This is a genomic window from Rhizobium sp. KDH_Rht_773_N, assembly GCF_052946295.1.
Map to the genome: position 1 here is coordinate 227556 of NZ_JBRFNB010000002.1, position 55519 is coordinate 283074.

57 protein-coding genes and 1 pseudogene (2 of these 58 only partly in view) are annotated in these 55519 nt (G+C 61.9%); 29 read left to right on the top strand and 29 right to left on the bottom strand.

Features of this window, described 5'->3' with window-relative positions; all coding sequences use genetic code 11:
• The 6 genes from ACU8HS_RS23005 to ACU8HS_RS23030 all read right to left on the bottom strand — a co-directional run.
• A protein-coding gene (locus tag ACU8HS_RS23005; RefSeq protein ID WP_112753988.1) for a sn-glycerol-3-phosphate ABC transporter ATP-binding protein UgpC crosses the window boundary here: on the bottom strand, positions 1-593 show its 5' portion. Its footprint begins 466 nt before the window's first position; the window shows 593 of its 1059 coding nt (coding positions 1-593); its start codon is at positions 591-593; its stop codon lies off the left edge, out of view.
• A 4-nt stretch (positions 594-597) separates the two neighbouring features.
• Positions 598-1428 (bottom strand): carbohydrate ABC transporter permease, encoded by an 831-nt coding sequence (locus ACU8HS_RS23010; RefSeq protein ID WP_112570394.1) that lies wholly within the window; start codon positions 1426-1428, stop codon positions 598-600.
• Between the two features lie 3 nt (positions 1429-1431).
• Positions 1432-2367 carry a carbohydrate ABC transporter permease gene (locus tag ACU8HS_RS23015; protein WP_112570396.1) on the bottom strand — a complete coding sequence of 312 codons (936 nt, stop codon included), beginning with the start codon at positions 2365-2367 and terminating at the stop codon, positions 1432-1434.
• Between the two features lie 93 nt (positions 2368-2460).
• Positions 2461-3720 (bottom strand): ABC transporter substrate-binding protein, encoded by a 1260-nt coding sequence (locus tag ACU8HS_RS23020; protein ID WP_112570398.1) that lies wholly within the window; start codon positions 3718-3720, stop codon positions 2461-2463.
• 36 nt (positions 3721-3756) lie between these two features.
• A complete protein-coding gene (locus ACU8HS_RS23025; protein WP_113413770.1) occupies positions 3757-4923 on the bottom strand; it encodes a PLP-dependent transferase in 1167 nt (388 codons plus the stop codon).
• The gene (locus tag ACU8HS_RS23030; RefSeq protein WP_112570402.1) at positions 4920-5642 is read right to left on the bottom strand and encodes a FadR/GntR family transcriptional regulator; all 723 of its coding nucleotides are present in this window, start codon (positions 5640-5642) and stop codon (positions 4920-4922) included. Before ACU8HS_RS23030 ends, ACU8HS_RS23025 begins: the two co-directional genes overlap by 4 nt.
• A gap of 267 nt (positions 5643-5909) precedes the next feature.
• Here ACU8HS_RS23030 and ACU8HS_RS23035 point away from each other — a divergent pair, with 267 nt between their 5' ends.
• A complete protein-coding gene (locus tag ACU8HS_RS23035; RefSeq protein ID WP_112753994.1) occupies positions 5910-6791 on the top strand; it encodes an MBL fold metallo-hydrolase in 882 nt (293 codons plus the stop codon).
• A gap of 115 nt (positions 6792-6906) precedes the next feature.
• Here the strand turns inward: ACU8HS_RS23035 and msrA are convergent, their stop codons facing one another.
• Entirely contained in the window at positions 6907-7419 is a 513-nt protein-coding gene (gene msrA, locus ACU8HS_RS23040) for a peptide-methionine (S)-S-oxide reductase MsrA (protein ID WP_112570406.1), read from the bottom strand.
• 173 nt (positions 7420-7592) lie between these two features.
• The gene (locus ACU8HS_RS23045) at positions 7593-8696 is read right to left on the bottom strand and encodes an NADH:flavin oxidoreductase/NADH oxidase (RefSeq protein ID WP_113413771.1); all 1104 of its coding nucleotides are present in this window, start codon (positions 8694-8696) and stop codon (positions 7593-7595) included.
• A gap of 288 nt (positions 8697-8984) precedes the next feature.
• Between ACU8HS_RS23045 and ACU8HS_RS23050 the strand changes: the two genes are divergently transcribed.
• Complete coding sequence (locus ACU8HS_RS23050) at positions 8985-9350, top strand: hypothetical protein (RefSeq protein WP_447016266.1); 366 nt, start codon at positions 8985-8987, stop codon at positions 9348-9350.
• A gap of 69 nt (positions 9351-9419) precedes the next feature.
• Complete coding sequence (locus tag ACU8HS_RS23055; protein ID WP_112570413.1) at positions 9420-10316, top strand: LysR family transcriptional regulator; 897 nt, start codon at positions 9420-9422, stop codon at positions 10314-10316.
• Positions 10317-10373: 57 nt separating this feature from the next.
• Here ACU8HS_RS23055 and ACU8HS_RS23060 read toward each other — a convergent pair whose 3' ends face one another.
• Positions 10374-11345 (bottom strand): alpha/beta fold hydrolase, encoded by a 972-nt coding sequence (locus ACU8HS_RS23060; protein ID WP_447016267.1) that lies wholly within the window; start codon positions 11343-11345, stop codon positions 10374-10376.
• Between the two features lie 295 nt (positions 11346-11640).
• Here ACU8HS_RS23060 and ACU8HS_RS23065 point away from each other — a divergent pair, with 295 nt between their 5' ends.
• The 8 genes from ACU8HS_RS23065 (at position 11641) to ACU8HS_RS23100 (ending at position 20050) form a co-directional block, all read left to right on the top strand.
• The gene (locus ACU8HS_RS23065; RefSeq protein WP_112570417.1) at positions 11641-11994 is read left to right on the top strand and encodes a hypothetical protein; all 354 of its coding nucleotides are present in this window, start codon (positions 11641-11643) and stop codon (positions 11992-11994) included.
• Positions 11995-12128: 134 nt separating this feature from the next.
• Complete coding sequence (locus ACU8HS_RS23070; RefSeq protein WP_377312619.1) at positions 12129-13202, top strand: LacI family DNA-binding transcriptional regulator; 1074 nt, start codon at positions 12129-12131, stop codon at positions 13200-13202.
• Between the two features lie 40 nt (positions 13203-13242).
• Entirely contained in the window at positions 13243-14481 is a 1239-nt protein-coding gene (locus ACU8HS_RS23075) for an ABC transporter substrate-binding protein (RefSeq protein ID WP_112570419.1), read from the top strand.
• An 82-nt stretch (positions 14482-14563) separates the two neighbouring features.
• Positions 14564-15475 (top strand): carbohydrate ABC transporter permease, encoded by a 912-nt coding sequence (locus ACU8HS_RS23080; RefSeq protein ID WP_112570421.1) that lies wholly within the window; start codon positions 14564-14566, stop codon positions 15473-15475.
• Entirely contained in the window at positions 15475-16338 is an 864-nt protein-coding gene (locus ACU8HS_RS23085; protein WP_112754002.1) for a carbohydrate ABC transporter permease, read from the top strand. The genes ACU8HS_RS23080 and ACU8HS_RS23085 overlap by 1 nt, the downstream gene beginning before the upstream one ends.
• A gap of 27 nt (positions 16339-16365) precedes the next feature.
• Complete coding sequence (locus ACU8HS_RS23090) at positions 16366-18294, top strand: glycoside hydrolase family 127 protein (protein WP_447016268.1); 1929 nt, start codon at positions 16366-16368, stop codon at positions 18292-18294.
• 1 nt (position 18295) lies between these two features.
• Positions 18296-19375, top strand: coding sequence for an ABC transporter ATP-binding protein (locus ACU8HS_RS23095; RefSeq protein ID WP_447016269.1), 1080 nt, complete (start codon positions 18296-18298; stop codon positions 19373-19375).
• A 132-nt stretch (positions 19376-19507) separates the two neighbouring features.
• Positions 19508-20050 carry a transcriptional regulator gene (locus ACU8HS_RS23100; protein WP_113413775.1) on the top strand — a complete coding sequence of 181 codons (543 nt, stop codon included), beginning with the start codon at positions 19508-19510 and terminating at the stop codon, positions 20048-20050.
• Here ACU8HS_RS23100 and ACU8HS_RS23105 read toward each other — a convergent pair.
• Together ACU8HS_RS23105 and ACU8HS_RS23110 are read right to left on the bottom strand one after the other, a co-directional pair.
• A complete protein-coding gene (locus ACU8HS_RS23105; protein ID WP_113413776.1) occupies positions 20047-20940 on the bottom strand; it encodes a LysR substrate-binding domain-containing protein in 894 nt (297 codons plus the stop codon). The genes ACU8HS_RS23100 and ACU8HS_RS23105 overlap by 4 nt on opposite strands.
• A 194-nt stretch (positions 20941-21134) precedes the next feature.
• Positions 21135-22076, bottom strand: coding sequence for an AraC family transcriptional regulator (locus tag ACU8HS_RS23110; protein ID WP_447016270.1), 942 nt, complete (start codon positions 22074-22076; stop codon positions 21135-21137).
• Positions 22077-22196: 120 nt separating this feature from the next.
• On the opposite strand from ACU8HS_RS23110, the gene ACU8HS_RS23115 reads away from it, so the two are divergent.
• The 3 genes from ACU8HS_RS23115 (at position 22197) to ACU8HS_RS23125 (ending at position 24389) form a co-directional block, all read left to right on the top strand.
• Positions 22197-22535, top strand: a complete 339-nt coding sequence (locus tag ACU8HS_RS23115) for a carboxymuconolactone decarboxylase family protein (protein WP_112570434.1) — start codon at positions 22197-22199, stop codon at positions 22533-22535.
• 61 nt (positions 22536-22596) lie between these two features.
• Entirely contained in the window at positions 22597-23553 is a 957-nt protein-coding gene (tehA, locus tag ACU8HS_RS23120; protein WP_113413778.1) for a dicarboxylate transporter/tellurite-resistance protein TehA, read from the top strand.
• A gap of 69 nt (positions 23554-23622) precedes the next feature.
• Positions 23623-24389 (top strand): IS5 family transposase gene (locus ACU8HS_RS23125; RefSeq protein ID WP_447016271.1). Its coding sequence is split into 2 segments (ribosomal slippage): positions 23623-23947 and positions 23947-24389, totalling 768 coding nucleotides; the frame shifts between segments, so codons are not numbered across the junction.
• Here ACU8HS_RS23125 and ACU8HS_RS23130 read toward each other — a convergent pair.
• The 3 genes from ACU8HS_RS23130 to treZ form a co-directional block, all read right to left on the bottom strand.
• Positions 24386-25228 (bottom strand): endonuclease/exonuclease/phosphatase family protein, encoded by an 843-nt coding sequence (locus tag ACU8HS_RS23130; RefSeq protein ID WP_112755244.1) that lies wholly within the window; start codon positions 25226-25228, stop codon positions 24386-24388. The genes ACU8HS_RS23125 and ACU8HS_RS23130 overlap by 4 nt on opposite strands.
• Before the next feature lie 89 nt (positions 25229-25317).
• Complete coding sequence (locus ACU8HS_RS23135; RefSeq protein WP_112570440.1) at positions 25318-26781, bottom strand: phospholipase D-like domain-containing protein; 1464 nt, start codon at positions 26779-26781, stop codon at positions 25318-25320.
• Positions 26782-26836: 55 nt separating this feature from the next.
• Positions 26837-28687: a malto-oligosyltrehalose trehalohydrolase gene (gene treZ / locus ACU8HS_RS23140; protein WP_447016272.1), complete on the bottom strand. Its 1851-nt coding sequence runs from the start codon at positions 28685-28687 to the stop codon at positions 26837-26839.
• Between the two features lie 111 nt (positions 28688-28798).
• On the opposite strand from treZ, the gene ACU8HS_RS23145 reads away from it, so the two are divergent.
• The 6 genes and pseudogenes from ACU8HS_RS23145 to ACU8HS_RS23170 all read left to right on the top strand — a co-directional run bounded on the left by ACU8HS_RS23145 (position 28799) and on the right by ACU8HS_RS23170 (position 33812).
• Positions 28799-29029 (top strand): hypothetical protein, encoded by a 231-nt coding sequence (locus ACU8HS_RS23145; RefSeq protein ID WP_447016273.1) that lies wholly within the window; start codon positions 28799-28801, stop codon positions 29027-29029.
• A gap of 13 nt (positions 29030-29042) precedes the next feature.
• Entirely contained in the window at positions 29043-29375 is a 333-nt protein-coding gene (locus ACU8HS_RS23150; protein ID WP_112703412.1) for a DUF2934 domain-containing protein, read from the top strand.
• A gap of 322 nt (positions 29376-29697) precedes the next feature.
• Positions 29698-29877 carry a hypothetical protein gene (locus ACU8HS_RS23155; RefSeq protein WP_377312629.1) on the top strand — a complete coding sequence of 60 codons (180 nt, stop codon included), beginning with the start codon at positions 29698-29700 and terminating at the stop codon, positions 29875-29877.
• A gap of 157 nt (positions 29878-30034) precedes the next feature.
• Positions 30035-32758, top strand: coding sequence for a response regulator (locus ACU8HS_RS23160; RefSeq protein WP_447016274.1), 2724 nt, complete (start codon positions 30035-30037; stop codon positions 32756-32758).
• Positions 32759-32767: 9 nt separating this feature from the next.
• Positions 32768-32926: pseudogene (locus ACU8HS_RS23165) on the top strand (plasmid stabilization protein); the annotation flags it as partial.
• Between the two features lie 151 nt (positions 32927-33077).
• Positions 33078-33812 carry a glutathione S-transferase gene (locus tag ACU8HS_RS23170; RefSeq protein WP_447016275.1) on the top strand — a complete coding sequence of 245 codons (735 nt, stop codon included), beginning with the start codon at positions 33078-33080 and terminating at the stop codon, positions 33810-33812.
• A 44-nt stretch (positions 33813-33856) separates the two neighbouring features.
• Here ACU8HS_RS23170 and ACU8HS_RS23175 read toward each other — a convergent pair whose 3' ends face one another.
• The 6 genes from ACU8HS_RS23175 to ACU8HS_RS23200 all read right to left on the bottom strand — a co-directional run bounded on the left by ACU8HS_RS23175 (position 33857) and on the right by ACU8HS_RS23200 (position 40952).
• The gene (locus ACU8HS_RS23175) at positions 33857-34867 is read right to left on the bottom strand and encodes a DNA topoisomerase IB (RefSeq protein ID WP_447016276.1); all 1011 of its coding nucleotides are present in this window, start codon (positions 34865-34867) and stop codon (positions 33857-33859) included.
• Between the two features lie 17 nt (positions 34868-34884).
• Positions 34885-37041, bottom strand: a complete 2157-nt coding sequence (gene glgX / locus ACU8HS_RS23180) for a glycogen debranching protein GlgX (RefSeq protein WP_447016277.1) — start codon at positions 37039-37041, stop codon at positions 34885-34887.
• A gap of 82 nt (positions 37042-37123) precedes the next feature.
• Positions 37124-37918 carry an SDR family NAD(P)-dependent oxidoreductase gene (locus tag ACU8HS_RS23185; RefSeq protein WP_377312635.1) on the bottom strand — a complete coding sequence of 265 codons (795 nt, stop codon included), beginning with the start codon at positions 37916-37918 and terminating at the stop codon, positions 37124-37126.
• Positions 37919-38345: 427 nt separating this feature from the next.
• Positions 38346-39548: a 3-oxoadipyl-CoA thiolase gene (gene pcaF / locus ACU8HS_RS23190; protein ID WP_112755232.1), complete on the bottom strand. Its 1203-nt coding sequence runs from the start codon at positions 39546-39548 to the stop codon at positions 38346-38348.
• A 10-nt stretch (positions 39549-39558) separates the two neighbouring features.
• Entirely contained in the window at positions 39559-40248 is a 690-nt protein-coding gene (locus ACU8HS_RS23195) for a CoA transferase subunit B (protein ID WP_112703406.1), read from the bottom strand.
• On the bottom strand, positions 40245-40952 hold the full coding sequence (locus tag ACU8HS_RS23200) for a 3-oxoacid CoA-transferase subunit A (RefSeq protein WP_112703405.1): 708 nt from the start codon (positions 40950-40952) through the stop codon (positions 40245-40247). The genes ACU8HS_RS23195 and ACU8HS_RS23200 overlap by 4 nt, the downstream gene beginning before the upstream one ends.
• Positions 40953-41243: 291 nt before the next feature.
• Here ACU8HS_RS23200 and ACU8HS_RS23205 point away from each other — a divergent pair, with 291 nt between their 5' ends.
• Entirely contained in the window at positions 41244-42923 is a 1680-nt protein-coding gene (locus ACU8HS_RS23205) for a Na/Pi cotransporter family protein (protein ID WP_447016278.1), read from the top strand.
• Positions 42924-43393: 470 nt separating this feature from the next.
• Here ACU8HS_RS23205 and ACU8HS_RS23210 read toward each other — a convergent pair whose 3' ends face one another.
• Together ACU8HS_RS23210 and ACU8HS_RS23215 are read right to left on the bottom strand one after the other, a co-directional pair.
• Entirely contained in the window at positions 43394-43600 is a 207-nt protein-coding gene (locus tag ACU8HS_RS23210; protein WP_112754026.1) for a hypothetical protein, read from the bottom strand.
• Positions 43601-43747: 147 nt separating this feature from the next.
• Positions 43748-44266, bottom strand: coding sequence for a YbaN family protein (locus ACU8HS_RS23215; RefSeq protein ID WP_447016279.1), 519 nt, complete (start codon positions 44264-44266; stop codon positions 43748-43750).
• A gap of 126 nt (positions 44267-44392) precedes the next feature.
• On the opposite strand from ACU8HS_RS23215, the gene ACU8HS_RS23220 reads away from it, so the two are divergent.
• Complete coding sequence (locus ACU8HS_RS23220) at positions 44393-45304, top strand: acetamidase/formamidase family protein (protein WP_447016280.1); 912 nt, start codon at positions 44393-44395, stop codon at positions 45302-45304.
• A gap of 107 nt (positions 45305-45411) precedes the next feature.
• Entirely contained in the window at positions 45412-46179 is a 768-nt protein-coding gene (locus ACU8HS_RS23225) for an IclR family transcriptional regulator (RefSeq protein WP_112570467.1), read from the top strand.
• A 6-nt stretch (positions 46180-46185) separates the two neighbouring features.
• On the opposite strand, the gene ACU8HS_RS23230 is transcribed toward ACU8HS_RS23225, so the two are convergent.
• The 7 genes from ACU8HS_RS23230 to pcaQ all read right to left on the bottom strand — a co-directional run bounded on the left by ACU8HS_RS23230 (position 46186) and on the right by pcaQ (position 51357).
• Positions 46186-46518, bottom strand: coding sequence for a hypothetical protein (locus ACU8HS_RS23230; protein WP_447016281.1), 333 nt, complete (start codon positions 46516-46518; stop codon positions 46186-46188).
• Between the two features lie 26 nt (positions 46519-46544).
• Positions 46545-46670: a hypothetical protein gene (locus ACU8HS_RS23235; protein WP_447016282.1), complete on the bottom strand. Its 126-nt coding sequence runs from the start codon at positions 46668-46670 to the stop codon at positions 46545-46547.
• Between the two features lie 5 nt (positions 46671-46675).
• Entirely contained in the window at positions 46676-47245 is a 570-nt protein-coding gene (locus ACU8HS_RS23240) for an rRNA adenine N-6-methyltransferase family protein (RefSeq protein WP_112754131.1), read from the bottom strand.
• An 86-nt stretch (positions 47246-47331) separates the two neighbouring features.
• Positions 47332-48702, bottom strand: a complete 1371-nt coding sequence (locus ACU8HS_RS23245; protein ID WP_447016283.1) for a sensor histidine kinase — start codon at positions 48700-48702, stop codon at positions 47332-47334.
• On the bottom strand, positions 48699-49376 hold the full coding sequence (locus tag ACU8HS_RS23250) for a response regulator transcription factor (RefSeq protein WP_447016284.1): 678 nt from the start codon (positions 49374-49376) through the stop codon (positions 48699-48701). The genes ACU8HS_RS23245 and ACU8HS_RS23250 overlap by 4 nt, the downstream gene beginning before the upstream one ends.
• Positions 49377-49457: 81 nt before the next feature.
• The gene (locus ACU8HS_RS23255; protein WP_447016285.1) at positions 49458-50351 is read right to left on the bottom strand and encodes an NAD(P)-dependent oxidoreductase; all 894 of its coding nucleotides are present in this window, start codon (positions 50349-50351) and stop codon (positions 49458-49460) included.
• Between the two features lie 67 nt (positions 50352-50418).
• Positions 50419-51357 (bottom strand): pca operon transcription factor PcaQ, encoded by a 939-nt coding sequence (gene pcaQ, locus ACU8HS_RS23260; protein WP_447016488.1) that lies wholly within the window; start codon positions 51355-51357, stop codon positions 50419-50421.
• Between the two features lie 93 nt (positions 51358-51450).
• On the opposite strand from pcaQ, the gene pcaD reads away from it, so the two are divergent.
• The 6 genes from pcaD to ACU8HS_RS23290 all read left to right on the top strand — a co-directional run.
• Positions 51451-52254, top strand: a complete 804-nt coding sequence (pcaD, locus tag ACU8HS_RS23265; protein WP_447016286.1) for a 3-oxoadipate enol-lactonase — start codon at positions 51451-51453, stop codon at positions 52252-52254.
• A complete protein-coding gene (gene pcaC / locus ACU8HS_RS23270) occupies positions 52251-52649 on the top strand; it encodes a 4-carboxymuconolactone decarboxylase (protein WP_112570479.1) in 399 nt (132 codons plus the stop codon). The genes pcaD and pcaC overlap by 4 nt, the downstream gene beginning before the upstream one ends.
• 10 nt (positions 52650-52659) lie before the next feature.
• Complete coding sequence (gene pcaH, locus ACU8HS_RS23275; protein ID WP_112570481.1) at positions 52660-53409, top strand: protocatechuate 3,4-dioxygenase subunit beta; 750 nt, start codon at positions 52660-52662, stop codon at positions 53407-53409.
• Position 53410: 1 nt separating this feature from the next.
• The gene (pcaG, locus tag ACU8HS_RS23280) at positions 53411-54022 is read left to right on the top strand and encodes a protocatechuate 3,4-dioxygenase subunit alpha (protein WP_447016287.1); all 612 of its coding nucleotides are present in this window, start codon (positions 53411-53413) and stop codon (positions 54020-54022) included.
• A 119-nt stretch (positions 54023-54141) separates the two neighbouring features.
• Positions 54142-55188 (top strand): 3-carboxy-cis,cis-muconate cycloisomerase, encoded by a 1047-nt coding sequence (locus tag ACU8HS_RS23285; protein WP_113413329.1) that lies wholly within the window; start codon positions 54142-54144, stop codon positions 55186-55188.
• Positions 55189-55251: 63 nt separating this feature from the next.
• Positions 55252-55519 carry the beginning of an SDR family oxidoreductase gene (locus ACU8HS_RS23290; RefSeq protein ID WP_447016288.1) on the top strand. Its footprint extends 500 nt past the window's final position, so the window shows 268 of its 768 coding nt (coding positions 1-268); it begins with the start codon at positions 55252-55254; its stop codon lies beyond the right edge, outside the window.

The following is a 55519-nucleotide window of genomic DNA, read 5'->3' on the forward strand; positions in this document are numbered from 1 at the left end:
ATCGCCTCGATCTGGTCGTGGGTCACGTAGATCGAGGTCGCCTTGAGGTCGCCATGCAGCTTCTTGATTTCGGCGCGCATCTGTTCGCGCAGCCTTGCGTCGAGGTTCGACAGCGGCTCGTCGAAGAGGAAGGCCTTCGGCTGGCGCACGATGGCGCGGCCCATGGCCACGCGCTGGCGCTGACCACCGGACAATGCCTTCGGCCGGCGTTCGAGCAGGGGATCGAGGCCGAGCTTGGAGGCAGCACCCGCAACGGCGCTCGCGATCTTCTCCTTCGCCGTCTTCCTGAGCTTGAGGCTGTAGCTCATATTGCCGGCGACATTCATGTGCGGATAGAGCGCATAGGACTGGAACACCATGGCGATGTCACGGTCCTTCGGATGCAGCTCGTTGACGCGGTTGCCGGCAATGCGGATCTCGCCGCCGGTCACGTCCTCGAGGCCCGCGATCATGCGCAGCAGGGTGGACTTGCCGCAGCCGGAGGGGCCGACGAGAACGACGAATTCGCCGTCCTTGATCTCCAGATCGACGCCGTGCAGCACCGGGAAATGACCGTAGGATTTCTGGATATTCTTGATGTCGATCGATGCCATGTGACTAACCCTTGACCGCGCCGGCCGTCAGGCCCTGGACGAGATAACGCTGGATGAGGAGGAAGAAGAGGCCGGCTGGAATGAGCGCCATGACGCCCGCCGCCATCATCTGCCCGAAATCCACGGAGAATTTCGAAACGAAAGTAAGAAGGCCGACCGGGAAGGTCGCCGCATCATTGCCGTTGATCAGCATCAGCGCGAAGAGCAGCTCGCTCCATGCCGCGGTGAAGACGAAGCCGAGGGTCGCCGCGATACCCGGCAGCGTCAACGGCAGGATGATCTGGCGGAAGGCCATGAACTGGGTGGCGCCGTCGATCATCGCCGCCTCTTCGAGATCCTTCGGGATACCGTCGAAGAAGGACTGCATCAGGAAGGTCGCGAAGGGCACGTTGAAGGCGGTATAGACGATGACGAGACCGGTCAGGCTGTTCGTCAGGTGCAGCGGCGACAGGATCTTGAAGATCGGAGCCACCAGCATGACGAGCGGAAACATCTGGGTCAGCAGCATCAGCGCCACGATCCAGTATTTCGCCCGGAAGGTGAAACGCGACAGCGCATAACCGGACAGCGAGGCGCAGATCGTCACCGTGACCGCCGTCGAAGCCGAGACGATCAGGCTGTTCTTGAAGAAGGTCGGGAAGGCGCTGTGCTCCAGCACGAAGCTGTAATGTTCCCATGTGGTGCGCGACGGCCACATGCGCACACCCTCCGTATAGAGCAGGTCGTTCGGCGTGACCGAGACTTTCAGAAGCCAGAAGAGCGGAAAGAGTGCGAAAACGACGTAGGCGAGGATCGCCAGACGGTGCGCGACAACGGGGAGAATGGAGCGTCTCATGGCTCAATCCTTTGCAAGCAGGCTCTGCCGCAGCAGGATAATCAGCATGGAATAGGCCAGAAGCAGGACCAGCAGCACCAGCGCGATCGCCGAGGCATAGCCGAAGTCCAGCCGCTTGAAGGCCTGGGTGAAAATGTAGCTGGCGACGATCTGCGTCCTGTCCGCCGGCCCGCCGCCGGTCATGACGACGATGAGATCGGCGAAATTCGAGATCCAGACCGTGCGCAGCATCACGGTTATGGCGATGGTCGGCGCCAGGAACGGCAAGGTAATCGACCAGAAGCGCTGGAACCAGCCGGCGCCGTCGATGGACGCCGCCTCGTAGAGATCGCGCGGGATCGCCTGCAGCGCAGCAAGCAGCGTGATGGCGAAAAAGGGAATGCCCCACCAGACATTGGCGATGATCGGCCCCCACATCGCATATTGCGGATCGGAAAGAATATTGCCCGGTTCGCTCATCAATCCCAGTGCAAAGAGCCAGTGCGGGATCGGCCCGATGACCGGGTTGAAAAGCCAGGCCCAGTTGAGGCCGGCAAGGAAGGACGGCACGGCCCAGGGCAGAAAGACCAACGCCTGGATGACACCCCTGCCCCAGAACGGCTTGTCGAGCAGCAGAGCCAGGATGAGGCCGAAGATGAATTGCAGGATGACAGAAGCGCCGGTCCACCAGAGCGTATTGCGAAGCGCGCCGTAAAAGGCCTTGTCCTGGGAAAGCGCGCGGAAGTGCTCGATGCCGACGAAGCCGCCGGAGAAGGGATTGAGAAGCTGGATGTCGCGAAAGGCATAGGAGACGCCGACGACAAGCGGCACCAGCATCACCGCAATGATCAGGATCAGCGAAGGCGCGCTATAGAGATAGGGCTCGGAAGCCTCGGCCAGACGACGCAGCCATGGCCGGCGGTCGTGGCGCATCTGAAGCGTTTCGGCGGTGATGGTCATTGCCCGATAATTCCCCTTGCAGCGCTTCGGCGCGCCGTCTGTCGTTGCATGAGCGGCGGCGGAAAGTCTCCGCCGCCGCTTGCGGTGTCGGCCCTACTTCTTTGCCAGGAACTTCTGCTGGGCCTTGGTGAGATAGTCGGCCCACTGGTCGGCGAGATCCTTGGCGGAAATGTCACCGAGCAGCGCCTGCTGCGAGGTCTTGATCGCGAGAGAATCCTTGAAGAAGGCGAATTCCTCGAGATAGGTCGGCATGACCGTCGGAACGGTGTCCTTGTCGGCCAGTTCCTCGAACCAGCCCTTGAACTGATCACCGGCGTAGAACGGATCCTTTTCCGCAGCCGTGTAGGCCGGCAGCGCGCCGATCTTCTTGTTCCACTCGATATTGCCTTCCGGCCCCTCAAGAGTAGCGATCAGCTTCCAGGAGAGATCCTTGTTCTGGCTCGTCGTGAACATCGACCAGCCGCCATAGCCGATGGTCGGATAGGACTTGCCGGCCGGCCCCTTCGGCAGCGGAATGACGCCGAAATCGTCCTTGTTCATGCGCTCGGCGATCGCGATCAGCGCGTCCGGATCCTGGTCGAGGAAGGCGCAAGTGCCGGAATAGAAGCCGGCGACGACTTCGTTGAAGCCCCAGTTGACGCTATCCTTCGGCGCATAGCCCTTCTTGTAGAGGTCCACCATCCACTCGATACCCTTTGCCCAGCCTTCGCTGTTCATGGTCGAGGTGCCGTCTTCCTTGAAGTATGTGTTGTCGCCGGCCATGGAGGCGGCAAAGATCATCCAGCCGTTCAGACCGCCCGGACCGCCGCGCATGCAGTAGCCGTATTTGCCCGGCAGCTTGGACACGGCTTCGGAGGCCTTGGTGAAATCCTCCATCGTCTTCGGTGGTTCCTTGACACCGGCTTCCGCAAGCAGCTTCTTGTTGTAGAACATGGCGCGCAGATAGAAGCCGTAGGGCAGCATATAGGCCGTGTTGTTGACGTCACGGCCGAGGTCGAGGGCGCGCGGCGTCAGCTCCTTGGTGTGTTCCCACTTTGCAAGATAGGGCTCGAGGCTTTCGAGCATGCCGTTATTGGCATAGAGCGACAGCCAGGTATCCGGCATTTCCATCACATCAGGCACGTCGCCGGCCGAAACCATGGTCGCAAACTTCTGGAAGGCTTCGTTCCAGGGCAGCGAGATGATATCGACCTTCGTGCCGGGATTGGCGGCCTCGAACTTGCCGACAATCGATTTCAGCGTCTCGGTGCGCTCCGGGCTGGTGATGACTTCGACGAGCTTCAGCGTCGTGTCCGCAAAAGCCGTGCCTGCCATCATCGTGGCAAAGAGCGTTGAAAGAATGAGCTTTTTCATTTTCGGTTCCCCTCCGTCGTTGTTTGTGAGGTTTGGTTATGAAGCGACCGCGATCGCTTCCTCGATATCCCTCCACAGGGCCTCGGTTCCTTCGAGGCCGATATGGAGGCGCACAGATCGCGGGCTGATGCCGAAGGCCTGCGCGGAATTCGGCTGCGCTTTCTGCTGCAGCACCACTTCGCCCGGTACGATCAGGCTTTCATGTCCACCCCAGCTTACACCCAGTTTGAAAAGCTTGAGGTGATCGGCGAAGGCTCTGACATCGATGCCTTCGCGGAATATGAAGGAGAAGAGTCCGGACGTGCCGTTCAGGCCGGCTGGCAGACGGTTGGCAAGGCCCGGATGGCAGACCTGCTCGACCACGTCGAGCGCCTGCAGGCGCTGGGCGATCGTCATGGCCGCCGTCTCATGCGCCTTCATGCGGATCGGCAGGGTGCGCAAGCCACGGATCAGCAGCCAGGCATCGAAGGGCGAAAGCTTGCCGCCGAGATAGGGATAGGATTCGGCCTTGATCCGGGCGATCATCTCCTTCGAGCCGGCAACAATGCCGGCCACGACGTCACTATGTCCCCCGAGATATTTGGAGGCCGAATGGATGACGAGGTCGACGCCGAGCGTTATCGGCCGCTGGAAGATCGGGCTTGCCCAGCTGTTGTCGATCATGGTGACGACGCCGTGCTTTCTGGCAAGCGCTGCCAGCGCGCCGACATCATGGGTTTCCATCACCCAGCTCGTCGGGCTCTCCATGTAGAAGACCTTCGCACCCGGCAGCGCCTTGGCGACAGCCTCCTCGTCGCGGCCATCGACATAGGTCACGTCGACCTTCATGCGCTTCAGGATGGTACCGAACAGGCGGAAGGCATCCGGATAGACATGCTTGACGGCGACGATGCGGTCGCCCGGCTCCACGAAGCTCAAGACGGCAGACGAGATCGCCGCCATGCCGCTTGCAAAACCCAGCGCATCCTCGGCACCTTCGAGCTTTGCCAGCATTTCCTCGAACATGCGCACGGTCGGGTTGAGGCCGCGCGTATAGATCGGCCGCACCTTTTCGCCGCGATAGGAGGCGATCATGTCGTCATAGTCGGAAAACGTGAAAAGCGAGGTCTGGAAGATCGGCGGAACGACCGCTTCGGCGAAGTTGCCTTCGTCATGGGCGGTGATCAGCGAGGCGAGGTCGAACGGTTCGAGGCCGTCAGTCATCGGGACATTTCCTTGATGTCTTCCTCGACCACGTCGAGGATTTTCAATGTCTCACGCCGCGCCGCTTCGGTATCCTGGGCGGCGATGGCGTTGAAAAGGGTGCGGTGGAAGGGAAAGGACCGGCGGGCAAAATCCTGCCGGTCGAAAGGATGCGTCCAGAACCGCTCGAAGGTCTCGCGCATCTGCTCGAGAAGCTGCCGGAACAGCGGATTGTGCGTGGCATCGTAGACAGCCAGATGGAAGGCCAGATCTTCCGGGCCGGATGCTCCCTTTGAAAGATGCACCCGTTCCATCTCGTCAAGCTTTTCCTCGATGACGATGAGATCTTCCGCCGTGCGCCGCCGCGCAGCCACCATGCCGGCCTCGCATTCGATGCCGCGGCGCACCTCCAGCGTCTGCAGCAGCACATCGCGCAGATGCGGCGTCTCGAAGGAAAGCGGCACATGGATCGTGTCGCGAGAAACCGGTTTCAGCAGATAAGTCCCGCTGCCCTTGCGCGTCTCGATTACGCCGAGCGCCTGAAAATGCCGGATTGCCTCGCGAATGGTGGAGCGCCCGACGGCAAGGGCGGCCATCAACTCGCGTTCGGCCGGTAGCCGATCACCCGCCTGAAGCCGGGCATCCTCGACATAATGCGCCAGAGCGTCCGTCACCTGCCTGGCGCGGTCGATCGCCGGAAGCGGCCGGATCACCGGCCTGTCGCTGTCATTTGCCTTCATGGTTCCCCAAATTCTTTTCCAAGGCAGCCGACCTTCAAAATTGGTCTGACATCTTAGCATTTCTCAAAGGGCCGGCGCCGTCAAGGCGGTCGTGTGTGGAAAAGGCAATTCCCTTTCGCCTGAGCATCCGCGACACAACGGGACGCCGCACCGAATTCCTCCGGACCGTCAATGCTGACGATAGTTTGAGATGACCTTGGAAGGCAGGAGCCTTATGAATGGACATCACCGCTTTCACCACCAAGACCCATTGAAAGGATCGCCATCATGTCCATCCACAGAGCGTCCCTTGCCATAGTCGCGGGCGCGACCATGCTGGCCGGTGCAGCCTTCGCGCAGATGCCGGCGCAACAGCCCGATGCCAAAGCCTTCAAATTGGGATCCTTCGATCTCGTGGCCTTGCATGACGCCCAGTTCGTCCTGCCGAACGACGGCAAGGTCTTCGGGGTCGGTCACAGTCCGGAAGAAACGGCCGAAGTCCTCAAAGGCGCCGGCGCACCGACGGACACCGTGACGCTCAGCGTCGATGCGCTGCTCGTCAAGATGCCGGAGCGACTGGTGCTGATCGACACCGGCGTCGGCGGCGCGCTGCAGCAAAGCCTCTCGCAGGCCGGCTACAAATCCGCCGACGTCACAGACGTGCTGATCACCCATTCGCATTCCGACCATGTCGGGGGACTGGTAAAGGATGGCAAACTGGCCTTTCCGAACGCGACCATACGCCTGTCAGCCGCCGAGTGGGAATTCGCCAGGAAGAACGACAAGCTTGCCGATGTCGTCAAGACGGTCGAGGGCCATGTGAAGACGTTCGAGCCGGGTGCCGAGGTGGCCCCTGGCATCACCTCGGTGGAATTGCCGGGCCATACGCCCGGCCATGTCGGCTATCAGATTGCCTCGGGGGACGAGAAGATGCTCGATATCGGCGACACGGCACACAGCTCTATTGTCTCTTTGGCCAAGCCGGACTGGCCAATTGGCTTCGACACCGACGCCCCGACTGGCGAAAAGAACCGGATCGGGACGCTGACGACCCTTGCACAGTCGCAGGAACTCATCTTTGCCCCTCACTTCCCCTTCCCCGGGGTCGGCCATATCCAGTCGGACGGCGACCACTTCAAGTGGGATCCGACACTTGCGGCCGGCAAGTGAGCAATGGGCTTTGCAAGGCAAACGCCGAAGCAGGCCATGTGATCTCAAATCGAAACGGCGGCCCAAGGGGCCGCCGCCGATCAAATCCGGGGAATATGCCTGACAGGTAGCAGGCTTAAGCGACGTTCGACTGCCGCTTCGGCAGCTTCCAGCCCGGACGTGCGAAATGGCAGGTATAGCCGTTCGGGATGCGTTCGAGATAATCCTGATGTTCCGGCTCGGCCTCCCAGAAATCGCTGACGGGAACGACTTCCGTCACCACCTTGCCCGGCCAGAGGCCGGAGGCATTTACATCGGCGATCGTATCCTCGGCCGTCTGCCGCTGATTTTCATCGACATAGAAGATCGCCGATCGATAGCTGGTGCCAATGTCGTTGCCCTGGCGATTGACCGTGGTCGGATCGTGAATCTGGAAGAAGAATTCCAGGATGTCGCGATAGCTCGTCTTTTGCGGATCGAAGATGATTTCGATCGCTTCGGCATGGCTGCCGTGATTACGATAGGTGGCGTTGCGAACTTCGCCGCCCGTATAGCCGACGCGCGTGGAAACGACGCCGGGAAACCGTCGAATAAGGTCCTGCATTCCCCAGAAGCAGCCGCCAGCAAGTACCGCACGTTCTGTCGTCATAGAATGTCCTTTCCTGATGCGCGAGATGGACGTGAATCGTCAGGTGCGCTTCGCTGACGCCTATATGGGTACTCGGCCCAGTGATCGCCAGTCCGCAACAGCGGCATCACGGACTTTCCCGAGACACCGCCGGAACACCGGACGACCTTTTGCCCGCGCGGGCGGGCCTCGCCTTACCTCGCAAACAAGGTCTTGAATTGTGTCGGCTGGCAGCGGAGATACTGATTGGCCGCTTTCACCTGTCCGCCGAGCTCGGCGGCGGCGTGCCACGGCCAGCGCGGATCGTAAAGGATGGCGCGGGCAAGCGCGATCAGGTCCGCATCACCGGTTGCAACGATAGCCTCTGCCTGCGTCGATTCGGTAATCAGGCCAACGGCAATGACCGGCATTTTGACGGCGCTCTTGATCGCGCGGGCGAGCGGCACCTGATAGCTCGGGCTGATCGGGATCGCCTGAGAGGGATGCAGGCCGCCGCTCGAGACGTGGATGGCACTGCAGCCCCTTTCCTCGAGCATCCCGGCAAATTCGACACTCTCTGAAATCTCCAGACCGCCTTCGACCCAGTCGGTGGCGGAAACGCGCATCGTCACCGGCCGGTCGGAGGGAAAGGCATCCCTTACAGCTTCGAGAACTTCCAGCGGGAACCGGGCGCGGTTTTCCAGCGAACCGCCATATTCGTCGGTGCGCCGGTTCGACAAGGGCGACAGGAACTGGTGCAGCAGATAGCCATGAGCACCGTGGATCTGAACGGCGTCGATGCCGATCCTGGCCGCCCGCTGCGCGGCAGCGGCAAAGGCATCACGCACGCGCTTCATGCCATCCCGGTCAAGTGCGGTCGGCGGCACGTAGTTCGGGTTGAAGGCGATGGCGGAAGGCGCTTCGGTCTGCCATCCGTTCGGATCGGTCGGCGGAAACTGGCCGCCGCCTCTCCAGGGAACCTCTGTCGAAGCCTTGCGGCCGGCATGCGCCAGTTGCACGGCAATCGGCATGTCCGACCACTTCCTGATGCTCTCGAGCGTGCGGGCCATTGCGGCTTCGGAAGCGTCATCATAGAGGCCGACATCGGCAAAGGTGATGCGTCCCTCTGGCAGGACGGCGGTCGCCTCGATGGTCAGGAGCGCTGCGCCGGAAAGCGCCAGCTGCCCGAGATGGATCAAATGCCAATCCGTCATGCAGCCGTCGACGGCCGAATACTGGCACATGGGCGCAATCACGATACGGTTGGCGAGTTCGAGATTGTGCACGGCGAAGGGAGAAAACAGGACGGGTTGGGACATGGCGTTCCTCCAAGCGGAATTCGGTTGTCTCGGCTTATAGCACTCTATCGGATCTTTACGACGGTTAGCAGAGCTTCCGGCTGTCAGGAACTGTTCTTTGGTGTGGGTCCCTATTGCGAAAAGGCCCCGCGATACAGCTTCGTCCGATTGTTGCGTCACATGCAACAAAGCCTTTAGCAGAACGTCGGTTCAGTCGCGTTGCGGCCGGCTATATCGTGTCGGGGGAGTGTCCCGCGGGCTCGAAACAGTGCGGAAGAGACGATGCTATTGGCAGCCTCGGAAAATGATATGCGCAAAGACCTCGTGACCCCGCTCATGCGCATCCAGATCGAGCTTGCACTTGCCGTTTCGAGACGCGATTTCGCCGCTCTTCGATCCCTCGAGATCGAGGCGAAACACATGGCGCTCAGCGGAGCGGAAATCGATGCAGCAAAACGCGGAGGCAGTTTCGACCTGTTTGCCGATATCGCCGTCAAATTCGCGCTGGCGATCGACGTGGGTGACGAAGAAGCGGGCGCGACCGCCAGGCGGCAACTTGCAGCTTTCGGTATTCCCGACATCGCTTCGCAACTGCGCGCCCTGGTCACGAGACCGGAACTGTCGCCGGCGAATGAAAGACCGCCATTCAGCGGCCTGGTCCGGTCGGACCGATAGATTGCGATCGGGCCGAAAGCGTTTAAACCTCTGTCTTTGACTTGAGCTTTTCTGGACGACGTGAACCGCATGGACCGATGGCAGGCAATGAGGGTCTTCGTGAAGGTCGCGGAGGCCGAGAGCTTTGCAGAGGCAGGGCGACAACTCCACATGAGCCCTCCGGCAGTGACGCGCATCGTGTCCGCGCTGGAGGACGTTATCGGCGCACGCCTACTGACGCGCACGACCCGGTCCGTCAAACTGACGGAAGCCGGTGCCCGCTATCTTGCAGATTGCCAGAGGCTTCTCGCCGACCTCTCGGAGGTGGAAGCTGCCGCAGCCGGCGCCTACGGCAAACCGACAGGCACGCTCACCGTCACGACCTCAGCCATGTTCGGCACGATGTTCGTCCTGCCGCTGATGAGCGAATATCTGGATCTCCATCCCGATGTGACCGGTCGTGGCCTGTTCGTCGATCGGGTCGTAAACATGGTTGACGAAGGCATCGACGTTGCGATCCGCATCGGCCATCTGCCCGATTCCGGACTTACCGCGACACGCGTCGGCAAGGTGAGACGCGTCATCTGCGGATCCCCTTCCTATTTCGAGAAGCATGGCGTGCCGATGACCCCCGACGATCTGTCGGACCATCGCATTGTCGCTTCAACCAGCGCGTGGACGTCGCTTGAATGGCGTTTCGGGGTGCAGAAGAAGTCGACTATCCGCGTCACCCCCCGTCTCTTCTGCAGCACCAACGAGGCCGCGATTGCGGCGGCGGCTGGCGGCTGGGGTTTGACGCGCGTCCTGTCCTATCAGATTGCGCCGCAGCTTGAGGCTGGTGAACTGCGCACGATCCTGTCCGACTATGAAGAGGAAGCCTTGCCGATCCATGTCGTTCATCCGGAAGGGCGCCATGTTTCGGCAAAGGTGCGGAGTTTCATCGACTTTGCCGTAGCAAGGCTGAGGTCCAACAGGCACTTCAACTAGAAGCGAAAGACCCGCGTATTCATCAGTGAATGCGCGGGTCTTTCATACAAGCGGTTGTTACTTTGCGACCTTGCGGTCGAGGAAGTCGTGAATGAGTGGCGCCATCTCGTCCAGCTTGTCTTCCAGGGCGAAATGGCCGGTATCGAGGATATGCATTTCGGCATCCGGCAGATCACGCAGATAAGGATGCGCGCCTTCCTCCGGGAAAATCTTGTCGTTCTTGCCCCAGACGATCAGCGTCGGCGGCTTGCGTTCACGGAAGAAGGCCTGAAACTGCGGGTAGAGCGGAACATTCGTGCCGTAGTCGTGGAAGAGATCGAGCTGGATATCCTTGTTTCCCGGCCGGTCGAGCAGCGCCTGATCGTGGACCCAATTGTCGGGGCTGATGCGGGTGAGATCCTTGACGCCATCCGTATACTGAAACTTGGTCGTCTCGAGGACCACGAGATTCGATAGCGCCTCGCGCTTTTTGCTGGAGCCGTCAGCCCAGTAAGCCTTGATCGGATCCCAGAATTCGCGCAGGCCCTCTTCGTAGGCGTTGCCGTTCTGGACGATCAGCCCGCTTACCCGTTCCGGATGCTTGAGAGCCAGTCGGTAGCCGACCGGGGCGCCGTAATCCATGACATACATGGCATACGACTTGGCGCCGAGTTGCGTCATGAGCGTGTCGACCATGTCCGCATAATGGCCGAACGTATAGGCGAACTTGGTGTGATCGGGTGCGTCGCTCTGGCCGAAACCGGGATAGTCGGGGGCGATCACGTGATAGCGATCGGCAAGCAGCGGAATGAGATTGCGGAACATGTGCGAGGATGTCGGAAAGCCGTGCAGGAGCAGGACGACCGGGCCGTCGGCCGGCCCGGCCTCGCGGTAGAACATGTTCACGCCGTCGATCTCGGTCGTGCGATAGTGGACCGTTACCGGTGCTTGCCGGACGACGGCAGCCTGCTTGGCAGGGGCGGCAATTGCGTGAGAAAGAGGAGCGAAGCTGGCGGTTGCCAGCATCAGGGAAAGGATCAGTCGGTTCATCTCAATTCTCCTTTTAACGAAATCCGCCAACAATCCTTGCTGGCCCGCCGCCAACAATAGCCACTCACCGGAATCCGTTAATCGACAGAATGCGGAAGTTATTATTCCGATTACTGGAATAATTATTCCCAAGACCGAGGCCACGACGTTACCCGACTCCGGGGTCGACACGCAGACGACAACACGATCCGCCCTATCAGTCCCGGACTGTCGTGCAGTTCCACTCGGTCATGATGTGTTATATGCATAGCGGCATCGGAGCCCACCCACCCCGATGCCAGATCAGGGGATTTAAATGGTCGAAAAGATTGCCCCCACCTCACCGGCCGCGGCTTCCTCGGCGACGCACATAAACCATAGTACGTCCATCGGCTCCGAGCCGGACAATGCCTGGGTCGCCGGGCGGCAGGCGGAAATCACCGCCGGCAGAGAGGGAAAAGGCGGGCATCACGCCAATGCCGGCGACGAAGAGCGAACCGACGGCAACGAGGATCCTGCGGCCGATCGGCATCTCGACCATCATTCCACGCAGTCGCACCCGGACGAGACCAGCCGGGATGAGGAACGCCTCTCCGGCGAAAGCGACCGCATCGGTACCGGCAACCTTGATGAGGATGTACCGTTCGGCGAGCACACCGGATATCTGTAAGTGATTGCGATCGCACGCTGACAGGCTCCCCGCGCCCCGCCTTCGGTCGAAAGCCGGCTCATCATTATTGCCGCAATTGCCCTTCCGATTGCTCCCGGCCAAAGTCTTTTACATGTGAGAAAACCTTTTCTCACTTGACAATTTTTCTGGGAAAAGCTTTTCTCACCGCAAGTTCTAGGGAGGAGCGACTGGACACGACGGGAGGAAAAAGAGGCAGGATCACCATCCACGATGTCGCGGCAGCGGCCGGCATCAGCATCTCGACTGCATCGAAGGCGCTGAACGACACGGGCCGGATGGGGCTGGAGACGCGAGAGCGGGTCAAGCGCATCGCGGCAGAGATCGGATACCGGCCGAACGCTCTGGCAAGGGGTCTGCTCAGCAAACGCAGTTTCACGATCGGACTTCTGACCAACGATACTTATGGCCGCTTCACGCTGCCGGTCATGGCGGGCATATCCGATGCTCTTGTCGACCACGGTGTTTCGGTCTTTCTGTGCGCCATCGAAGAGGACCCGGCGCTGGCGCAGATTCATGTCGAGGCGATGCTCGACAAACAGGTTGACGGCATTATCGCGACAGGAAAGCGTCTGGACAGACGGTTGCCGCTCGATCTGTCGAACCTGAACGTACCCGTCGTCTACGCCTTCACGGAGGGGGCGCCGGGAAGCGTAACCTTCCGCTCCGACGATGCGCAGGGTGCGCAGCTTGCCGTCGAGTGGTTGGCAAAGCTTGGACGCAAACGCCTTGTGCATGTCACGGGGCCGGAGAGTTTCTTCTCGGTGCGCGAGCGCGCCAATGCCTATCGCAAGGTGGCGGGCGGGCAGCAGCAGGTGCTTTTCGGGGTCTGGTCCGAAAGCTGGGGCCACGAGGCGGTGGCGAAATTGTGGAGCGGCGGCGAGAGGCCCGACGGCATCTTCTGCGGCAACGACCAGATTGCACGCGGTGTCATCGACGCGCTGCGCGAGCGCGGCGTCCGGGTGCCGCAGGATGTTTCGGTGGTGGGATTCGACAATTGGGAGATTGTCGCCGCCCAGACCCGGCCGCCGCTGACGACGGTGGACATGGAATTGAAGGAACTGGGGCGGCAGGCCGGATTGACGGTTCTGGCGCTTGCGGAGGGACGCTCGGTGGAGCCCGGCATCAGGAAACTGCCATGCCGTCTCGTCGTGCGGCAATCGTGCGGGGGTGACACCCTCGGAATATAGCAACGGCGCGAAGGAGACGCGCCAACTTGGGAGGAGAGCCATGATGAAGCGTCTATTGGTGGCAACGAGCCTTGCCACACTCTGCCTGGTCTCGACGGCCTCGGCTGCCGAGAAGATCGAAATGTGGGTCCGGTCCGGAATCGGCGACGCCTTCAAGAAGGTCGTCGAGTCCTACAATGCAAGCCATGAGAACCAGGTCGTCGCAACCGAAGTGCCCTTCAGCGAACTGGTGCAGAAATACGCAACCGCAATTGCCGGCGGCCAGGCGCCTGACGCCCTTTCGATGGACCTGATCTATAACCCGGCCTTCGCCGCCGCCGGCCAGCTGGAAGATCTGACCGACTGGGCCAAGAGCCTGCCCTATTTCAATTCGCTGTCGCCGTCGCATGTCAAACTCGGCACCTACGAGGGCAAGATCTACGGTCTGCCGCTGTCTGTCGAAACCTCTGTCTTTGCCTGGAACAAGGACCTTTACAAGAAGGCCGGTCTCGACCCGGACAAGGCGCCCACGACCTGGGAGGAAATCGAAGCCAATGCGGAGAAGATCCGCAAGCTCGGGGACGATACTTACGGCTTCTATTTCTCCGGCGGCGGCTGCGGCGGCTGCATGATCTTCACCTTCACCCCGCTTGTCTGGGGCGCCGGCGCCGATATTCTCTCCGAAGACAGCAAGACGGCGACGCTCGATACGCCGCAGATGCGCAAGGCCGTCGGCTACTATCGCGACATGGTCAAGAAGGATCTCGTCCCCGCAAGTGCGGCAAGCGATAACGGCACGAACTTCCTGACCTTCACCAACGGCAAGATCGGCCAGCAGAGCCTCGGCGCCTTCGCCATCGGCACGCTGGTTACGCAATATCCCGATATCAATTTCGGCGTGACGCTGATCCCGAGCGTCGACGGCAAGGCTTCCTCCTTTGCCGGCGGCGATAATTTCGTCATCACCAAGGGCACGAAGAAGATCGATGCCGTCAAGGAATTCCTCGAATATATCTATTCGATGGACGGCCAGAAGGTCATGGCGAAATATGGCAGCCTGCCGACGCGCGGCGACATTGCCGACCAGGTCCTTGCCGGCCTCGATCCGCGCATGCAAGTGGGCCTCAAGGCGATCTCGATTGCCAAGACACCTTACACGCTGCAGTTCAACGACTTGATCAACAGCGCCAACGGCCCCTGGGCAACCTTCACCAACGCCGCAATCTTCGGCGATGACGTCGATGGCGCCTTCTCGAACGCTCAGTCCGAGATGCAGTCCATCATCGACAGCGGCCAATAACTCTCCCGGCCGTGGGCCGGGGGACGGTGGCTGTTCCCCGGCCGATCCACAGACTGAGCTTTTTTAAGATGCGGAGGTTTCGATGACCGGTTCCGGTCCACAGCGTACGCGCGCTGCCCGAAAACGGCGGAGGTCGCAATGGCGCGGCTTTCTTTATATCGCGCCGGCCATGGCGCTCGTCATCGTCTTCTTCGTGATGCCTGTTCTCTTCACAGGCTGGATGAGCCTGCACAACTGGCCGCTGATGGGTGCGGCGCGCTGGATCGGCTTTGCCAATTATATCCGCATGTGGAACGACAGCCGCTTCATGGCGGCCCTGAATTTCACCGCCTACTACACCGTCATCGTGACAATCGCGATCTTTGCGGTCGCCTTCCCCCTGGCGATCTTCGTCGAGAAGGAACGCCGCTTCGTCAGCACCTACCGGACGATCATCTTCCTGCCCGTCGTGGTCGGCCTCGCAACGGCATCGCTGCTCTGGGTCTGGCTTGCCAATGTCGATAGCGGCTTCTTCGGCCCGGCCCTTCGCGCCCTCGGCCTCGTCGAGCGCAGCCCCAATATCATGGCGAGCTTCGATACCGCCTTCGCGACGATCATCGTGATGGTCGTCTGGAAGATCGCCGGTTTCACGATGATCATTCTGCTGACCGGCCTGCAGGCCATTCCGTCCGAACTGACGGAGGCCGCCCGCATCGATGGCGCCGGCCGCTGGCAGCGCTTCCGGCACCTGACGCTGCCGCTGATGCGCAAGACGATTGCGCTGGCGCTGATCGTTTCGGTCACGGGCTCGATCCTCGCCTTCGACCAGTTCTACATCATGACCTCCGGGGGGCCGCAGAACAAGATGATCTCGGTCGTCTACTATATCTTCAACCAGTCCTTCGTATCCTTCAATCTGGGCTACGGATCCGCCCTTTCGATCGTGCTTCTGGCAATCCTGGTGGCGATCTCCATCGTCCAGCTCTGGCTGCTGCGTGTCGGGGAGGAACGTTGATGGTTTCCTCCAGGCAGCGGCGCGCCCGCAAGCGTTTCAGGTCGCAATCGGCCTATCATGTCGCCGGGATCGCGATCTCGATCTTCTTCCTGGCGCCTTTCATCATCACGCTGCTCGCCTCTTTCCGGCACGGTACGGAAGCCAGCCTGCCGCCGCTGCCGCCATGGCCGACGACCGGGTTCAGCTTCGACGCCTATGCGCTGCTCGATACGTTCGGCGCCGGCATCTGGCAGCACATGATCAACTCGCTCTTCGTTTCGCTGGCGACGGTGCTGCTGACGGTCACGGTGAGCCTGCTCGCCGGCTACGGCTTCTCGCGCTACCGCTTTCCCATGAAGAACGCGCTCTTCGTGCTGATCATCGCAACGCTGATGATCCCGTTCCAATCGATCCTGACGCCGCTCTTCATCATCCTGGCGAGGCTCGGCCTCAACAATTCCCTGCTCGGCCTCACCCTCGTTTATGTCACGCTGCAGCTGCCCTTCTCCGTCTTCATGATGCGCAACGCCTTCGACGCCGTGCCGAAGGAGATCGAAGAGGCGGCGCGCATCGATGGCGCACGGGACCTTAAGCTGTTGATCCGTGTGCTGCTGCCGCTGGTGCTGCCAGGCATTGCAACGGTCGCGATCTTTGCCTTCCTCAATGCCTGGAACGAGTTCCTGGCCGCCCTCGTGCTGCTCTCCAGCAACGAGAAATACACACTTCCCGTTCTCATGACGGCGGTGCGCGCCGGTCGCCTCGGCGCCATCAACTGGGGCGCGGTCCAGGCCGGCGTCATCGTCATGACGATCCCCTGCCTGATCGTCTTCCTGCTCCTGCAACGCTACTACATGCGCGGGCTGATGGCCGGCGCGGTGAAATAACGATCTTTCAACGAAATGGATGAAGCCATGAACAAGCTGAAGAGAGACCGCCAGTTCCGTCCCCTGCCCGTACCGAGCGTCGAGCTGCACGGTCTGTTTGGCGATCGCCAGGATGCAATCTGCGATTCCACTGCCGAAACGCTGCTCGACCGCTGCGTCGAGGCCGGTATGCTGCAGGCGATCGACGTCACCCAGCCGAGCCCCGGCGTGGTCATCCCGATCGGTCCCTGGGGCGGGTCGACGCAGATGTTCTGGGACAGCGACCTCGGCAAATCGATCGAGACCGTGGCCTATTCGCTCTACCGCCGGCCCAATCCGAAGCTTGAGGCACGCGTCGATCAGATCATCGACATGTATGAGAAACTGCAGGACGAGGACGGCTATCTCAACGCCTGGTTCCAGCGCGTGCAGCCGGGACGGCGCTGGACGAACCTGCGCGACCATCACGAACTCTATTGCGCCGGCCACCTGATCGAAGGCGCCGTTGCCTATTACCAGGCGACCGGCAAGCGGAAACTGCTCGACATCATGTGCCGTTACGCCGATTACCTGATCACCGTCTTCGGCCATGGCCCTGGCCAGATCCCGGGCTATTGCGGCCACGAAGAGATTGAACTGGCGCTCGTCAAGCTGGCGCGCGTGACCGGCGAGAAGAAATATCTCGACCTCTCCAAATTCTTCATCGACGAGCGCGGCACCGAGCCGCATTTCTTCACCGAAGAGGCCATACGCGACGGCCGCAACGCGGCCGATTTTCACCAGAAGACCTATGAATACGGCCAGGCGCATGTGCCGGTGCGCGAACAGAAGAAGGTGGTCGGCCACGCGGTGCGCGCCATGTACCTTTATGCCGGCATGGCCGATATTGCCACGGAATATAACGACGACACGCTGACGGCAGCCCTCGAAACGCTCTGGGACGACCTGACGACCAAGCAGATGTACATCACCGGCGGCATCGGCCCGGCCGCTGCCAACGAGGGTTTTACCGACTATTACGACCTGCCGAACGAAAGCGCCTATGCCGAAACCTGCGCCTCGGTCGGCCTCGTCTTCTGGGCGAACCGCATGCTCGGCCGCGGCCCGAACCGGCGCTATGCGGATATCATGGAACAGGCGCTCTATAACGGCGCCATGGCCGGGCTTTCGCTCGACGGCACGCGCTTCTTTTACGAGAACCCGCTGGAGAGCGCCGGCAAGCACCATCGCTGGATCTGGCACCATTGCCCCTGCTGCCCGCCGAACATCGCCCGCCTGCTCGCCTCCGTCGGCTCCTACATGTATGCGATCGCCGAGGACGAGATTGCCGTCCACCTCTACGGAGAAAGCAAGGCACGCTTCGATCTTGCCGGCGCCAAGGTCGAGCTTTCACAGCAGACCCGTTACCCCTGGGATGGCGCTATCCGTTTCGACCTTGCGCTCGACCGCCCCGCTCACTTCGCGCTGTCGCTGCGCATTCCGGAATGGGCCGACGGTGCTGCGCTTTCCGTCAATGGGGAGAGGCTCGATCTGTCATCGGTGCTGGTCGATGGTTATGCCCGCATCGAACGCGACTGGAAGAGCGGCGACAGGGTCGATCTGTCGATCCCGCTGTCGGCCCGCAAGCTCTTCGCCAATCCGCTGGTCCGCCAGGATGCCGGCCGCACCGCGCTGATGCGTGGCCCGCTAGTCTATTGCATTGAGGAGACCGATAACGGCGCCGGACTGAACGGCATTTCGCTGTCGGGCGATGTGTCCCAGGCGAAAACGTCGGAAATGGCCGGCCTCCGCGGCGCAGTCGCCCTCGAGCTTCCTGTCAGCCGCGATACGGCCGATTGGGGTTCGGCGCTCTACCGCACCTCTCCGCCGGCGACAAAGCAGGCAAGCGCGCGCTTCGTGCCCTATCCTTTCTGGGACAATCGCGAGCCGGGCGAGATGCTCGTCTGGGTGAGAGCCGGCAAGGCGCGCGGTGAATAACATGGCGGATACGGGCGTTGTGCTGACCGAAATTCGCAAGAGTTTCGGCAATCTGCAAGTCATCCATGGCATCGACCTCACCATAACGGAGGGATCCTTCGTCGCTTTCGTCGGCCCCTCGGGATGCGGAAAATCGACGCTCCTGCGCATGATTGCCGGGCTGGAAGATGTCACGGACGGGGAAATCGAGATCAAGGGCCGCAATGTCACCGATCTCGATCCTTCCGATCGCGGCATCGCCATGGTCTTCCAGTCCTACGCGCTTTATCCGCATATGAGCGTGCGCGACAACCTCGCCTTCGGCCTGAAAATGGCAAGGACGCAGGCCTCGGAGATCGAGGCCCGCGTCAAGGCGGCCTCGGCCATCCTGAAGATCGACCACTTGCTCGACCGCCGGCCGGGACAGCTCTCGGGCGGGCAGCGGCAGCGCGTGGCGATCGGCCGCGCGATCGTGCGCAAGCCGGAGGTCTTCCTCTTCGACGAACCGCTGTCCAACCTCGATGCGGAACTGCGTGTCTCGATGCGCATCGAAATTGCCAGGCTCCACCGTGAGCTCGGCAATACGATGATCTATGTCACGCACGACCAGACCGAAGCCATGACGCTTGCCGACAAGATCGTCGTGCTGCGTGACGGGCGGATCGAACAGGCGGGGACACCGCGCGAGATCTATGAGCGGCCCAACAATGTCTTCGTCGCCGGTTTCATCGGTTCACCCCGCATGAACCTTCTGGAGGCAAGCTGGGCAGGCGACGGCAGCATTCTGGTGGCCGGCAACCGCATTCGCTCTCCGATCGGCGGTGCCGGCCTGACGCCGGGCCAGAAGATCACCCTCGGCGCGCGGCCGGAACATCTTGCTATCGTCGCCGGACCGCAGGACGAGGCGCTGCTGGCGAGGGTCGATTTCGACGAATATCTCGGCGGCACCCAATTTCTCTATTGCCAGCTTGGTGACGGTCAGCCCCTGACCGTCGAATATAGGGGATCCTCCGATATCGAGACCGGCAGCCAGCTCGCCTTCAGCAGCGATCCCGCCCATCTGCATGTGTTCGATGCCGATGGCATGCGGCTCGACAAATAGACACGGGCAGCTGTAGGCTGCGCCCCGTTCGCTCGAACCGGTCCCCGATGCCCGAACAGGTTTCGAGGCGACAGATGCCGGTCGATGGGAACGGGTCTTTCGCTGGAGGACAGCCCCGTCTGTCGTGTCGCCTTGATCGTTTTCCTGGATTTCGAGGCCTCGTCCCTCAGCAAGAAGAGCGTTCCGATCGAAATTGCCTGGGTGTTCGAAGACGGCCGTTCTCACTCCGCTCTGATCCGGCCCGCCGCCGATTGGGACGACTGGGCAGCAGACGCAGAAGCAATTCACGGGATTTCGCGAGAGTTGCTTGCCTCGGAAGGCGTGCCGGTGGAGCAGATCGCTCGTGAAATGGTCGAGGTCCTGACCGGCCACGATCTTTATGCGAGCGCCCCTTCGTGGGATGGAAAATGGCTGAGCGTTCTCCTGCGCGCCGCCGGCCTTCCTCGGCATGCGCTGCGGCTCGGCAAATCGCGCGATGCCTTTATGGCCACAGCGCGCGACGTAGCCGGAGCGGCCGTCACGGAGACAGAACTATCGACGCTCGTCGATGACATCGTCGAGGAGAGCAAGGAGGCCGTCCCGGTGCATCGGGCATTGGCGGACGCCATGCTCGAGCTTACCCGATGGAAGCTTGTGCGCGAGGCGGCCAGAAAGCGGATGGCGACAGGCAGCTAGAGCCTTTCCTGGCTAGATTGAAGCACCCAGCGCGCAAAATCCGCAGCCGGGGGCGCAAGCCGGTCGAAACTGCGGGCAACCAGCCAATAGGCGCCGTTCGGAACTGTAAGGTCGAAGAGCTGGCGCAAGCGGCGGGCGCGGATTTCCTCCTCTGCAAAGGCCGCATCCATTAGTGCAACGCCCTGGCCACGCAGCACCGCCTGCAGGACCAGCCCATCATCGGCATAGACCGGCCCCCTCGCCGTCTCGGGCATGGCGATGCCGGCCGCCTCAAACCACCGGCTCCAGGCGTCGCGGTTTTCCTCATGTAAAAGCCCGTAAGCAAAAATGTCGCGCGGAGAAGAGATCGGCGGGCCGCGCTCCAGAAGATCGGATGCAATCACCGGCAGCATGCGCACATCGAGCAAGTGCCGGCTTTCTGTCCGCGGCCACGCCGTGACGGTGGCGCTGTGCCTGATCGCCAGTTGTGCCTGACCGGTGCGGAACTCGACAAGCCGCGAATCCGCATCGAGCAAGACTTCTATATCCGGGTGAAGCCTGCGGAATTCCGGCAGGCGCGGCACCAGCCAGCAGGCGGCAAAGGAAGGCTCCACGCTGATCTTCAGATCGGTGGAGCGTGAAGCGCCTCGAATATCCTCCAGACACTCGTCGATCCGGTCGAAGGACGATGTCAGCACCGATAGCAGCGTCCGGCCACTGGCCGTCAGGGCGACGCTCCGATGCCGGCGCTCGAAGAGCGGCTCACCCAACAGGTGTTCCAGCTCACGGATCTGACGGCTGACGGCCGCCTGCGAGATGAACAGCTCCTCGGCCGCGCGCGTGAAGCTTTCGAGCCGCCCCGCGACCTCGAAGCTGCGCAATGCCGTCAGAGGCAGCCGACCACGCTTCATCCTATAACCTCAAGTCATTCGAAGTGAACGATAAGCTCGTTTGAAGACCGGGCGCAAGGGGAGGAGAACAGTTGGGAAAGGAGAATAGCCATGTGGAAGCAGATCATCTCCGTCCTGATCGATGCCCTTCATCTCGTCACCTTCACATCGCACGGCAAGAACAACCGTCGGCGGCCGGACTGCTGAACGCGAACCTAGCGCTCGCCTGGATCCTCCATGCGGGCGGCCAGTTCCGCAGAACGGTATCGGGCCGGCGTTATCCCGCGGCGACCTTTGAAAGCCTTGCCGAATGCGGCTTCCGATTCATAGCCGACCTCCGCAGCGATATCCGCAATCGTCCGCCGCGTCCGGACCAGCAGGTCGCTTGCCAGCATCATCCTGATATCGGTCAGGAATGCACCCACCGTCATTCCCGCGCGCTCGCGAAATTGTCGGGCGTAGGTGGCCCGCGACATGGCCGAATGGCGAGCAAGTTCATCGATCGTCCAGGGAAAGGCGGGCGAGGACATCATTGCCGCGGCGGATTTGCCGAGCCTTGCATCGCCGAGCAATTGCAGCAGCCCAGACGACGCGACGGGCGACGCCCTGCCTGCCCGCACCGCCATGATGAAGAGCGAAAGGCAGGTTGCGGTGATGATCGCCAATGCTCCCGGCTTCTCCTCAGCCGTTTCCCTGTAAAGCATGGCGACCAGGGTCTTCAGCAATTCCTCCGCTTCCGCGGCGAGCGATACGTGAAAGACGTCGGGAAGACTGTCGAGCAACAGGGCGGCCGATCCCGGGGCGCAATCGAAATGACCGCAAAGAAGGTCAAGGTCGGCGTCGCCGTCGCCGTTTTCGCGCAAAGGCAACATGCCGCCCGTCGTAACACGCAAAGGCCCTGTCTCGCCCCGTGGCCGCAAACCGACGATCACATGCGCATCCCCTCGCGGCAGCAGCAGGAAATCGCCGGAACGCAGCGTGATCTCGCGACCGGAGCGGAGACGAATAAGACAATCTCCGCCAAGGATGAGGTGGAACGGCAGCGTACCGGGCGCCGCCGGCTCATGATCGATCGCGAATGTGCCCTGCAGGCGACAGCGGATGTCGAGCGTTGGCTGCAGGCGGGCAAGTTCGATAAGGCGGCTTAAAACATCCATGAGACGATCGCGCTAGAAATTGAGCTTCCCAAGCATTCAAAGTATCGGCACCCAAGGTCATAGTCGCTTCCAACAGCCGAGGCAATGATGCCGTCGCTGATTTCAGAAGGAGTGACTGTCATGTTGGACTGGAAGGAATATCGGGGCGAACTCTTCGGCCGGATCGGCGAACTCTCCAAGGTCGTGCCCGAGACGATCAAGGGCTACCAGACCCTCTCCACTGCCGGGCAGAAGACCAATCATCTCGACGCCAAGCAGCGCGAATTGATCGCCCTTGCCGTAGCCGTGACCGTCCGTTGCGACGGTTGTATCGTGGTGCATACGACCGAGGCCCAGAAGGCAGGCGCCACCAAGGAGGAAATTGCCGAAGCCCTCGGCGTGGCGATCTCGGTGAATGCCGGCGCAGCCCTTGTCTATTCTGCCCGCGTCATGGACGCTGCGGACGCCATCGCAAAGTGAACGGACCGCCCCTCTCGCCGGCAGGACCCTGATCCTGCCGGACCAACCCGGAGAAACGAAAATGTCGCTGCCCCGCATACCCGCTGCATTCTTTGGCATTGTTCTCGGTGTTGCCGGGCTCGGCAACAGCTGGCGCGCCGCCGCTGCCGTCTGGCCCATCGCACCGGATGTGGGCGAGGTGATCAGCCTCGTCGGCTTTGCCATATGGCTCGTCCTTATCGTCCTCTATGCCGCAAAGTGGCTTGTCGCGCCGAAGGAGGCGACGGCGGAGCTGGAACATCCGATCCAATGCTGCTTCGTCGGCCTGATCGGCGTTGCGACCATGCTGGCGGGGCTTTCCATCCTTCCCTATTCGCGTATCGGAGCCGAAGCGCTCGCCCTGGCGGGTTTCGCCATCGCACTGTTCTTCCTGCTGTGGCGGACGGGGCTTCTGTGGCGTGGCGAACGTGATCCGGCCAGCAACACGCCGGTTCTTTACTTGCCGACTGTTGCCGGTTCTTTCGTGACGGCTATCGCAGCCGGCACGCTTGGCTATGCCGATTGGGGGCAGCTTGCCTTCGGGGCCGGTTTCTTCTCCTGGCTCGCGGTCGAATCCGTGCTTCTGCACCGGTTGCTGATGGCCCCTGAGCTTGCGGCGCCGCTGCGCCCGACGCTCGGCATCCAGATCGCCCCGCCTGCTGTCGGCAGCGTCGCTTATCTCAGTGTCACGACGGGAACACCCGATATGCTCGCGCATGCGATGTTCGGCTATGCCATCCTGCAGGTGCTGGTCATCGCCCGTCAGTTGCCATGGATCATGCAGCAGCCTTTCGCGGGTTCCTACTGGGCCTTCACCTTCGGACTGACGGCACTTTCGACTGCCGCCTTGCGGATGACGGCGCGCGGCGATACCGGAGCGATCGACCATCTGGCTCCCGTGATCTTCGTGCTCGTCAACATCGCGCTTGCGCTGGTTGCAATCGCTACGCTGTGGCTGCTGATCAGAGGCAAGCTTCTTCCTGCACCCGTCCGGGCCTAGGGACTGTACTCATAAACGGGATTCCCTTTGAGGGTCGTTCATGATTCAAACTCCGAAGGAGGAGTTTGCATGGCACGATTCGACCTCACTGATCGGGAATGGGCGCTGATTGCGCCGCTTCTTCCCAACAAGCCCCGTGGCGTGGCGCGGGCGGATGATCGGCGCGTTCTGAACGCGATCTTCTACATCTTGCGAACCGGCTCGCCGTGGCGCGATCTTCCGGAGCGCTACGGCCCTTACACGACGGCCTACAATCGCTACAATCGGTGGGCCAAGGCGGGCGTGTGGCTGCGGGTCTTCGAGGCGCTTGCAGCCGCTTCGCCCCAGTCGATGCAATTGATCGATTCCTCCATCGTCCGCGCCCACCAGCACGCCGCCGGTGGTAAAAAGGGGGTCCGGATCACGCCATCGGCCGGTCTCGTGGAGGACTGACCAGCAAGATTCATGTCGTGGTCGACGAACGGGGCTTGCCGGTTCGGCTCGCGCTGACGCAAGGGCAGGCTTCCGACAAGGCCGCCGCGCCCGGCCTGCTCGAAAGGCTTCCTTCAGCGTCTGTCGTAATCGCCGATCGTGGCTACGACTGGCAGCACCTAGTCGACCTGGTTCGAGAACGCGGCGGCGAGGCCCACATCCCAACCCAGCGCGACCGCAGGGTCCAGAGATCAGTCGACCCAAGCCTCTACCGACAGCGCAATCTCGTCGAACGCTTCTTCTGCAAACTCAAACACTTCAGGAGGGTTGCCACCCGCTACGACAAGCTCGCCACCAACTTCCTTGCTGCCGTCGCTCTCGCCTCGGCTAGGCTGTGGATGCGAATTTATGAGTCCACGACCTAGACGCCCGGGCCGACGGCCGCTTTCGCCAGTTCCTGCTGCAGGTCGACCACCGCCTTGATCGGCAGGTGGTCGGATGCCATGCGCGCGAGCGGGGTGTCGTGCACTTCCACGGCGGAGATGATGCCTTCGCGATTGGCAATGATGCGATCGAGCGCCAGGACCGGCAGGCCCGCAGGAAAGCTTGGAACGGCGGGCGGCAGCGGACCGAAGGCCATCTGGAACGTATTGAGGGACGAGCGGTCGCCGAGCCGCCATTCGTTGAGATCACCCAGCAGGATGGTCGGCATTTCGTGACGGTCGCTGATGAGATCGACCAGCGTCTTTGCCTGTTGCGCCCGCGAATGGCGCAGCAGGCCGAAATGGGCCGCGATAATGCGCAGCTTCCCGCCGGCTTCCAGCTCTATTTCCGCAACCAGCGCACCGCGCGGCTCCAGCCCCGGCAGCTTCACCTGATGCACATCATGCACCAGTCCCTTGCGCACGAGCACCACATTGCCGTGCCAGCCATGCGCCTTCACCGCCCCCGAGATCGGAACCGGAACGAGCCCGGTTTCGCGCTCCAGCCGGGCGAGATCGAGAATACCGGTGCGCTCGCCGAAGCGCGTATCGGCCTCCTGCAGCGCGATGACATCGGCATCGATCTCATGGATGACACGGCTGGTGCGTTCGGGATCAAAGCGCCGGTCGGTGCCGACACATTTATGGACATTGTAGGAGGCGATCAGCGTGCCGTCACTGCGCGGCTTCGGCCCCGCACGCCAGGCCTCGGCGCGTTTCTTCCTGTTCTTGATGGAAGCGATGATACTGGCGGGGAGACTGTCTTTCTTCTTGGCTTGCATCGGAAGGAACGCCGGCTCCGTAGCTCGAAAGCTCTTTTCCAGGATTATAGGCAGCGCAGCAAAACTTGCCATGCCGCAATTGTGAAAACTCAAAGATATGGCGAACCCAGCCACAACACCCTTTCGAGCAGCCGCACCAGAAAGGGCCGCGACCACAGGCCCTCGAGCGTGACCGGCGTGGCCGACTTGATGGCATCGTCGATGCGCTCGTCGATTTCGGCAGCAAAACCGGCATTCAGCACTTCGAGATCGACCTCGAAATTCAGCCGCAGCGAGCGCGGATCGAGATTCGAGGAGCCGACATAGGCCCAGGTTCCGTCGATAGAGAGAAGCTTGGAATGGCTGAAGCTGCCGGTCGAACGCCAGATGCGGCAGTAGTTCTTGACGATCTGGTCGAACTGCGCCGTCATCGCCCGGTCGACCAGAACGAGATTGTTGGCCGCAGGCACGACGATATCAACCTCCACGCCACGCCGGGCTGCCGTCGTCAGCGCGCTGATCAGTTCCCGATCCGGCAGAAAGTAAGGCGACATGATCCGGATCGACTGGCGCGCCACGGAAAAGGCACCCATCAGCATCTTGTGGTTGGTTTCCACGCTCCGGTCCGGCCCGGAAGCAACGATACGCATGAAGACCGGATCGCCGCGTTTGCGCTCCGGCCGGTCGATGCGCCAGGCCTCGCCGTTCAGAATCTCGCCCGTCGTGAAACGCCAGTCCTCGGCCGCAACGTCGAAGAGATCGGCAACGGCCGGGCCACTGATACTGAAATGCGTGTCATGGGCAAAATTCGCTCCGACCATTTCCTCGCTGAAGCCTTCGCGAATATTCATACCGCCCGTCAGCGCGGTCTTGCCATCCGCGATCAGGATCTTCCGGTGCGTGCGCAGATTTGCATAGGGCAGCCTCAGGCCCATGATGACGTTGCCGTTGAAGACGTCGACCGTTACCCCGCCCTCCTGCAGATAACCGAGAATGCTCGGCACCGAATAGCGCGCGCCGACCGCATCGATCAGCACGCGCACCTCCACGCCGCGCCTGACGGCCGCAATCAGTGCATCGGCGATGCGAAGCCCGACCCTGTCGCGGTCGAAAATATAGGTTTCGAGCAGGATGCTGCGTTCGGCGGTTTCGACTGCCGTCTTCATCGCCGCATAGGCCTCGTCGCCGTTTTCCAGCATGTCGATGGTGTTGCCGGTCGTCAGCGGGTAGCGCGTGACGCGATCGCCAAGCGTCTGCAGGGCCGCAAAACGCCGGCCGAACTGGCTGATGACGCTATCGGTCTCCGCGTCGAATTTCTCGAGCTCGTCCAGATCGGCGGCGGGCAGCAGGGCATCGCGGCGAAGGCTCAGCGATTTGCGGCGGATGCGGTTGATGCCGGCAATCATGTAGAGCAGCGCACCGACGATCGGCGACAGGATGATGACGCCCACCCAGCCGGTCGCCGCCCGGACCTCTTCCTTGGTCATGGTGGCGTGGATCGCCGCGGCTGCCCCCATGGCAATCGAGATGACGAAAAGGATATGCGGCCAGTAGATCGACAGCAGCTGAAACATCGCCACAGGATATAGCCGTGAATCGTCTGCGTTCAATCAGCCCGCGCTTCGCTTTCTACGCGAATCTTTCAGATGTCCGGTTTGCCGGCTCGATATCGATGGCGAAGACGACCGAATGCGGCGGCAGCGCACCATTTTCAGCCGGCCGTTCTTCCTTGCCGTAGCGCTCGTAGATTACGGTGCCTGCGAGCGACGGCAAGACCAGCGCCTGCCCGGACAGATTGGCGCGCAGCGCCAGCGTCAGGTTGGCAAACTTCCACCAGATGGCGACCGCGCCTTCGGGCACTTCCAGCGCGCCGCTTTCGATCGCCCAGCTTTGTAGCAAGAGCGGCACGATATAGGTCTTGCGCACATCCAGGAGCCTTTCGACGAAAGCCAGACCTTTCATGCCCTCTTCGCTCTCGCGCCATTGCCAGTCGAGTTTCGAACTTTCGAAGGTCGAAAAGGCATTCGGATCGGGCAGATCGGCCGCAGTCCGGCCGGCCTTCAACCCACCAAAACCCTCGGCTTCCGCCACGCGGCCCTCGCGGACCCTTCTGGCGAGCTCTCCCGTATAATCGGTGAAGAAAAAGAAAGGGCGCCTCTCCCGATATTCCTCTCCCATGAAGAGAAAGGGGATATGCGGGCAAAGCAGGAGTATCGCCGTCAGCGCATCCAGCATATCGGGATCGCAAAGGCTGACCAGCCGCTCGCCGAAGGCACGGTTGCCGATCTGGTCATGGTTCTGCAGGAAATCGATAAAGGCGGTCGGCGGCAGGTAGCGACGCGCGCCGGCAGGCAGTTGCGGCGGATCGGCGCGATCCGGATAGATGAAGCCATGCTGGAGCGCCAGACGAAGCTTATGCCAGAGCTGACCGGTAAAAGGTTTGTAATGGCCGCCGGTTTCGCCGGTTGCGATAATATGGACCGCATGGTGGAAATCATCGTTCCACTCGGCCTCGTAGGCTCGGGGAGCGCCGTTCTCGTCACGAGCCAGCAGTTCCACGAGATTACGCTGGTCTTCGACGACGAGATGGACCTGCCTGTCGGCGAAGGCGGCTTTCACGTCTTCGGCGATCGCCAGGAGCGCATGCTTTTCGGACGTATCATGGATCTGCTCAACGGCATCGAGCCTGAGCCCGTCCAGTCGGAACTCACCGATCCAGTAGAGCGCATTCTCGATGAAGAAACGCCGCACCGGCTCCCGCCCGAAATCGATCGCCGCGCCCCAGGGCGTCTCCCGATCCTTGCGGAAGAAACCCGGCGCGTAGCTGTGGAGATAATTGCCCTCGGGTCCGAAATGATTGTAGACGACGTCGAGCAGCACCATGACGCCGAGGCCATGCGCCGTATCGATGAAGGCCTTGAAATCGGCCGGGGTGCCGTAAGCCGAATGCGGGGCATAGTGGAGCACGCCATCGTAGCCCCAGCCGCGATTGCCGGCAAATTGCGCGACGGGCATTATTTCGACAGCCGTGATGCCGGTTTGCGCAAGATGTTCGAGCTTTTCCGCCGCAGAACGGAATGTCCCCTCGGGCGTAAAGGTGCCGATATGGATTTCACTGATGACGGCCTCCTCCCACGGGCGTCCGCGCCAGTTCGAATTCCGCCATTGGTAGCCGGGATCCACGATCAATGACGGGCCATGCACGTCGCCGGCCTGTGCCCGCGCGGCCGGATCCGGCACGGCCCTTCCGTCGGAGAGGACGAACATATAGTCGTCGCCGGCGAAGGCCTGCGCCACCGTGGCCTCGAACCAGCCGTCACCGGCATCCTGCATCGGGATATCGCGGCCGCGATGCCGCAGCGCGACCGCATTCTCGCCCTCCGCCCAGAGGCGAAAACACACGCCTCCTCCCGCAAGCAGCTCTGCGCCCCAGCGTCCCGCGCCTTGCGCCTTCGTGCCGGTCTTCGAAATCTGGTTCATCCCTCGTGCCCCGTGCGATTTCCAACCAGCATCAAATTCCTGAAGCCGCGGGTTGTTCCGAAGGATGAGCGGCAAGCCGCAGCAGGAGCGGTTGAGGAGGAAGACGGAGGAATGGCGGCCAGCGGCGTCGCGCCAAAGTTCGGCCGCATCTTCGCAGGCGAAAGCGCCGGCGCCCCCACCCTGCCTCGAATTGCGCAATATCAAGGCAACCAGGACTTGTTATTGCCTATAAATGCCGCAACGCAAAAATATTCCCGATGTACTTGGCAAATACGCTTGAAACCGGCTCCGGAGTCTGGAACTTTTCTACAAGTATCGCGTTCGGACGACGGCATGTTGTGACTGGAGATCAGCGATGGCAGAAACTCGGGAAGAGTGGATAAAAAAACGTGCATATGCCCTTTGGGAAGAAGAGGGGCATCCGACTGGGCGAGACTCCATCCATTGGGAAAAGGCAAGGGCCGAGCATGATGCGCTCAAGGGGGCCTCGAAGTCTGCGAACGGCAAGGAAGCGAAGCCGCGGGCGAAACGGACGGCAGCCGCCAAGGCCGATGCGCCGAAGCCGGCAGAGTCCGCCAACGGCGGTGAAGCCAAGGCGAAGGCAAAGCGGACAGCCACAGGCACCAAAGCCAGCGGCATCGTCAAACCGGCGCCGAAGCGCGCGGCGGCTCGCAAGTCTGCTTCCTGACGAGAAATGTTAAAAATTTAATGGAAAAGGGCGCTTGAACGGCGCCCCTTAACTCTTTGTGTCACAAGTTTGAATTAGTTGCGCGCTATGAAGTTCATGAAGCGGCAGCTTCTGTGCGGGGGTGAACACAAGCCGAATGAAACGTCCGTCGGGACAGCTTTGCAAAAGAGCTGCGTCCACCCCTCGAAACGGGGAACAAGAACATGCTCCGGCTGTTTATGGGCAAGCGGAGGACGTCGTCATGAACAGCCGGTTTGCCCATGTCATCAGCATCCCAGTTCCCGCGCCCTCCGGCCGGGCTTTCCCGGCGCCGGTGTGAGGGATGGAGATGTCGCTTCTTCTCATCGCCGCCCTGCTCTACATCGGCTTTGCGCTGGGGCTTATCCTCCTCGTCGATAATATAGTCGGCGTATTTTTCCGAGATCCGCGCAAACCAATCCAGCTTCGTTCCTTTGCTTTGAGCCGCACTTTTGTCGCTTCGCAGAAGCTGGACCAGGATTAACAAATATAAAAAGCCTCCACACGAGTAATCGGGTGTTTTGCCCGGTTAACGATATTTGCGGCTCGCCCTTTCCCTTGTGCCTCATGCCTCTATCTTGTGAGCATGGACCGGCAGACCTGACGCGAATGATGCCGCAGAGGAATGAAAGCGATACTTAATGGGAAGGGTTGGGGGCCGCTGGCCGGAGGGCGATAGCGAAATCGGAAACTTGCTGCGCCGGAACGGCCTCCATGCAGCCGGCATCGGACCGGTCGAGACATGGCCAAGTTCACTCCGGCACATCACGGAAATGGTCGTCAATTCACGCCAGCCGAAATTCGTGGCCTGGGGTCCCGAACTCGCCTTCATCTACAACGACGCCTATGTCGCGATTTTTCCGGAACGGCATCCCGCCGCCCTTGGAAGGCCGTTTCAGCAGGTCTGGTCGGATATCTGGCCGCAGTTCGAGCCGATCGTGAAGGCCACGCTCGACGGCCGGTCGCAGCTCTACAGGGAACTGCGCGTTCCCATGCGGCGCGAGGGACAGACGGAAGACACGTGGTTCACCTTTTCCTACACCCCGCTGCGGGATGACGACGGCAAGGTCGCCGGCATTCTCTGCGCGACGATGGAGGTGACGGATCAGGTGCTTGCCAAACGCCGGGAGCGTATGGCGCTGGATGAGGCACGGGAAAAATCCGCAACGCTCGCCGTCGTCAACAGAGCCGGTTCGGCGATTACCGCCGAACTCAACGTCGACCGCCTGACGCAGATTGCCGTCGATGCCGGCGTCACGTTGACGGGCGCCGAATTCGGCGCCTTCTTCTACAATGTCGATGACGGCGAAGGCGGCAGCTATATGCTTTACGCGCTGTCGGGCGTCGACCGGAAACATTTCGACAAGTTTCCAATGCCGCGCAACACCAAGGTTTTTGCGCCGACCTTCAGTGGCGAGGGCGTCGTGCGCTCCGACGATATCCTGCTTGATCCGCGCTACGGACAGAATGCGCCCTATTCCGGCATGCCGAACGGCCACCTTCCTGTGCGCAGCTATCTCGCCGTGCCCGTCAAGTCGCGCGACGGCAGTGTCATCGGCGGGTTGTTTTTCGGTCACAGCCAGCCCGCCCGCTTTTCCGAAGCGGCAGAGGCAAGTCTCGTCAGCTTGGCCGGCCAGTCCGCCGTGGCAATCGACAACGCCCGGCTCATTCGCGCCGCCGAGGTTGAAATTGCCCAGCGCCGCGAGGCCGAGGACCAGCTCCGCAAGCTGAACGAAACGCTCGAGATCCGTGTCGCCGCCGAAATCCTCGAACGCCAGCAGGCGGAAGCGGCACTACAGCAGGCGCAGAAGATGGAATCGATCGGCAAGCTGACCGGCGGCGTCGCGCATGATTTCAACAACCTGCTGCAGGTCATTTCGGGCAATCTCCAGCTTCTCGGCAAGGATGTGGCGCATAACGGCAGAGCCAAGGAGCGTATCTCCAACGCGCTCTCCGCCGTCGAGCGCGGATCGCGGCTCGCCAGTCAGCTCCTCGCCTTCGGCCGCCGCCAGCCTCTCGAGCCGAAGGTGGTCAATATCGGCCGCCTTGTCTCTGCCATGGACGACATGCTGCGCCGCGCGCTCGGGGAGGAAATCGAGGTGGAGACCATGGTTTCCGGCGGCCTGTGGAACAGTTTTGCCGACCCGATCCAGATTGAGAACGCGCTGCTCAATCTCGCGATCAACTCACGCGATGCAATGGACGGTTCAGGCAAACTGACGATCGAAGTGGGCAACGCCTTTCTGGACGATTCCTACAGCCGCACGCATCCGGAAGTCGCAGCCGGCCAATATGTCGTGCTCGCCGTCACCGATACAGGTTCCGGCATGTCTCCGGAAATCATCGAACAGGCTTTCGAACCGTTCTTCTCCACGAAGCCGGAGGGCAAGGGCACTGGCCTTGGCCTTTCCATGGTCTACGGTTTCGTCAAGCAGTCCGGCGGCCATGTCAAGATCTACAGCGAGCCTGGCGAAGGCACGACGGTGAAGCTTTATCTTCCGCGCTCCTTCCAGAGCGAGGACCGCATCGCCGCCGGCGACAATGTGCCGGCAACCGGCGGCACCGAGACGATCCTGGTCGCCGAGGACGATGAGGGTGTGCGCGCAACCGTCGTCGAGATGCTGACCGATCTCGGCTACCATGTGCTGAAGGCCAAGGACGCGCAGAGCGCGTTGACGGTGATCGAGAGCGGTGCCCAGATCGACCTGCTTTTTACCGACGTCGTCATGCCTGGCCCGCTGAAGAGCCCGGAACTTGCGCGCATGGCCCGCGCGCGCCTGCCCAATATCGCCGTGCTTTACACGTCAGGCTACACAGAAAACTCGATCGTCCACGGCGGCCGACTCGATCCCGGCCTGGAACTGCTCTCCAAGCCCTACACGCGGGAGGCCCTGGCGCGAAAGGTGCGCCATGTCCTCGCCAACCAGATCCAACGCCGCCAGGCCAACCCGGCGCCACGTCCGGGCGGCGGGCAGCCGCGCGACATTACGCACGCCAGGTTGAAGCTTCTGCTGGTCGAGGACGACGCCTTCATCCGCATGGATATGGCCGAAATCCTGCAGGACCTCGGTTACGACGTGATCGAAGCCGACAGTGGCGAACAGGGTATCGAACTCCTGCGCGGCAGCGATATGGCTATAGATATCATCGTTGCCGATGTCGGCCTGCCGGGCATGTCCGGTCCGGCCTTCGTTGCGCTGGCGCGCGAAGCGTTGCCTTCGGTCGGCATCATCTTTGCGACCGGCAACAGCAACCTGCCGGACGCAAACCGCTTTTCCGGCTCCGTGCTGCTGCCGAAGCCGTTTACCACTGCGGCACTCGACCGCGCGGTCAAGGCCGCCGCCCGCCAGCGCCCGGTTGATTAGGTCCCGATTGGCTCGGGACGCGGCAAGAAGGACATGCACGCATCCTCCGGAAAGGACGGGCGCATCGGCGGTCGGGCCTCCGCATCCCGCTCGAAAGAAGAACGCTCCGCCTCTGCCAGGAAGGCTGTGGCCACCCGCAAGCGCAACGAACACCACGCCCATCACTGAGGGCACCATCACATGCCCATAAGGAGGAGGCACTAGCCTGAATTCTTCGTCAACTGCGCCGGAGTGCAGTTGACGAAACGGCCGCGGCATACACTTGTTGCAAAAGGATTTCGGGCGCGAAACCGACGATGGCAAAGAACAACGAGGGCAAATGAGTTACGAGCTTTATTATTGGGACGGCATCCAGGGCCGTGGCGAATTTGTGCGGCTGGCGCTCGAAGAAGCGGGCGCCGCCTATATCGACATCACCCGCCAATCCGGCCCCGGACGTGGCATCGGCGCGATGATGGCCATCATGCAGAGCCACAGCGAGGCGCATATTCCCTTCGCCCCGCCCTTCCTCAAGGACGGCGATCTCATCGTTTCGCATGTCGCCAACATTCTTTTCTACCTTGGCCCCAAACTCGGCCTTGCGCCTGACGACGAGGGGCTGCGCCATGTCGTGAACGGATTGCAGCTCACGATCACCGACTTTGTCGCTGAGGTGCACGACACGCATCACCCTATCGCAACTTCACTCTATTACGAGGACCAGAAGGAAGAGGCGAAGGCGCGTTCGGCCTGTTTCATCAACGACCGTATCCCGAAATTTCTGGGTTACTTCGAACGTGTACTGCAACAAAATCCCAATGGCCCCAAACATATCGCCGGTGATGCCGTCACATATGCGGATCTTTCGCTTTTCCAGGTCGTCGAGGGCCTCCTCTATGCCTTCCCGAAGGCGATGAGCAACTACCCCAGCAGGTACCCGCTGCTCGCCGCCTTGCATGACAGCGTCGCGCAACGTCCGAACATAGCCCGCTACCTGAAATCGGAGCGCCGCCTGCCATTCAGCACCGAAGGCATTTTCCGCCACTATCCGGAACTCGACATGGAAGCGTCCTGAACGCCGTTTTCGTCTCGATTTCGCCGCCGCCGACTGCCCCCTTCTCACTCGGGGGCGGCGTAATGCGTCAGGAAATCCAGCATACGGTTTTCATCTGCCCGGAGCCCGCGCAAAGGCTCGGCATCGTTCTCCTCCAGCGTCTCGTCAGAGCCCGCCAGTGCGACAATCGACGGGTGGATATAGCTCGAGCGGGAAATTGCCGGGGTATTGTGCAGCGCCTCTGCCGCAGCCTCTGACATTTCCTTCACGGTCGGTCGCCGCCCCTCGGATATGGCTGCGCGCGCAGCGCCGAAAGCAGCCAGCGAACCGGCCCAGGTCCGGAAGGTCTTGGCCGAAATCGCAATGCCCGAGATATCGGCGAGATAGGCGTTCAGCCGGCCGGAATCGATCGGTTTCAGCGCACCTGTCTCGTCCTTCCAGACGAAGAGCTGCCTGCCCGGCAGGTCGGCGATCTCCTCCAATATCTTCTGCAGGCGCGGATGTTTGAGGCTGCGCTGCACACGCTTGCCGCCCTTGGCGCGGAACTTCAGTTCGATGCGGCCGTCGACGATCTTCAGATGGCGTTTGAGCAGCGTCGTGGCGCCATAGGTGCCGTTCTCCCTGACATAAGCCTGGTTGCCGACACGCAGATGCGCTTCATCGAGCAGGGTCGTGAGCGCGGCGAGCACGCCATCGATATCCTCAGCACCGGTATCGAGATGGCGCAGGACCGTTCGCCGGATCTTTGGCAGCGCCCGGCCGAATTCGATCAGCTGATGAAATTTGCCGGCGCTGCGGAAAGATTGCCAGTCTTTGTGGTAGCGGTACTGTTTACGGCCACGAGCATCGAAACCCGTCGCCTGCAGATGGCCGTTCTCATAGATGCAGATCCAGACGTTCTCGTAGGCCGGCGGCAGGCCCAGCGCGTGAATGCGCGCCCGCTGGAGTTCGTCGGTCAGCGTTGCGCCATCCGGCAGCTGATAGCTGAAACCTTTGCCCTTCCTGCGCCTGCGGATACCCGGTTCGGTATCGCTGACATAGACCAGGCCGAGCTCGCTGATGATTTCGGCATTCATTGCTGGCTACGGACCCGTCACTTGCTGCGCCGGCCGAAATGAAACCATCGGCGGCGTTCGGCTTTGTCTGCATCTTTTGGCGGCCGCGTCTGGCCTTCCGGCGCGAAGGCAGCAATGCTCTGGGCATAGACCATTACAGGGCTGTCCTGCTTATGGACCATGAAACCGTCCTCCTCGGCGCCGGTATCGAGCACGCGCGCCCATTGGCTCAGGCCATTGACCTCGGGCAAATGCACTTCGCAATCGCCGCCGGCGTTGAAGACCAGATAGAGATCGTCCATCTCCTCGGCATCGGGGGAATGGGCGCTCTTCGAGAGATAGACGCCGAGCACCTGCAGACCGTCATCATTCCAGGCGCCGTCATCCATGAAATTGGCGTCCGGCTTGTACCAGGCAACTTCGATGCGGCCGTCCTCGGTACTGTCGCCTGTCAGAAATCGCTCCTGTCTCAGCACCGGATGCGCCCTGCGGAAGGCGACGACCTTGCGGCAGAATTCAAGGAAGGGATCATCGAGGCCGTCCCATTTCGTCCAGCCGATCTCATTGTCCTGACAGTAGGCGTTGTTATTGCCGCCCTGGCTGTTGCCGACCTCGTCGCCGGCAAGGATCATCGGAACGCCCTGGGAAAGCATCAGGGTCGCCATCATGTTGCGGCGCCGGCGCGCCCGCAGCCTGTTGATATCGTCATTATCGGTCGCGCCTTCGGCGCCCATATTGTCCGAATGATTGTCGGAATGACCGTCCCTGTTGTCCTCGCCGTTTGCCTCATTGTGCTTATCGTTGAAGGAAACCGTGTCCATCAGCGTGAAGCCGTCATGGGCCGACAGCAGATTGACCGATGACGTCGCGCCGCGATCGGAGTGGTTGAACTGCACCGCCGAGCCGGTGATGCGCTGCGCGATTTCCGACACCATGCCGCCGTCCCCCTTCCAGAAGCGGCGCACGTCGTCACGGAACTTGTCGTTCCACTCGCGGAAAGGATGCGGAAAACCGCCGACCTGATAGCCGCCGGCCCCGACGTCCCATGGCTCGGCGATCAGCTTGACGCCGGCAAGGATCGGATCCTGGCGGATTGCGCCGAAGAACAGGCCCTGACGGTCGAATTCCAGGTCCTGGCGGCCGAGCGTGCTGGCGAGATCGAAGCGGAAGCCGTCGATATGCATGACGCCCACCCAATAGCGCAGGCTATCCAGCACCATGCGCATGACCATCGGATGCGCCACGTTCAGCGTGTTGCCGGTGCCGGTCGTATCGAACGTATGGCGCGGATCGTCAGGCGAGAGAATGTAGTAGCTCGCATTGTCGAGCCCGCGAAAGGACATTGTCGGCCCTTTCTCGCTGCCTTCGGCCGTGTGGTTATACACGACGTCCATGATGACTTCGATGCCGGCGGCATGGAACTTCTTCACCATGGTCTTGATCTCGGTGATCCTGTCACCCGACAGATAGCGCGACTGCGGGGCGAAGAAGCCGAGCGTCTGGTAGCCCCAGTAATTCGTCAGCTTCTTCTCTTCGAGATAGCGGTCGTTGGGGAAGAACTGGATCGGCAGCAGTTCGATCGCGGAAATGCCAAGCTTGACGAGATGGTCGATGATCGGATCGCTGCACATGCCGAGGAAGGTGCCGCGCAGCCGATCGGGCACTTTGGGATGCAGCATCGTCAGCCCGCGGACGTGCGCCTCGTAGATGATCGTATCCGGCCACGGCCGCCGTATCGCCTCTTCACCGGCCCAGTCAAAATCCGGGTCCTGCACGACTCCCTTGACCATGTAAGGCGCGCTGTCGCGCTCGTCGAAGGAAAGCTCGTCCTCGCCGATCGCGTAACCGTAGAGCGCATCGTGCCATCTGAGATCGCCGAGGACCTGCTTGGCATAGGGATCGAGCAGCAGCTTGTTGGCATTGAAGCGATGGCCGTTCTTCGGATCGTAAGGGCCGTGGGCGCGATAGCCATAGACCGTGCCCGGACCGAGGCCGGCGATATAGCCGGACCAGATGTCACCTTCGCGCTTCGGCAGCGGCAGCCGGGCGACTTCCTTCTTGCCGTCGGAGGAAAAGAGGCAGAGTTCGATCTGCTCGGCATGGGCGGAGAAAACCGCGAAATGCGTGCCTGTGCCGGTATATTCCGCCCCCAGCTCCGGTTTCAGGAAGTCGAGTTCGGAAAAGGAAAAGCTCATGACGCCCCCGCTTGATGAATGGCCAAGCGGGAAACGTCATCGCGGTGCGAAAGTTCCGCAGATTACGAGCTTTGCAGTCGGGTCACGGCATCAGCTGGCCGCCGTTGACCTCGATGATCTGGCCGGTGATGTAGCCGGAGAGCGTCGGAGAGGCGAGGAACAGATAGGCGCCGACACAGTCTTCCGACGTGCCGACGAAACCCATCGGGATGGACTTGCGCTGCATTTCCATCTGCTCGTCATTCGTATAGCGCTCATGGAACGGCGTCGCGATGACACCCGGCGCAACCGCATTGACGCGGATCTTGTCGGCGACGAATTCCTTGGCGTGGCCGTGCGTGATCGTCGAGACGAAACCCTTCGAGGCCGCATAGAGAATTGCGCCGTTGCCGCCGCCGTTGCGCGCGGCAATCGAGGTCGTGTTGATGATGAAGCCGCCCTGCTTCTTCAGCCAGGGATGGGCGGCGCGTGTTGCCGCAAGCACCGAACGGGCATTGAGGTTCATGACCTTCTCATAATGCTCGTCGGTATATTCCGACGTCGGCTTGCGGCCGAGCATGCCGCCAGCATTGTTGATCAGGCCGTCGAGATGACCGAAGGTCTTGGCCGTCTCTTCGACGACGCGTTCCGTCTCCCCTTCCCGCGACACGTCTCCCTGCACGAGATGGACCGCACCGCCAGCGGCCTTGATCTCTTCGGCAAGCTTTTCGGCCGGCTCGCGGCTGGCATTGTAGTGCACGCCGACCTTGGCGCCTTGGGCGGCGAAGGCGCGAGCGACGGCCGCACCGATGCCTGTCGAGGCGCCGGTAATCAAGACGGCCTTGCCGGCGAGGTCTGGAATTTTGATGGATGCAAGCGATTGAGCAAGATCTGCCATGGCGACGATAGCCTCCCGAAAAACCAAGGACATAGGTGATGAAACGATATGTGCCAGTCTTAGCAGGCAAGATCGCAGAAGGGCAATGCACGAAAGAGCGAGATGGGCACACCTTCGGCAGCGGCCCGCCGTTCCCGTATCGACGATTTGCCGACGCATGAGCACGGTCTGAGGACGCTGGAGGATCGCAGGACGACGCCTATTTCGCCGACCGGCGGGCAACCCTTCCGGACGGGAGCTCGGCAGCCGTCTTTTCACCCGCGAGCCCTATGGCATCGCGATACGGCGCGACGATTCCGTCTTCCGGCTTCTCGTCTACCGCACGCTGACGGCCTTCTATGCCTCGGACGATTTCCCAAAGCTGCTCAAGACATATTTCGGTCTGCGCAGAGAAATCCTGTGCAGTCGGTTCTCGAATGAGCCGTGCTCAAACCCGTTCGAGCGCCACCGCGATGCCCTGGCCGACGCCGATGCACATGGTCGAGAGTGAATAGCGGCCGCCGGTTTCGCCAAGCTCCAGTGCCGCCGTGCCGGCGATACGGGCACCCGACATGCCGAGCGGATGGCCGAGCGCGATCGCACCGCCATTGCGGTTCACCCGCTGATCGTCATCGGCAATGCCAAGCTCGCGCAGCACTGCAAGACCCTGGCTGGCAAAGGCTTCGTTGAGTTCGATCACGTCGAACTGTTCTTGCTTCAGGCCAAGGCGCGCCATCAGCTTGCGCGAAGCCGGTATGGGACCGATGCCCATGACGCGCGGCGGGACGGCGGCCGCCGCACCCCCGAGAATACGGGCAATCGGCGTCAGCCCATATTTCCTGGCAGCCGCTTCCGAGGCGATGATGAGGGCGGCAGCACCATCGTTAACGCCCGAAGCATTGCCGGCCGTCACCGTGCCGCCCTGACGGAACGGCGTCGGCAGCCTGGCGAGCGCTTCCATGCTGGTTGCGCGCGGGTGTTCATCCTTCTCGACGACAACGGCGTCGCCCTTGCGCTGGGGGATAGTCACCGGAGTGATCTCTTTCGCCAGCCTGCCGCTTGCCTGGGAGGCCGCAGCCTTTGCCTGCGAGCGCACGGCAAAGGCGTCCTGATCCTCCCGGCTCACCTTATAGTCCTCGGCAACGTTTTCGCCGGTTTCCGGCATGGAATCGACGCCGTATTGCTTCTTCATCAGAGGATTGACGAAACGCCAGCCGATCGTCGTATCGTGGATCTCGGCAGCCCGCGAAAAAGCCGCATCGGCCTTCGGCATGACGAAGGGCGCGCGCGACATGCTTTCGACGCCGCCCGCAATCATCAGTTCGGCTTCGCCGGCGCGAATGGCGCGCGCCGCGGTGATGACGGCATCCATGCCCGATCCACAGAGTCGGTTGATCGTCGTGCCCGGCACGGAGAGCGGCAGTCCGGCAAGAAGCAGCGACATGCGCGCGACGTTTCTGTTGTCCTCGCCCGCCTGATTGGCGCAGCCGAAGATGACGTCATCGACCGCGTCCCAGTCGACGGAGGCGTTTTTCGCCATCAGCGCCTTCAGCGGCACGGCGCCGAGATCGTCGGCACGCACGGAGGAAAGCGCGCCGCCGTAGCGGCCGATCGGCGTGCGGATATAATCGCAGATAAAGGCTTCGGTCATGGGCTTGTCCTCAAAGTTCGGGAACGACGAGATCGCCAACCGGCCCCTCGATATGGAGCGGTGCGCCGGTCATCGCCTGCAGTTCCTCGACCGACATTGCGGCAAGCTTCTCGCGCAGCACGAAATGCCCGTCCTTGATGTCGATGACCGCATGGCTGGTATAGATGCGGGTGATGCAGCCGACACCCGTCAGCGGAAAGCTACATCGGTCGACCAGCTTCGGCTCGCCGTTCTTGGTGACATGTTCGGTGATGACGCAGACCTGCTTTGCGCCGTGAACCAGGTCCATCGCGCCGCCCACGGCCGGCACGCCCTTTGCGCCGACGCGCCAATTGGCGAGATCGCCGTTCTGCGCAACCTGATAGGCGCCAAGGATCGCAACGTCGAGATGGCCGCCGCGCACCATGGCGAAGCTGTCGGCATGATGAAAGAAGGCCGCACCCGGCTTCAGCGTCACCGCCTTCTTGCCGGCATTGATGAGGTCCCAGTCCTCCTCGCCCGCCGCCGGCGCTTCGCCGAAATTGAGGATGCCGTTTTCGGTGTGGAAAATCGCCTGCCGGCCGGGCGGCTGATAACGGGCGACCATTTCCGGAAAGCCGATGCCGAGATTGACATAGGCGCCGTCGGCTATGTCCTGCGCGGCGCGCCAGGCAATCTGGGCGTTGGAAAGCTTGATATCCTCTCTGGTATCGACGGTCATACGTAAGCCACCCCGGCTCGAATGAGCTCTTCTTCCTGTTGCGGATTGGCGATCTCGACGACGCGGTCGACAAAGATGCCGGGCGTGACGACATGCTCAGGATCGATGCCGCCGGCCGGCACGATGGTCGAGACCTGCGCGATTGTCTTTGCCGCCGCCATGCACATCAGCGGGTTAAAGTTGCGACCGGCCTTGTTGTAAGTGAGGTTGCCGTAGGTATCGCCGGCATGTGCCTTGACGATCGCAAAATCGGCTTTCAGCCAGCGTTCCTGCACATAGTGGCGACCATCGAACTCGGCGATGACCTTACCCTCGGCAAGCTCGGTTCCATAACCCGTCGGCGTATAGAAGGCCGGGATACCGGCGCCCCCGGCGCGGATGCGTTCGGCAAGCGTACCCTGCGGCACGAGTTCCAGTTCGATCTCGCCGGCGAGATATCTATCGGTAAAAGCACGCGGATCGGATGAGCGCGGGAAGGAGCAGATCATCTTTCTCACCATGCCGGCATCGATCATCGCTGCAATGCCGATACGGCCATTGCCCGCATTGTTGTTGATGACAGTCAGGTTTTTCGAGCCTTTGTCGATGAGCGCGTGAATGAGCTCGATCGGCGCACCCGAGCCACCGAAGCCACCGATCATCACGGTAGCGCCGTCGCCGATTTCGGAGACGGCATCTGCCGCGCTCCCGATTGTCTTGTCCATGCTGGATCTCTCCTTGCCGGATGAGGCTTCCTCGCGCCTTCCGATGTGTAAGGAATAAGGCGAGAGCCAGTCGAACGGCAAGGGTTTTGTGCGATATACGATATTTGTTCATATAGCGCACAACAACAATGGTGTCGCGCGACCCGTGCCGCGTCTGGCAAAGGTCGAAGACGAAATCCGGCTGCTCAGCCGCCTTGCGCGGTATAAAAAAGGAATCGCAACACAGGGTGGCATTCGCGTATGATCCCATTTAGCGAACGCTAAAGGAAAACCGATGGGTGCGGGGCGCAGATGTCGACGGTAATTGCCATTGTCGGCGGCGTCGGGTTGTTCCTGCTCGGCATGACCGTCATGACCGACGGATTGAAGGCTCTGGCCGGCTCGGCGCTGCGCTCGGTCCTCGGCAAAGCGGCGGCCACGCCTCTCACAGGCGCCTTCTGGGGTGCCCTAATTACGCTGCTCGTGCAGTCATCGAGCGCTGTGACGATGACGACGATCGGCCTCGTCAATGCCGGGCTGCTGACCTTCCCGCAGGGGCTTGGCCTCGTGTTCGGCGCCAATGTCGGCACGACGGGCACGGGCTGGCTGGTGGCGTTGCTCGGCGTGCGCGTCTCGCTGTCCGCCTACGCCCTACCCCTGATCTTTGCCGGCGCGCTGGCCAAGCTGCTTGGCGGTGGGCGAAGCGCGGCAGCGGGCAGCGCACTTGCAGGCTTCGCGTTGGTGCTCTACGGGCTCACGACCCTTCAGCAGGGCATGGGAGGCCTCGCTGAAAGCCTGCATCCATCCGATTTGCCCGCAGTGCTCGGCGTGCCGGGAGTTGGCTGGATCTCAGGCTTGGTCGGCCTCCTGACCCTGATCGCCGTCGGCCTGGCGATGACCGCGGTCATGCAGTCATCGACGGCTGCCATCGCCGTCACGATTGCGGCTTTCTATGCCGGGGCGATCAGCCTTGAGCAGGGTGCGGCCCTGATCATCGGCCAGAATATCGGAACAGCGACGAGTTCCGCGTTGGCGGCCATCGGCGCCAGTTCGACGGCCAAGCGCCTCGCTCTTGCCTATGTGCTGTTCAAGGTCATAGCCGCACTCATTGCAATCGTCGCTTTTCCGTTTACCGCAGCGACGATGAGAGCGTTTGCCGCGTCAGTCGACGGGACGACGCTCCTGGCCGCTTACCACACAGCTTATAATGTTGTCGGAGTCGCGGTGCTCCTTCCGGCGACACAATGGTTCACCCACATCGTAGAGCGCATTCTGCCCTCCAGCGAGACACCGCTCGAACGTGCGCTTGATCCAAGCGCGCTCGTCAATCCGGTGATCGCGGTCGAAACAACCCGGCGCGTCGTGGCGGAGATTCTCAAGACGTCGGCGGCTTCAGTCGCCGCTGCCCTCTCGGCCGAGGGTGGTCGTACGATGCAGGACAGCGCGGCAGCAGTTGCAGCACTCGCGCAGGCACAGAATTTTCTCTCCGAACTGAAAGAGCCGTCCGAGACGGAAGAGGAGCGGCTGCGCATGACGAGCACGTTGCACGCGCTTGAACATGCCTCAAGGCTCGTGGAGATCCTTGGGGAAGGCGACATTCCCGAACGGATGGCCGGAGTACCCGATGACTTTCGCGCCGCTGAGCTTTGCATTCAGGCGATGCGAGCGACGCAGATGGTTGGTGAATCGATTACCGGAGAATCTGCGCTTACGGCGCGGGCGGAGCCGATTGGCTGGACCGTTTCAGCTGAGGTCGATGCCTCGTTCGCAAACATTGAACGCGCGGCGAAGGACCTCGACGCCATGCAGCGCGATCACCGCGCCGAGACCCTCGCCGCCGTCGCACCCGGAAAATTGACTGCCACCGAAGCGTTTGCCCGCGTCGACGCCGTCCGGCGGCTCGACCGGATCGCGCATCATGCCTGGCGCTCGGCGACGCATCTCCTGGGCCGACATGAACACACGGGAGCGGCGATCGACCCGCGCGCGTGACAATCGAGACCAGTGGGCCGACCGGACACACCGCAATGAGAGGGGAAGACGATGGTTCAGTTGACGATAGCGACAGGTGCGGGCGCAACAGCGTGGCACGCGATGCCGGTTGCGGATATCGAACAGCGGCTCAATGTCGATCCCGAGTAGAGCCTCGCTGCCGCGGAAGCGGAAGGGCGGCTTGGCACCTATAGACAGAATCGGCTGCGGCAGGGCAAGAAGAAAGGCCCCTGGTGGGGTTCTTCGCCCATTTCACCAATGCTCTCATTTATGTCCTGCACCTGGCCGGTTTCATCAAATTGATGCTCAGCCTGTGGCTCGACGCCTCGATCGCAAAGCGCGTTATTCGATCCATCCCCTCATTGAGAACGCCCACACCATATCAGCAGGGAGAGGCACCGATAAGCATCAAGTAAGCTACTCCGCAAGCGCCGAGCTCAATTTAGATCGAGCCCGTCACGCCTTCGGACTTAACGTCCTCTGGCTTCCCGCGATGTGGGCAGTGTGGTGCTTTCCCAATGCCACTCGACATTTCCGGGCACAAAGCCGAGCTTGGGGTTCCTGCGACCAATAATTCGACGGCTTCCGGTGTTGGGCGCCAAATGGTCGATATCCGTCAGAAAGGCGTCAAAACTGTCGCGCCAGCGCGGATCGATGTGGTGGTCGGACGCGAGCATGCGTCGATACTGTTCCCGCAGGAACTTGTGCTTGTGGGTTTTTGGCATGGCGCTCAGATGGAATGCTGGGGTGTGGGAGCAATAGTGAGCGGGCCGTATAATTTGAGTTTACGTCCGTTGTAAAGTGCCTCTTTCCGGCAATGCGGATTAGCCGTCACTTTCATCCTGCTCGTCGCTTCTGGCGGGACCGGGCCGCGAAGCGACGTAGGCCGCGCAAGCCAGGATCGATGCACCGACGACGATCGAGAGCGGAGGAGACGGCTTCGCCGTGATGAGGAAAATCGCGTATCCCGCCGACATCCCCATCAGCGCCAACGTCTTGGATCTAACTGAAATCGCGCCATTTTCGCGCCAGTCGCGCAGCAGGCCACCAAATCGACCGTTCATCAGATAGGCCTCCAGGCGCGGAGACGAGCGGCTGAAGAACCACGCCGCCAGGATCAGGAAGATCGTTGTCGGCATGAGCGGAAGAATGGCGCCGACAATTCCAAGACCGGTCATCAGCAGGCCAAGGCAAATATAGACCGCCCGCTGAAGCCAACTGCGCGGCGGGTTTGGCATGGAACTCAATTGGCACACTCCTTTCGCGTCGTCAGCCTTATGATGACCTGCGACGCAGCAATTTGAAATCTCCCGCCGCCTCGCATCCAGGGGTCTCGATGACATATTTCACTGCACACCAATGGAGGACTGAATATTTCACGTCGACGGGCACCTGACGGACGCGTAAGTTCGTCGCACCACGTCTTCATCTTGCCAGCACATTCCAAAGATTCGAGCGGAACACCCAGAATGACGACCCACCATTTCGTCGCAACTGCCTTTTACAACGTCATCGGAACCATGCCCCCGGCCTTGAAGATCGCGAGCGGCGACACCGTCGTCACGCGGACGCTCGACGCCGGCGGCTACGACGAGAATGACGTCCAGAGGGCAAGCGGTCCCAATCCGATGAACGGACCGGTCTTCGTCGACGGTGCCGAGCCCGGAGATGTCCTCAAGGTCGAAATCCTCGACATGAAACCGACAAGGGACACCGGCTTCACGCGCAGCGTGTTGGCGGCAAATGTCGTCGACCCAGAGGCGGCCCGCGACCTTCCGCGATCCGAGAAGACGCTGTGGGATATCGACCGGCAGGCGATGACTGCGAGGCTGAAGGAACCGGTTGCCGGTCTCGAGCGCCTGGTACTGCCGCTATCCCCGATGATCGGATGTTTCGGGGTAGCGCCGAGCCTCGGCCAGGCGATCTCGACGGCGACAAGCGGTGCGTATGGCGGGAATATGGACTATCGCGTGCTCGGGCCGGGTGCGACGATCTGGTTTCCCGTCTTCGCCCCCGGCGCATTGTTCTTTCTCGGCGACTGCCATGCGGTCCAGGGTGACGGCGAAATAGTCGGTACCGGTATCGAGACGACGTTCGAGGTCACTGTCCGGCTGACGGTCGAAAAGGGAAGGCCCATATCCTGGCCAAGGGCCGAAACGGCTGACGACATCATCACCATCGGCAATGCGCGGCCGCTGGATCAGGCTCTGCAACATGCAACGACCGAAATGCTGAACCTGCTTGTCGCCGACTACGGCCTGACGAAGGAGGCGGCGAGCCATCTGCTTGGCCAGTTGATCCGCTACGACATAGGCAACGTCTTCGACCCAGCCTATACGGTCGCCTGCCGGGTCGGGAAGACATGGCTTCCCGCGCGCTGACCGACCGCCACCCGTAACGCCAGCGGTTGAAGCCTCGCCCGATCATCGCTAAGGCCAACGATCGGCAGGCCCGGCGGCCGGCTACCAGGAGGGAACCAGACAGACCCATGCGGGACAATGATTTCGTCAGCGGCTTTGCCCGCGGCCTCAAGGTGATCGAAGCCTTCGGCGAGATGCATCGCCGGCTATCTATTACCGATGCCGCGAAACTCACGGGCCTCGACCGTGCCACGGTGCGTCGCTCTCTTCTGACGCTCGCCGAGCTCGGTTATGCCGATTACGACGGCAAGTTCTTCACGCTGACGCCAAAAATCCTGCGGCTCGGGCACGCCTATCTGGAGGCGACCCCGCTACCGGTGCTCATCCAGCCGCACCTCGACGCACTCTCCGAAAAGGCCGGCCAGAGCGCCTCGGCTTCAGTGCTTGACGGCGCGGATATCGTCTATATCGCCCGCGCCTCGCAACGCCGCGTCATGTCCATCAATCTCACCCCCGGCAGCCGCCTTCCCGCCTATTGCGCGTCGATGGGCCGCGTCCTGCTTGCGGCCCTGGCGGAGACCGAAGCCCGGGCCATACTTTCCCGGAGCGAGCTGAAGGCCAACACACCGCACACCAAGACCGACCCCGGGGAATTGATGGCCGAGTTGCGGAAGGTCCGAGAGCAGGGTTACGCCCTGATCGATCAGGAACTGGAGCTCGGCCTCTGCTCCATCGCCGTGCCGGTCGAAAACGACCGCGGCCGGACGGTCGCCGCTATCAATATCGGCGCACCGGCCGCCCATGTCCCGGCAGCCGATATGGTGGCGCGCTACCTGCCGCTGCTGAGGGAAACCCAGGCAGCGCTGCGCGGCGTTCTGCGCCAGAGTCCTCTCTGACACTCTTCAGAAATGCCGAACCATCCAGCCGGCGGAAATCAGCACGCCATTCCAGATGAGACAGCCGATGAAGGTGGCGACCGCAAAGCGAACGGCGCCGATCGAGACGACGACAGATGCAAGCCCCGAATAAACCCGCGCGGCCGGTACGAGCTGCACCAGCGCCATGCGCGTCATGCTTGCCGCGTACCAGCTCGAAGTTTTTTGCGCTGCCGGGAAACGACGCAACCACGCCGACAACGGCCGCAGCCCCGGATGGGTCCCGGACAGGCATGCCAGATAATACCAGAAAAGTGAGCCGGCCAACGAACCCATGGCGGAGATGACGACGAGCGGCACGACCGCGGAAAGGTCCGAACCTGCCGTCAGCCCGAAAACAGATAGAGGCCGACCGAGGGGACGATCGGCACCAATTTTTCCAGCATCGCAACGAGCATCACGCCGCAGAGGCCCGTTGCGAGGAGACAGGTCGCGATGTTCGGCAAAGCCATATCCGTCATGCCGGCCGGCGCGAAATGCGAAAGACGCTGGCCGGCGGGATATTCAGGCGCACCCGGCCGAGCCTTTCGGCCTGCAGTCCGAACTCATCGAGCACGTCCGACGGTACCGAGCAGGCATGGCCGTAGGTGAACTGGTAGAAGGCGCCGCCGCGTTCAAGCAGGCTGAATCCGCCGCCGACGATGGCGCGAACGATTTCCGCGGGCATATTGCGGAAAGGCAGTCCGCTGACGATCGCCGCGTGCGGTCCAAGCTCCTCCTTGCAGGCGGCGAGTTCGCACGCATCACGCCGGAGGATGGTCACGTCGGGAAAACGCTGCTGCAGCGGGGCAATGAAGCGGCTTTCGAGTTCCACCAATGTCAGGTCTCGCGCCGGCAGGCCGCGCTTGAGAAGTGCCGCGGTGAAGACCCCCGTGCCGGGGCCAAGCTCCAGCACCTTGCCTGCCGAAGGTTCTATCTCGCTGGTCATCAGCCGCGCCAGCCGCCCTCCCGAGGGCACGATCGCGCCGATTTTCCTGGGCTCGGCGAGAAGCGCACTAAAGAAGGCGGCCAGCGGCGGCTGTTGCATGCGGGTCTCCAGCATCGATCATCCGATTCCGGTATTCCCCCTTCAAATGATGCGAGCATGACGTGCGCTCGCACCGCACGAAAGATTCAGGCGGCCTGGACGGTCGGCTCGAAGCTCATGTTGAAGCTCGCGCCGCCGCCCTCCGCATTCGACACCCATACGCGCCCGTGGTGCAGCTTGACGATCTCGCGCACGAGATGAAGGCCGAGCCCTATGCCCTGGCTGCGGCCGTTCGCGCGCTGGAACGGCTCGAAAATCCGCTCGCGGTCCTCAGGCGCGATACCCGGACCTTCATCGCTGACGGAGATTTGCGCCGGACGCTCTACAGCAATTGTAATCGTGCCGCTCCGGCCGCCATGCTGGATGGCATTCTGAACCAGATTGGCAATTGCCCGCTCCAGCGCCGTCTCATCGCCGAGAATGCGCTCCGGCATCGAGCGGAGTTCGAAATTCGCCTGATATCCGGCCGCAATGATGAGCGGCGCAAGTTCCGCCGCCTGCCGGCGCGCAACCGTCGCAAGGTCGATGGAGCAATCCGGCACCGGCTCCTGGTTGAGGCGCTGCAGGTCGAGCAGCTGCTGGGCCAGCGTCGAAAGGCGGGCGACATCTTCCAGCAGCCGGTTGGTCGCCTCCGTCGGCGGCATGGTTTCCAACCGGTTTTGCAGGATGGCAATCGGCGTGCGCAGCTCATGGGCGGCGGCCAGCATGAAGCGCCGCTGTTTGTTGTGATCGTCGTCGAGACGCTGCAGCGTCTCGTTCATGGCGATCACCAGCGGCGCCACTTCTTCCGGCACGTTTTCGAGCGGCAGGCGGTAGCCGCGCGTCGTCCCGTCGATTCCTTGCGCCGCCTGCGCCACCTCGTTCAATCCGCGATGGATGCCGCGCGCCACGAAGGGCGTGACGGCAAGCGTGATCAGGCCCGTGAGCAGAATGACCGGCAGCACGATACCGGAAGCGATCGCCATGAAGACGACGAGAAGCTTTCCGGCGGAAAGGCTGCCCTGGCGCCCGACGATGACAAGAAGGTCGCCGTGATCGGTCTTCACTTTCTGCAGGCGTGCAGCGATCGTCGCCGGGTTGTCCTCATCCCCGTTGAAGCGCGCCTCGGCGATATCCGTGCCCGAGGCCGCAATGGCGAGATATTGCGCCGGCACATTGCCCTCGGTCAGCACGTGCCCCTGCTCGTCACGCACCAGGAACCAGAAATCCGCCGCCTTGTCGCGCTGGTGGTCCAGATGATCGTTGCTGGTGATGCGCATGGAGCCGTCCGGGTTCCAGGCGAGCGATTCCGTTACCGCGTCGATCGCATGTTCGTCAGGCGCAAAAATCCCGCTCATGCCCGAGATCCAGAAGACGAAGGCAAAGGCGATCGCAATCAGCACCAGGGTCGCGGCCTGCAGCGCCACCAGCCGGCGGATCAGACGCCATTTCAGCGAGTAGAATTTCATCTTCTTCATGGCCGGGCCTGCCGGATCAGATAGCCCACGCCACGGATCGTATGGATCTCGACCCCAGCAGCCGCCGCGTCGAGCTTGCGGCGCACGCGCGAAACATGCGCATCGAGCGCATTGGACTGGATCTCGTCATCCATGCCGTAGACCGCCTCTTCGAGGCTCGAGCGCTCCACCGTGCGGCCGGCGCGGCGCATCAGCGCCTCCAGCACCAGCAGTTCGCGGCGCGGCAGTTCGAGCGCCGCGTCGCCGACCCGGGCCTCGCGGTTGCGCAGGTCGAAATGCAGCCGGCCGAGGCACAGGCTTTCGATCTCGATATTGCCCGGTCGGCGCAGGATGGCCCTGAGCCGCGCCATCAGCTCCTCGACGGCAAAGGGCTTTGCGAGATAGTCGTCAGCGCCGAGATCGAGACCTTCGATCCTGTCCTTCAGATCGCCGCGCGCCGTCAGCATGATGACCGGAACGGCAGCCTGAATGCGGCGCGCTTCGGCGATGAGTTCGAGCCCGTCGCCATCGGGAAGGCTGCGGTCGAGCAGCAGCGCGTCGTAGCTGTTCAGCCGCACGGCTTCCTCGGCGGCCTCGATCGTCGAAACGTGGTCCGTGATGATATTGTTGTTGCGGAGCGCCGCCGTCAGGACAGCGGCCATTTCCGGTTCATCTTCCGCCAGCAAGACGCGCATTCGACCGTCCAACTTCAAAAACCGCTCTCTGCACAGGCAAGATTGCGTCAGCATGACGCGAAAGGCCAGAGGCTTGCAGCGTCAATCGCCGCAAGACAGGCCGATTGCCTCGGTCCGCGCTTCAAGCGCACGGATAACGGCCGCCATGTCCTCATGCCCGAAACCCAGACCTTCGGTTTCGGCATAGAGCCCATGGCAGACATCGAGCAGCGGCGAGGCAATGCCCGCCCGTCGCGCCGCTTCGGCAACCAGCCGGTTGTTCTTCAGTACGTCGGAGATTGCCGCCTGCACGGAGAAATTCCGCTCCAGCAGCTTGCCGCTCTTGATCCGCGAAATGCCGCTCGCCATCTGGCCGGCATCGACGACGGCCTTGAAAAGCGCCATGTCCAGCCCGTGCCTGCCGGCAAAATGGGCCGCTTCCACCAAGCCTGTCACCGAGGCGATGAGAAAGATGTTGACGGCAAGCTTCATCAACAGCGCGTTCGGCACCGCGCCGCAGACGACCGCCTCGCGGCACATGGGTCTCAGCAGCGGGCGAACCTCCTCGACAACACCGGCTTCCCCGGCAAGCATGGCCACAAGCTGGCCCTCCTCCGCCGGCCGACGCGACCCGGAAACCGGCGCCTCGACATAGCGGCCGCCGGCCGAGCGGATCTCTTCTTCGAGACCTTTCGAATATTCCGGCGCGGTCGTTCCCATGTGGATGATGACATGCCCGGCGATACGCGCGCCAAAGTCAGGCGCGCCACGCCCGAGAACCGTATCGATGACAGCCTCTGTCGCAAGCATCAGGATCACGGTTCCGGCTTTGTGGAACACCGCATCGACATCGGCGGCCACTTCGGCGCCGGCCGCCCGCAACGCCTCGGCACTTTCCGGTGAACGGTTCCAGACGATGAGATCCGTGCCTGCCCGCACGAGATTGAGCGCCATCGGCGTGCCCATCACGCCGAGGCCGATGAAGCCTGTTTTCATTGCTGCCGCCTCTTTGGATAGCCAGGGGCGGCAAATCTACGAGCAAGAGCGGCAACTGTCTTGAAGGTTAGTGCGCAGGTGCGGGCCGCCCGGAAATCTCCAGCGCCGCCTCGCGGATCGTCTGAATGAGGATCGACAGCGGCACCGAGGGGATGGAATCCGTGCGCACCGTCAGCCCGACGGGTCCCTTCGTCTCGGTGGTATCGACCGGCAGGGCAGCAAGCACGCCGTCTGCGATATCGCGCGCGACAACGCCGTTGGAAATGATCCAGACCGCGTCGCTGTCGCGCACGAAAGCGCGGCCGAACGCATCGGAGACGGTTTCGATCTGGCTCGGCAGGCTGGCCACGCCATTGGCGATCAGAAAATTCTCGACCACCGGCCGGATGATCGAACCGCGGGTCGGCATCAACAGCGTATAGCGGCCAAGCTCGGCAAAGAGCGATTTGCCGGCAGTCAACAGCGGATGGCCGGCGCGCACGGCGAAGACGACCTGCTCGGAATAGAGATGCTCGAAGGAAAAGCCGGCCATTCTCTCCGCCCCGGCCAGACGCCCGACGACGAGATCGAGATCGCCGATGCGAAGCTGCTCAAGAAGCACGGCGTTGTCGCCGGTGACGATCTTCACCCGGCTCCATGTGTTTTCCTTCAAGAACAGGTCCATCGCGCGCGGCATGATGCGGGTCGAGACTGTCGGCAGTGCGCCGACGCGGATTGGCGGAGCATCACCGAACTGCTCCTGCGAGACGGAATCGAGCCCCTGCCGCAACGCCGTCAGCGCAGCGCCGGCGTGACGCAGGAAAACCTCGCCATATCGCGTAATCCGTATGCCGCGCCCGTCGCGCTCGAAAACGCCGACCCCGAGCGCCTGTTCCAGTTCGCGGATCGTCTTCGTCACCGCCGGCTGGCTGACATGCAGCAGTTCGGCCGCCTTCATGACGCTTTTCTGCCGCGCCACCTCGACAAAGGTCTGCAGATGGCGAAACTTGATGCGGCTGTCGATCATCGCTTTCATAACTCATGGGTTATCAGAAAGCCGAAAAATATCATTTTACTTAACCGGATCAACTCACCAAATTGGGAGCGGAGGAGATTTAAAGTGCAGTTTGCCAGTATCAACGACGTAACGATCCACTACCAGCTGATCGGCGCGCCCGCTGACAGGCCGGTCATTGTCTTTGCCAATTCGCTCGGCACGGACTTCCGGATCTGGCGCGATGTGATCGTGCGTCTTGCCGGCGACTTTGCCATCATTCTCTACGATATGCGCGGTCATGGCCTGTCCGATGTCGGCCAGGTGCCCTATTCCATCGCGGACCATGCGACCGATCTGGCCGGGCTGCTCGATCTGCTATCCGTCAAGGACGCCGTCATTTGCGGTCTTTCCGTCGGCGGTCTGATTGCCCAAGCGCTTTATCGGCACCGCCCGGACCTGGTGAAGGCGCTCATCCTTTGCGACACTGCGCACAAGATCGGCACGGCCGAAAGCTGGAATAACCGTATCACCGCCGTCGAAAAGGATGGCATTGCCAGCATTGTCGACATGGTGATGGAGCGCTGGTTCACGCCGGCCTTCCGCCGGCCGGAAAACATCGCCTATGCCGGCTATTGCAACATGCTGATCCGCCAGCCGGTGGAAGGCTATGTCGCGACCTGTGCTGCGATCCGCGATGCCGATTTCACCGAAGCCGCAGGCCGGATCAAGGTACCGACCATCTGCGTCGTCGGTGATCAGGACGGTTCTACGCCGCCGGATCTGGTGCTTTCGACAGCAAAGCTGATCCCTGGCGCCCGCTACGAAGTGATCAAGGATTGCGCCCATATTCCGCCGGTCGAGCAGCCGGAAGCGCTGAGCGCAATCATTCGCGCCTTCCTCTCATCCATCGGAGAAAAGAGCCCATGAGCGACACCGCGTCCGAACGCTATCACCAGGGCATGGCGACCCGCCGCTCGGTGCTCGGCGATGCCCATGTCGACCGCGCGCAGGCGGCCTCGACCGAATTCGACAGGCCGTTCCAGGAGCTGATCACCGAAGCCGCCTGGGGCCATGTCTGGTCGCGGCCGGAACTGACGAAACGCGAGCGCTCGATGATTACCATCGCGCTGCTTGCGGCACTCGGCCAGGATGACGAAGTGGCGATGCATGTGCGCGCCACAGTGAATACCGGCGCCTCCCGGGAGGATATTCGCGAGGCGCTGCTGCATGTGGCGATCTATGCCGGCGTGCCGGCCGCCAATCACGCGATCAAGATCGCAAAGCAGGTTTTCGAGCAGATGGACGCCGGCAAGGCGGCCTGAGGGGGAGAGAATGTCGGATTTACCGAACCGCAAGCCAGAAACCGGGGCCTTCTTCGCCCGTGACCGCGCCTGGCATCCGCCGGCCTATGCGCCGGGCTACAAGACCTCGCTCCTGCGTTCGCCGCAGCGCGCGCTCCTGTCGCTCGACGGCACGATCTCCGAAATCACCGGCCCCGTCTTCGGCCATTCGATGATCGGCGAGATGGACAACGACCTCATCCACAATTTCGCCCGCCCCGGCGAAAGCGCCATCGGCGAGCGCATCATCGTGCACGGCCGGGTGCTCGACGAGCGCGGCCGGCCGCAATCCGGCGTTCTCGTGGAATTCTGGCAGGCCAATGCCGGCGGGCGCTATCGCCACAAGAAGGAAACCTATCTCGCCGCCATCGACCCGAATTTCGGCGGTTGCGGCCGGTTTGTCACCGACGAGGAAGGCCGGTACTTTTTCCGTACCGTGCGGCCCGGCGCCTATCCCTGGCCGAACGGCGTCAACGACTGGCGCCCTGCCCATATCCATTTCTCGATCTTCGGCCATGGTTTCTCGCAGCGCCTGATCACCCAGATGTATTTCGAGGGCGATCCGATGATCTGGAAATGTCCGATCGTCGGCACGATTCCCGACAAGGCCGCGATCGAGCAGCTCATCGCGCCGCTCGACTGGGGCAACACGATCCCGATGGACAGCCGCGCCTACAAGTTCGATATCGTGTTGCGCGGCCGCCGCTCGACCATGTTCGAAAACAAGCTGGAGGGGAACTGACATGCAGGAACTCGGCTATCTCAAGGAAACCCCGTCCCAGACCGCCGGCCCCTATGTGCATATCGGCCTGACGCCGAATTTCTGCGACATTACAGGCGTCTACGACAGCGACCTCGGCACGCAGATGCTCAACGACAAGACGCTTGGCGAGCGCATCACCGTCAGCGGCCGTATTTTCGATGGCGCCGGCGCCCTCGTTCGCGATGCCGTGATCGAGATCTGGCAGGCCGACAGCGCCGGTCTCTACAACAGCCCCTCGGAAATGCGCGGCACCGCCGACCCGAATTTCACCGGCTGGGGCCGCTGCCCCACCCGCGCCGAGGACGGCGTCTACAGTTTCGAGACCATCAAACCCGGCAAGGTGTCCTTCAAGGACGGCCGCAAGATGGCGCCGCACATCACCTTCTGGATCGTCGCCCGCGGCATCAATATCGGCCTGCATACGCGCATGTATTTTCCGGAGGAACAGGAGGCCAATGCGGCGGATCCGATCCTCTCCCGCATCGAGCACCGCGAGCGCGTGGCAACGCTGATTGCTGCCCGCGACGGCGCGAAACTGAATTTCGACATTTATCTGCAGGGACCGAAGGAGACCGTGTTCCTGGACATTTGAGCCATATCTACCGGCCACTTGCCCGCAATCTGCCGGGCAGGTAGCGTCGATCTCGCCCTGCCTTTCCGGCTGGAGATGATTTAGGCAGGTGGATGGCCAGCGATGAACCGAGATGCCAGATGACGACGTCCCCTTTCGACCATCCCTTCCTTTCCGGCCTGCTTGGCGACACTGAAATCGCCGCCTATTTCTCGGCCGAAGCCGATATCCGGGCCATGCTCTCCTTCGAGGCAGCCCTCGCCCGTGCCGAGGCAACGCACGGCGTCATTCCAGCCGAGGCCGCACGGACGATCGGCGATATCTGCGCAAACTTTGCCGCCGACGTGGACAGCCTGAAGGCGGCGACGGCAAAAGACGGCGTCGTCATTCCCGGCCTGGTCAGGCAGATCAGGCAAGCCGTCGGCAGCGAGGCCGGCGAACACGTCCATTTCGGCGCGACCAGCCAGGACGCGATCGATACCAGCCTGATGCTGCGGCTGAAGTCCGTCACCTTCCTCTTCGGCGGGCGCTTGCATTCCATCGTCACCGGGCTTGCCGGCCTCGAGAGGCAATTCGGCGCCAACCGACTGATGGGCTACACCCGCATGCAGGCCGCCATCCCCATTTCCGCCGCCGACCGTATCGCCGCCTGGCGGATCCCGCTCGAAACCTATCGTGACCGGCTGACGGAACAGACATTCCCGATCCAATTGGGCGGTGCTGCCGGCACGCTCGAAAAACTCGGCCCCGCGGCGGCGTCGGTGCGCGCCTCGCTGGCGCAGGAGCTCGGCCTGACGGAGGAACCGCAATGGCAGAGCCGGCGCATGCATATTGCCGACCTTGCCAACCTCTACTCGCTGATCACCGGCAGCCTCGGCAAATTCGGGCAGGATATAGCGCTGCTGGCGGAGGCCGGCGGCGAAATCGAGCTTGCGGGCGGCGGCGCTTCCTCCGCCATGGCTCACAAGCAGAATCCGGTCGCGGCCGAAACGCTGGTGGCGCTGGCCCGCTTCAACGCCACGCAGCTTTCAGCCATCCACCATTCGCTCGTCCATGAACAGGAGCGCTCGGGTGCGGCCTGGACGCTCGAGTGGCTTGTCCTGCCGCAGATGGTGATGGCGACCGCTGCCTCGCTGCGGTTGGCGAGGGAACTTGCCGGCAATATCAGACGGCTGGGAACAGGCTGATCGCCTTTGCACTCCAGCGGCAAAACCGGCTATGCAGAGCCGTTGATTTTCAGGAGTGCTCCCGTGACCTTTCCGCTCTTCGATCTTTCCGGCCGCCGCGCGCTGGTGACAGGCTCCAGCCAGGGTATCGGCTATGCGCTGGCGCTCGGCCTTGCCGAGCATGGCGCCTCGGTCATCGTCAATGGCCGCAATGCCCAGAAGGCGGAGGCCGCGGCCGAGACCATCCGCGAGCAGAAACATCATGCGGTCAGCGCCGCCTTCGATGTGACGGACGCCCAGGCCAGCCGCGCCGCCATTACCTATATCGAAGCGGAGATCGGCCCGATCGATA

Coding starts and splice junctions, on each gene's coding strand:
- ACU8HS_RS23010 (WP_112570394.1), bottom strand. CDS start 1,428: ATGAGACGCTCCATTCTCCCCGTTGTCGCGCACCGTCTGGCGATCCTC.
- ACU8HS_RS23015 (WP_112570396.1), bottom strand. CDS start 2,367: ATGACCATCACCGCCGAAACGCTTCAGATGCGCCACGACCGCCGGCCA.
- ACU8HS_RS23020 (WP_112570398.1), bottom strand. CDS start 3,720: ATGAAAAAGCTCATTCTTTCAACGCTCTTTGCCACGATGATGGCAGGC.
- ACU8HS_RS23025 (WP_113413770.1), bottom strand. CDS start 4,923: ATGACTGACGGCCTCGAACCGTTCGACCTCGCCTCGCTGATCACCGCC.
- ACU8HS_RS23030 (WP_112570402.1), bottom strand. CDS start 5,642: ATGAAGGCAAATGACAGCGACAGGCCGGTGATCCGGCCGCTTCCGGCG.
- ACU8HS_RS23035 (WP_112753994.1), top strand. CDS start 5,910: ATGTCCATCCACAGAGCGTCCCTTGCCATAGTCGCGGGCGCGACCATG.
- msrA (WP_112570406.1), bottom strand. CDS start 7,419: ATGACGACAGAACGTGCGGTACTTGCTGGCGGCTGCTTCTGGGGAATG.
- ACU8HS_RS23045 (WP_113413771.1), bottom strand. CDS start 8,696: ATGTCCCAACCCGTCCTGTTTTCTCCCTTCGCCGTGCACAATCTCGAA.
- ACU8HS_RS23050 (WP_447016266.1), top strand. CDS start 8,985: ATGCGCAAAGACCTCGTGACCCCGCTCATGCGCATCCAGATCGAGCTT.
- ACU8HS_RS23055 (WP_112570413.1), top strand. CDS start 9,420: ATGGACCGATGGCAGGCAATGAGGGTCTTCGTGAAGGTCGCGGAGGCC.
- ACU8HS_RS23060 (WP_447016267.1), bottom strand. CDS start 11,345: ATGAACCGACTGATCCTTTCCCTGATGCTGGCAACCGCCAGCTTCGCT.
- ACU8HS_RS23065 (WP_112570417.1), top strand. CDS start 11,641: ATGGTCGAAAAGATTGCCCCCACCTCACCGGCCGCGGCTTCCTCGGCG.
- ACU8HS_RS23075 (WP_112570419.1), top strand. CDS start 13,243: ATGATGAAGCGTCTATTGGTGGCAACGAGCCTTGCCACACTCTGCCTG.
- ACU8HS_RS23080 (WP_112570421.1), top strand. CDS start 14,564: ATGACCGGTTCCGGTCCACAGCGTACGCGCGCTGCCCGAAAACGGCGG.
- ACU8HS_RS23085 (WP_112754002.1), top strand. CDS start 15,475: ATGGTTTCCTCCAGGCAGCGGCGCGCCCGCAAGCGTTTCAGGTCGCAA.
- ACU8HS_RS23090 (WP_447016268.1), top strand. CDS start 16,366: ATGAACAAGCTGAAGAGAGACCGCCAGTTCCGTCCCCTGCCCGTACCG.
- ACU8HS_RS23095 (WP_447016269.1), top strand. CDS start 18,296: ATGGCGGATACGGGCGTTGTGCTGACCGAAATTCGCAAGAGTTTCGGC.
- ACU8HS_RS23105 (WP_113413776.1), bottom strand. CDS start 20,940: ATGAAGCGTGGTCGGCTGCCTCTGACGGCATTGCGCAGCTTCGAGGTC.
- ACU8HS_RS23110 (WP_447016270.1), bottom strand. CDS start 22,076: ATGGATGTTTTAAGCCGCCTTATCGAACTTGCCCGCCTGCAGCCAACG.
- ACU8HS_RS23115 (WP_112570434.1), top strand. CDS start 22,197: ATGTTGGACTGGAAGGAATATCGGGGCGAACTCTTCGGCCGGATCGGC.
- tehA (WP_113413778.1), top strand. CDS start 22,597: ATGTCGCTGCCCCGCATACCCGCTGCATTCTTTGGCATTGTTCTCGGT.
- ACU8HS_RS23130 (WP_112755244.1), bottom strand. CDS start 25,228: ATGCAAGCCAAGAAGAAAGACAGTCTCCCCGCCAGTATCATCGCTTCC.
- ACU8HS_RS23135 (WP_112570440.1), bottom strand. CDS start 26,781: ATGTTTCAGCTGCTGTCGATCTACTGGCCGCATATCCTTTTCGTCATC.
- treZ (WP_447016272.1), bottom strand. CDS start 28,687: ATGAACCAGATTTCGAAGACCGGCACGAAGGCGCAAGGCGCGGGACGC.
- ACU8HS_RS23145 (WP_447016273.1), top strand. CDS start 28,799: ATGGCGGCCAGCGGCGTCGCGCCAAAGTTCGGCCGCATCTTCGCAGGC.
- ACU8HS_RS23150 (WP_112703412.1), top strand. CDS start 29,043: ATGGCAGAAACTCGGGAAGAGTGGATAAAAAAACGTGCATATGCCCTT.
- ACU8HS_RS23155 (WP_377312629.1), top strand. CDS start 29,698: ATGGAGATGTCGCTTCTTCTCATCGCCGCCCTGCTCTACATCGGCTTT.
- ACU8HS_RS23160 (WP_447016274.1), top strand. CDS start 30,035: ATGGGAAGGGTTGGGGGCCGCTGGCCGGAGGGCGATAGCGAAATCGGA.
- ACU8HS_RS23170 (WP_447016275.1), top strand. CDS start 33,078: ATGAGTTACGAGCTTTATTATTGGGACGGCATCCAGGGCCGTGGCGAA.
- ACU8HS_RS23175 (WP_447016276.1), bottom strand. CDS start 34,867: ATGAATGCCGAAATCATCAGCGAGCTCGGCCTGGTCTATGTCAGCGAT.
- glgX (WP_447016277.1), bottom strand. CDS start 37,041: ATGAGCTTTTCCTTTTCCGAACTCGACTTCCTGAAACCGGAGCTGGGG.
- ACU8HS_RS23185 (WP_377312635.1), bottom strand. CDS start 37,918: ATGGCAGATCTTGCTCAATCGCTTGCATCCATCAAAATTCCAGACCTC.
- pcaF (WP_112755232.1), bottom strand. CDS start 39,548: ATGACCGAAGCCTTTATCTGCGATTATATCCGCACGCCGATCGGCCGC.
- ACU8HS_RS23195 (WP_112703406.1), bottom strand. CDS start 40,248: ATGACCGTCGATACCAGAGAGGATATCAAGCTTTCCAACGCCCAGATT.
- ACU8HS_RS23200 (WP_112703405.1), bottom strand. CDS start 40,952: ATGGACAAGACAATCGGGAGCGCGGCAGATGCCGTCTCCGAAATCGGC.
- ACU8HS_RS23205 (WP_447016278.1), top strand. CDS start 41,244: ATGTCGACGGTAATTGCCATTGTCGGCGGCGTCGGGTTGTTCCTGCTC.
- ACU8HS_RS23210 (WP_112754026.1), bottom strand. CDS start 43,600: ATGCTCGCGTCCGACCACCACATCGATCCGCGCTGGCGCGACAGTTTT.
- ACU8HS_RS23215 (WP_447016279.1), bottom strand. CDS start 44,266: ATGTCATCGAGACCCCTGGATGCGAGGCGGCGGGAGATTTCAAATTGC.
- ACU8HS_RS23220 (WP_447016280.1), top strand. CDS start 44,393: ATGACGACCCACCATTTCGTCGCAACTGCCTTTTACAACGTCATCGGA.
- ACU8HS_RS23225 (WP_112570467.1), top strand. CDS start 45,412: ATGCGGGACAATGATTTCGTCAGCGGCTTTGCCCGCGGCCTCAAGGTG.
- ACU8HS_RS23235 (WP_447016282.1), bottom strand. CDS start 46,670: ATGGCTTTGCCGAACATCGCGACCTGTCTCCTCGCAACGGGCCTCTGC.
- ACU8HS_RS23240 (WP_112754131.1), bottom strand. CDS start 47,245: ATGCAACAGCCGCCGCTGGCCGCCTTCTTTAGTGCGCTTCTCGCCGAG.
- ACU8HS_RS23245 (WP_447016283.1), bottom strand. CDS start 48,702: ATGAAGAAGATGAAATTCTACTCGCTGAAATGGCGTCTGATCCGCCGG.
- ACU8HS_RS23250 (WP_447016284.1), bottom strand. CDS start 49,376: ATGCGCGTCTTGCTGGCGGAAGATGAACCGGAAATGGCCGCTGTCCTG.
- ACU8HS_RS23255 (WP_447016285.1), bottom strand. CDS start 50,351: ATGAAAACAGGCTTCATCGGCCTCGGCGTGATGGGCACGCCGATGGCG.
- pcaQ (WP_447016488.1), bottom strand. CDS start 51,357: ATGATCGACAGCCGCATCAAGTTTCGCCATCTGCAGACCTTTGTCGAG.
- pcaC (WP_112570479.1), top strand. CDS start 52,251: ATGAGCGACACCGCGTCCGAACGCTATCACCAGGGCATGGCGACCCGC.
- pcaH (WP_112570481.1), top strand. CDS start 52,660: ATGTCGGATTTACCGAACCGCAAGCCAGAAACCGGGGCCTTCTTCGCC.
- pcaG (WP_447016287.1), top strand. CDS start 53,411: ATGCAGGAACTCGGCTATCTCAAGGAAACCCCGTCCCAGACCGCCGGC.
- ACU8HS_RS23285 (WP_113413329.1), top strand. CDS start 54,142: ATGACGACGTCCCCTTTCGACCATCCCTTCCTTTCCGGCCTGCTTGGC.